The organism is Pseudomonas sp. R43(2017), assembly GCF_002112345.1.
In the GTDB taxonomy this organism is placed as follows: Bacteria; Pseudomonadota; Gammaproteobacteria; order Pseudomonadales; family Pseudomonadaceae; genus Aquipseudomonas; species Aquipseudomonas kribbensis.
The window spans coordinates 280,298-336,817 of record NZ_NEHJ01000003.1 but is presented as its reverse complement, the minus strand read 5'-3'; the positions used below and the strand labels follow the sequence as shown (position 1 = coordinate 336,817).

The following is a 56,520-nucleotide window of genomic DNA, read 5'->3' as shown; positions in this document are numbered from 1 at the left end:
ATGGAACGAGCTGACCGCCCCGGCAGTCAGCTTGTTTATCCATCACTCATTGCCTGGAGAAAGATCATGACCGAGCTCAAACGCGTCGAGCGTATCGAATCCACCCCGTTCCAGACCCGTTCCGAACAGAACGTCGAAGGCTGGGAGCGCATCGGCTCACTGGCCGGCGGCGTGATCATGGTCGGCAAGGGCCTGCGCCGTGGCGGCGTGTTCGGTCTGATTCAGGTGGCGATTGGCGGCGTGGCCATGGCCCGTGGCATCACCGGCCAAAGTTCGATGAAAAGCCTGCTGGAGAAAAGCCGTCAGGACATGAACAACGTGCGCACGAAGATCGAGCGCGCCGGTGAAGAGCTGAGCAAGCTCAAAGCCAATGCCGAAGCGGCGACCAAAACCGCTACCGTGACCGGTAATGATTCGGTGAAGTCGCCCAAAGCCGGGGTCTGATCGCTACTGAAGCAATCCGCTATCAAGCACCTTGGACGACTCGCCGATGACACTCTCGGCGAGTTGTACAAAGGCCTTGGTATCCACCGCCCCCAGATGCATCGCTCCGCGCAGCACATCATCCAGCGACCGTTTGTTGCGGGTCTTCAGACGGATCTCGCGATCCAGCTCCTGTAACAGCAAAACCGCTTTGGAGACCTGCGCCGGGCTGATCTGTTCGCCGCGCAACGTCGTCACCTTCTGGCTGTCCTTCGCCAGTTTCACCTGATATGCCTGATAACGTTCGTCGCTCATGCCTCCAGCACGGCGCACCAGTTCGACGGCGTAATACTCGGCGAACCCTTCCTTGATCCAGTCACTGCGCTGCTCGTCGTTGATCCGTCCGAACACCTGCGCCAGCTCACGGACCAAAGGGCTGCTGCCGCTTTCGCTGACCAGCGGCAACCGCGTGTTGAGGTAGATCGACTCCCGCGCCGCCAGGCTGCCGCGCCACATCGGGTCGTTGGCGCCGACGATCAGCAACTTGGTCGGATGACGCGGATACACCGCTTGCACCTGCGGCCAGACGAAGGTCAGCAGCGTCAGCACGTCCATCCGGCGCATGCCCTGCCCTTGGGGCGAGGCCACGGTGACTTCGGTTTCACCCAATCGCGTGCGACGGCTGCCGAGGTGCCCGGCGAGCATCCAGCCCGTGGGCCGATCGAACAGACGGGACGGATTGTCGATGCGGAATTTGTTCTTGCCAATGCGCGGCCACGCGGTTTCGACGCTTTTCCAGCCGTCGGGCAGTTCGAATTGCAGGCGTGAGACCAGTTCGATGCCGTCCTGCTGATCGAGCTTCGCCGGCGGCACCAGTTCATCGCCGCGCATCAGCGCCCAGGTCGGGGTCATGCGCGTGTCGAAGCTGCCGTTCTTGCGGCCGTGGCTGATGCGTACGCGGTAGGTCAGGCTGGCCTTGTCCGCCGTCGGGCGCCACACGCCGCGTGCCTGCTGGCCTGGCGTCAATTGCCATTGGCCATCGGCCTTGAAATCGCTGTAGTGGCTGCCGTCGCCGAGGTCGAAATCCAGACTGCGCACGGCCTCGCCCTTGGCCAGGGTCAGGCGCACTTCCGCCTGATCGCTTTGCGGCAACAGGCGCACGCGGTAATCCAGATCGACCTTCTTTGCCGCCCACACCGGCGCGCTCAGCATCAGCAGTCCGACGATCAGCGTCCGGCGCAATCCCACAGCCATACACACTCCTTGTTGAAACTCGATCCTCGAGGCCTGGATCCTCGAGGGGCTTAGCCGGCGCGGAAAATCAGGTGATCTTCCCAATCCTCTTCCGGCACGCTGCCTTCGGCGAGCATGCGCCCGGACTGGGAAATCCGTTCGTGGTGAACCGCGTCGCGATCACCACAGACCAGGTGATGCCACAGCGGCAGGTCCTTGCCTTCGCTGACCAGCCGATAACCGCAGGTCGGCGGCAGCCATTTGAATTCTTCGGCCTGGCCCGGGGTGAGCTGGATGCAGTCCGGGACAAACTTGATGCGGTTCGGGTAGTCGCTGCACTGACAGGTTTTCAGGTCCAGCAGTTTGCAGGCGATGCGCGTGTAATAGACGCTGTTGTCTTCTTCATCCTCGAGCTTCTGCAGGCAGCACAGGCCACATCCGTCGCACAGCGATTCCCATTCCTCGTGATCCAGTTGATCGAGGGTTTTGCGTTTCCAGAACGGTTCGACTTTGGCGGCCATGGCTCAAGCATCAACATCAGGTGGTGAAAAGGCCGCCAGTCTAGTGCCCAGGGCCCCGTGGGCCAAGCGCTGGCGACTGCCGGTTGTGCAGGGCTTGTCAGTTTTTGCGCGGCCAAGTAGCTTTGCCGTTCTCAAGAAGCCCTGGCCGGGTGCCATTAACGCTCGACCGCGTTGCATTCCGGTGAACTGCACGGCTTCGGATTCAACCCCCATCGTTCAGCCCAACTGATCCCGCCGGGTTTTGCTTCAAACCTGTCCTCAAACGTAGCAAGGAATCTCTCGATGAGTGCCAACCCTCGCGTTGCCGAATATGCCATTCACCCGCAGTTCACCGATCGCTGGTCGCCCCGCGCCTTTACCGGTGAAGCGATTTCCGAGGAAACCCTGCTGAGCTTCTTCGAAGCCGCGCGCTGGGCGCCATCGGCGTACAACTCGCAGCCGTGGCGTTTTCTCTACGCCCGTCGCGACACGCCGAACTGGGAGCGTTACCTGGGCCTGCTCAATGAATTCAACCGCAGCTGGGCGCAGCACGCCTCGGCACTGGTGATCGTGATTTCGAAAACCACCTTCACCGCACCGGGCGCGACCGAAGAAACACCGGCGCTGTGGCACACCTTCGACACCGGTTCCGCGTGGGGCCATCTGGCGCTGCAAGCGAGCCTGAGCGGCTGGCACACCCACGGCATGGCCGGCTTCGATCAGGAGCTGACCCGCAAGGAGCTGAACATTCCGCAAGGTTATGCGCTGCACGCCGCCGTCGCGGTGGGCAAGCTGGGTGACAAGGCAACCCTGGCGGATTACCTGCAAGCGCGGGAAACGCCGAGCCCGCGTCGTCCGCTGAGCGAGTTGGCGGCTGAAGGCGACTTCACCCTCTAAGCCACACTGCAAAACGAACTGTGGGAGCGAGCTTGGTCCGGGCGGCGATCCGACGAAGGCGTCGGTTGATTCAACATCTTCGTTGAATGTACTGACCTCTTCGCGAGCAAGCTCGCTCCCACCGTTTTTATCGCGACGAATCAGTAACCGCGTGCGAAATCCACTTCCCCACGCAACGCTTCGCCCGCCTGATACGCCCGCAAATTATCCAGAAACAACTGCACCATCATCGGCGGCGAGGTCGGCGCCGAGCTGTGTCCGGTCAACAGCAAACCCCATGCGGTCCAGAACGGATGACGCTGCGGCAGCGGCTCCTGACGGCAGACGTCGATCACCGCGCCCGCCAGATGGCCCTCCTTCAACGCTTCCACCAGATCCGCATCGACCACTGCCACACCGCGCCCGGCGTTGATGAACAGCCCGGTCGGCTTGAATTGCTTGAACAGCGCCGCGTCGTAAATGTCGTGAGTGTGCTCGGTGTTGGGCAGCAGATTGACCACGTAATCCACTTCACCCACCAACCGAGGCAGGTCCGCCATCGAACCGACTTCGACAAACGGCGCCTGCTCCCGGGCGCTGCTGGCGATGCCGTACAACTCGACGCCGAATGGCCGCAGAAACTGCGCCACGCTCTGGCCGATGTCACCGGTGCCGACGATCAGCACCTTGCGTCCGACCAGGCTCTGGCCGGTGCGATTGTCCCACTTGCGCTCGACCTGACTGACCAGACGCGCCAGCACTTCGCGCTCGTGACCGAGCATGTAGGTCAGCACGTACTCGGCCATCACCTGACCGAAAATGCCGACCGCCCGGGTCAGGCGGTAATCCCGGCGCAGGCCGTCGGCCAGCAGCGGCGTGATCCCGGCCCAGGTCGATTGCAGCCATTGTGGCTGGTGGCCCTGACGCAGCAGGGTCGCCAGCAGATCCGGCTGCCCCAGCCACACCGGGCAATCGACGGCCTGGCGAGCCAGTTCGGCTGAGTCACCGCTGGTCAGCACTTCAAGCTCCGGGGCCGCCTGACGCAGCAGCCGGGCGTATATCGCGTGGTCGTGTTCAGCAATCAGAACGCGCATCTTCAAACCTTTCGCAAACCGTGCAGACGGCCGTCCACTTCGTGGCAGTCGTCGCCGTAAAAACAGTTCCAGGGATTACAAGAGGCCCGGGACCGGGCCTCGCAGGTCAGACCGGGTCGTTGCGTCGCAGCAACTCTTCCGGCAAGTGCTCGATGTACTCTTCCTCGGCTGGCGGCATCTGCAGGTGGTAGCCCTGCTTGTCGAGGTTCTCCAGGACGACGGCGATGTCTTCGCTGGCCAGCTTGCGCTCGGGGGTCAGCACCAGGTCGAAGGAATGCTTCGCCTTGCCGAACGCCGCCATCAGGCCTTCCGGCACACGCTCCAGCGCATCGCTTTTGAGCACGTAAAGGTACATGCCGCTTTTCTTCGAACTTTGGTAAATGGAGCAAATACGTTTCAAGGCTGTTCTCCGGCAGTGGCCAGGCTGTCGAGCAGCTTCTGGCCCATCAACTCGCGGCGCCAGCCACGCAGCGAATCAGGCAATTGGTAAGGCCCCTCGGGGAAGCCGCTTTTGACCAGGGCTTCGAGGGTTTTCTTGCGCAGCATCAGTTCCGGCGCGATGCCCAGGCGTTCAGCCTCGGCCTGGCCCAGGGCGCGCAGTTGCTTGATCAGCGCGGCGGCTTCGATCGGCAGCGGCTCCGGCACGGCTGGCGGCCACTGATCAGGCCCCACACTGCCAGAGCGCTTGATCAGATCAAGCAGAAACTCGCCGTCCTGACGCACGGTACGCGGGTGCATGTCTTCGATCTTGCCCAGCGCGCTGAGGTTGTCCGGTTGCGTACGGGCCAGCGGCCACAACGAATGCTCACGGACGATACGGTTGCGCGGCAGATCGCGGGCACGGGCTTCGCGCTCACGCCAGGCGCACAGCTCGCGCAGAACGGCGAGTTGCGCGCGGGACAGTTTCCACGCCAGTTTCGCCTCGCGATACACCTCATACGGATCGGTCTCGCGACGCAGGTTGGCGACCAGTTCGGCGCCGTCCTCCAGTACCCAGGCGTATTTGTCGTCGGACAGTTTCGGACGCAGTTGTACGAAAACTTCCGCCAGATGCACGGCATCTTCGGCGGCATAGCTGATTTGCGTGTCGGACAACGGACGCTGCAACCAGTCAGAACGGGTTTCGCCCTTCGGCAGTTCGATGCCGAGCACTTCCTGCACCAGACGCGAATACCCCATCGAGAACCCGAGGTTCAGGTAGGCCGCAGCCAGTTGCGTGTCGAACAGCGGCGCCGGCAGGCTGCCGGTCAGGCGCAGCAGGACTTCGAGGTCTTCGCTGCAGGCGTGCAGGACTTTGAGCACCGCCGGGTTTTCGAGCAACGCCGCCAGCGGTTGCCAGGCGTCAATGGTCAGCGGGTCGATCAGATAGGCGCGTTTGCCGTCGCCGACCTGCAACAGACCGGCAATCGGGTAGAAGGTGTCGACCCGCATGAATTCGGTGTCGAGGGCAACGAAAGGCAGCTGCTGCCACTCGGCGCAAAACTGCGCGAGACTATCGTTGTCGCGAATCCAGTGAATATCGATGGCCACACGGCTCTCCCTTCAAGAATGGCGCGCAGTATATATCGCCACCGGCGCTTTCCGCGCCTGTGCAGGGCAAGAGCGTTGATGAAATCTCCTGCCTGCCAGCAAGAATAGTCTTACAGAACAATTCCGACGGATCAGTCCTTGGCCAATACGCCGTCGATGACCGCACCCCGGCAACCGGCAAACAGGTCCAGATCGTGCTGATAGACCTTGCTCTGCACTTCCAGCAGACCGAGCATCGAATGGAAGAGATTGTCCTGGCTCAACGGTTTGTCGCGGCTCAACTGCAGGCAATGGGTGTCGACCGAGTAGGACTTCTGATAGCTGTCAGAGAACCACGCCAGCATCGCCACATGTTTCTGTTGTTCCGGCGCCAGCATGTACGGCGTGCCGTGCAGGAACAGGTTGTACTCGCCCAGGGACTCGCCGTGATCGGAGAGGTACAGCATGGCGGTATCGACTTTTTCCTGATTGCTGCGCAAGACATCGATCAGGCTCGACAGCACATGGTCGGTGTACACCAGCGTGTTGTCGTAACCGTTGACGATGCTTTCGCGGCTGCAATTGTTCAGCGCGTTGCTTTCACACACCGGCGTGAAGTGTTCGTATTCCTTCGGATAACGCTTGAAGTATTCCGGGCCGTGGCTGCCCATCTGGTGCAGCACCAGCACGGTGTCCTTGTCCAGGTGATCGATGAAACTCTGCAGGCCTTGCAGGAGGATTTCGTCGCGGCATTCGCTGTTGGCGCACAGGGCCGGGTCTTTCAGATTGCTCACGTCCTGCAGGGTGACGCGATCGCAGGTGCCTTTGCAGCCCGACTGGTTGTCGCGCCAGATCACATCGATGCCGGCGCGCTTGAGCACGTCCAGCAGCCCTTCCTGATTCTTCGCCTTGCTGGCGTCGTAATCCTGGCGACTCATGTTGGAGAACATGCACGGCACCGAGACCGCTGTTTCCGTACCGCAGGAATGCACGTCGGTGAAGGCGATGAGGCCGGCTTCCTTGTCCAGTTTCGGCGTGGTGTCGCGGTTGTAGCCGAGGATGCCGAAGTTCTCCGCCCGGGCACTTTCACCCACCACCAGCACGGTCAGCGACTTGCGCGGACGGTTTTGCAGTGCAGGGTTGCGCTGGGCGTCTTCGCCGATCTTGATGAACGGTTGCTGGGCGGATACCACCTGCTCACGCAGATAGCCGGCCGATGCACCGATGTAGTTGCTCGGCACCAGCATCAGGCGCAATTCGTGGTGGTTGCGAAACAGCGAAGACAAGCCCTGATAGTTGGCCAGTGCCACGCCGCCAATAACGGCGACCGATGCTGCACATACCACAACTTTGCTTAATAACTCTCGGTGCCAGCGACGATATTCAACGGGCAACTTCCACAACAACCACGACGGCAATACGCCCAGAAACAATAGATAGGCGAACAACTTCAACGACAGCAGATCACGAACTTCCGTGGCATTGGTTTCAGCGAAGTTGCGAAACATGCCGGCGTCAATCATCACGCCATACTGACTCATGAAATAAGCGACACCGGCACTGATCAGAAACAGCGCCGTCAACACCGGTTTCAATACAGGGCGAAACGCCAGAAAGGTCAGCACGATGTTGTAGGCCGCGAAGATCATCACCCCGAAGGCAATGCCCATGGCGATGCCGTTGGCAGCGGTGATCTCGAGGAGATGTTGCCAAAGTACGAAATTGAATCCGATCAAAAGAAAGGCGCTGGCAAACAACGTCACCCATTCCGGGCGCACGGCTTTTAACTTCAACATATGAGGGGGGCTATTTCCTGAATAGAAGCGCCGTGGCCAATTGTGAAAACTTCATTGACCCGGGCAATGAAAACTCTACGTAGCCCCCCATCAATTTTTTGTGAAAAAGAAGCCAACGATTAGTTGGCTCATGAAATAACCATGAAACCTGAACATTCGTCAGGTGTGATTCAGTAAAAAATTACAGCTCGCTCCGGAAGAGCGCACGGTAGGCGTATCGACTTTTTAAATACCCCTGGGGATTTTCTGATTTGCCGGCGCCGGTAGCGCGCCCGCCTAATCAACGGCCTCTGATTCAAAGGTCTGAAGATGGAAAACGTTCGCGCCACTGCCCGCCCCGCCGCCTGGCTGATGCTCGGTATCGTCCTTGTCGCCCTTAACCTGCGCCCGTCGATGGCCGCCGTCGGGCCTTTGCTGTCGGCGATTCGTGGCGATATTCCGCTGAGCTTCAGCCTGGCATCGCTGCTGACCATGCTGCCGGTGATGGCCATGGGGCTGGCGATGTTTTTCGGGATCGGCATCAGCCAGCGTCTGGGCGAACGGCGCACGGTGCTGCTGTCGTTGCTGATCATCGGTGTGGCGACCCTGTCGCGGCTGTTTCTCGACTCCGCGGCGCAACTGATCGTCAGCGCCGTGCTCGCCGGGATCGGCATCGCGCTGATTCAGGCGTTGATGCCGGCACTGATCAAATCGCGGTTTCCCGACAACGTGGCGCTGTGCATGGGCTTGTATGTCACGTCGATCATGGGCGGTGCCGCGCTGGCCGCTTCGTTCGCACCTCAGGTGATGCTCGGTACCGGCAGCTGGCGGGCAGGGCTGGCGATCTGGGCGGTACTGGCGCTGCTCGCGTTGTTGTTCTGGTTGTCACAACGCGATGACTCACCGCCCATCGCGACCAGTACAGTGAGAAAAGAGGCCTTCTTCACCCATTCCCGCGCCTGGTTGCTTGCCATCTTCTTCGGTCTGGGGACGGCGTCCTACACCTGTGTACTCGCGTGGCTGGCACCGTACTACGTGGAAAACGGCTGGAGCGAACAGAACGCCGGTCTGCTGTTGGGTTTTCTGACGGCCATGGAGGTGATTTCCGGTCTGGTGGTTCCCGCTATCGCCAACCGCAGCCGTGACCGGCGCCTGGTGCTGGGCGCCCTGTTGGTGTTGATTATTGGCGGATTCTGCGGCTTGATCCTCAGCCCGCAACGTCTGAGCCTGTTGTGGCCGTGCCTGCTGGGCCTGGGAATTGGCGGGCTGTTCCCGATGAGCCTGATCGTCTCCCTCGATCACCTCGACAACCCGCAGCGTGCCGGCGGGTTGACCGCGTTCGTGCAAGGTGTCGGTTACCTGATTGCCGGCCTGTCGCCGCTGTTGGCCGGGGTGATCCGCGATCGACTGGGCAGCTTCGAATGGGCCTGGTGGTCGCTGACTGCGGTGATGGTGATCATGCTGCTGATCGTGCTGCGTTTCGACCCTCGACAATACGCCCGGCACTTTCGCTGATCGGGCGTTGTGCACGGTGCTTCACCCCTCTGGCTAAAGGCTTCTGGCCATCTTTTACAGGATCGTTTTGACACGTCGTATTACTAAAACTTTCTGTCCCACAACTGTCCGTGAAAAATCCTACAGGGCTTTCTCCTGGCACCATCGTTCCGTTACGATCATGCGCACACGTTTGCGCGGATTCGGCGCAAGGAGCACAGCGAGACAGAACGGATGCTGAACAGTAACTTGCTTAGAAAGCTCGACATGCAGGATCTCATGGTGTTTGTCGCCGTGTATGAGCAAAGCAGCGTCACCGATGTGTCGGAGGCGCTGTTCGTCAGTCAGTCCACCGTCAGTTACTGCCTGAAGAAACTGCGTACCAGTTTTGAAGACGAATTGTTCGTCAACACCCGCACGGGCATGCGCCCGACCTACAAGGCCAGCAGCATGTATGGCCATGTGCAGAAAATCCTCGAAAGCATCAACCTGTGCCACGCCGGCGCCCCGACCTTCGACCCGATGGCGCAACCGGTGACCTTCAACATCTGCGCCCCGGAATACTTCGAGCAACTGATCCTGCCGCGCATGCTCAAGCGTTTCGACTTCGACGATCTGCCGGTGATGGTCAACATGCACAAGTTCGAAACCGACGTGCCGGCGCAAGAGTTGCGCGATGGCAGCCTCGACCTGGTGATCTGTTTCGGCCCGCACTTCCACCGCAGCCATACCGACCTGAAATCGCGAATGCTGCTGGAGGATGACCTGGTCTGCGTCTTCGACAAACGTGCGACGCCGCTGGAGCCGCGCCTGAGCCTGCAGGCCTTCACCGAACGCCGGCACGTGTTCCCGACGCCCTGGACCTCGACCACCAACATGGTCGATGGCTGGCTCGCGCGGCAGGCACAGAAGCGCCAGATCGTCGCCCGCTCCAACAGCTACAGCGCGGCGTTGAAGATGATCACCGGCACCGATTTCATCCTCACCCTGCCCCGGCGGATCCAGCGCTTGCTGACCAACGACGCGGTGTTCAATCACTGCGAGGCCCCCAATGGCCTGCCGGGGTTCACCCTCGACATGCAGTGGAGCCACAACGTCGATCAGGACAGCGCCAACCTCTGGCTGCGCGAGCAGGTCATCAAGACCTGCGCGGAGCTGGAGGCGGCCTGAGTCTTACACGCCGATGGCGACTTTGCTGTAGGACTCGCGGTCGATATCGAGCAGTTCCACGCTCAACTGCACTTCGACACCGGCCGGCCATTCGCACAGGTCCTGCAGCACCGCCAACAGGTTTTGCGAGAGTTGCTTCTTGACCTCCGGGGAACGACCGCTGAGCAGCGCCAGCCTCACCGCCACAAAGGCCCGCTCGCTCATGGCGGTGCCGACCTTGAAGGTTTCGACCTTGACCGCACGGCTCTTGATATCGAACTCCGCCGCGAACTGACCGGAACCCACCAGGGTGTTGTTGAGCCGGATCAACGCCACGTCGGCGTTCAGTTGCGGCAGGTTGGCGGTGTATTCCATGTGCAGGTGTGGCATTTGGGTTCTCCTGAGTTGGGTGACATGACTGGCGCGTGGGTAACCATTCGTCCCATGGCCGCTATACGTATTCGTTGCCGTACTAGTCTTCGAATGTGACGTCTGAGATTAGAAGTGAGCCGTTGGTTGATTGACGCCTTCCTGGCGCCCTCTTGAGCAGTGACGAGGCGACGGACAACACTCACTGATTCAAGGATCGATCACCATGAATTTTATCCGCAACACCTCGATAACCCTCGCCGCTTTTTTCTTATCATTCAATGCTTATGCTCTGGACCCTGGCGAAGAAGACAGCCAAGGAGCACCTAGCGGGGTATTCGACTATCTGGTTTACGCCGTTACCTGGCAATCGACCTTTTGCCTTATCAAATCCCCTGCAACCGGATGTAGCCCACCGCCGAACATGTTCCTCACTCATGGCATCTGGGCTTACTTTAATAGCACCCCTCAATCTGCCAACCGTCACCCCTCATCCTGCATCAAGTCTGCAGGTTGCGATTCATCGGGCTCTGCCTGCGAGCTCTCCTCATCAATCAAGGATCAGATGTTGAGCAATCCGGATTTCACGAAACTAGTCACACAATCACCCGAAGGCTTGATCAAGCATGAGTGGCAAAAACACGGTACGTGCTATGGCGCTGACCAGAAACAGTACTTTGAGGATTTCAAAAAATTGCGCAACGCCGTTCAGTACGATGCGCGATTCAATGACTTGATTGGCAACTCCACTGGCTTCGATGACCTCAAGGCGCTGTTCCCGGCAAACACATCATTTCGCTGCGTCAATTTTCAGGGCAAACAACTTCTGTTTGAGGTTTTTTATCTGATTGATCGCCAAGGACTCCCATACACCGGAGACCAAGGTCTGCAAATCGGTGACAAATGCCTTTCGCAAGAAACTTTTATTCCCGGCAGTTGAGCAGTCCTGTGTAGTTCAGAGCGGCGAGTGAGGCCGCTCGCTCATGAATTGCTCCAGCCGCGAGCGCAGCCAGCGCTCGGCCGGGTCGCTGTCGACATGGCTGAGCCAGACCATCGACAGGTCGAGCGTCGGGGTCTTGAACGGAAACGGTTCCTTGAACAACAGGCCCGAAGCGGCCATGGCTTCGGCGGTGTAGTCCGGCAGACTGGCGATCAGATCGGTGCCGGCCAGCAGCGCCGGCAATGCGCTGTATTGCGGCACCGACAACACCACCTGACGGGTTCGACCGAGGTCCGCCAGCCACTCATCGGCGTAACCACTGACATTGGCCGTGTGGGAAACCAGCACATGGGGCCGTGCGCAATATTCGTCGAGGGTCAGCGGGGTGGCGGACTTGTCGGCGCGCAGGATGCTCGGCTGGATATGCCGCAGCAGTTTGCGCTTGGCATTGGCCGGCAGGCCACGGGTCTGGCTGATGCCGACGGTGATGTCGCCAGCGGCCAGCAGATCGGGAATCCGCCAGTAGTCGACATGCTGCACCACGAACGCCACGTTCGGTGCTTCCTGGCGCAAGGCGCGCAACAGCGGCGGCAGCAGACCGAACTCGACGTCGTCCGACAGGCCGATGCGAAAGGTCATGGTGCTCACAGCCGGGTCGAAATCACGGGTCAGGCTCAGCGCCACCGACAACGAGTCCAGCGCGGGTTTCAAATGGCGATAGATGTCTTCGGCGCGGGCCGTCGGCTCCATGCGATGACCGACGCGAATGAACAGCGGATCGTTGAGCATCGTGCGCAGGCGATTGAGCGCCGAGCTGATGGTCGGCTGGCCGAGAAACAGCTTCTCGGCGGCCCGGGTCACGTTTCGTTCGAGCATCAAGGTCTCGAACACCACCATCAGGTTGATGTCGGCCTTGCGAAGTTCATTGCGGTTCATCCATTGCCCCCTGTCCCCGGATTGCGGGCAGTGTAGAAAGGCTGCAGGGGCAGCGTCCATCAAAACGCTGCGTCATTGCACTGTCAGGGTCTTCAGCCCCAGGCCCATGACCCGCTTATCATCGTTGATCCCCAATTGCCGGGGGCTGATGGCATCCGGCAATTGCAATTCGATATTGAGCCGGTCATCCCTCTCAAGGCTCTGACTGAGCGCGGAACTGATCGGGATCTCCAGGCGATTGCCAAGGAACTGCGTCAGACTCGTGCTCAGTACCTGTTCGCCATTGAGGCTCACGATCACACGCTGGGCGTGATGCTGTGGCTGGACGAAGGCCAATGCGTCGAGCACGATTGAACGCGCCTGCGGCACCAGGCGCATTTCTATTTTCGCCTGTTGCCCGTCCGTCCACGTGCCCCAGTTTTCCGGTGTCGACCAGCCGTGGGACAGCTGTCGATTCCCGTAGTTGAACGTCAGTGTTTGCCCAGGCCCTGAAAGGGGAATCACAGATATCCGCCGCCCTTCATCCCGCATCGACAGGCACTGTGCGCAGCGTTTCCACCCCGGAGCGAGCACCACCAGGCCGTCCACCCGGGTCAGCAGATCGGTTTCACTGTTGATGCTTTTGGCGGCGTCTGCCAGGACGTCGTCGCTGAGGATGTACAACGAGTCTGCGTCGTATTGGCCCGAGTCGAGCATGTGTCGCGCTTTCTGCTGTGCCTGCGCCAGTGCCGAAGAACTCACGCGCGCCAGATAGACAGCATCGGTCTTCATACCGTGAGCCGCTGCAAACCCGGCAATCATCTGCCAGCGATCATTCTGGTTCTGCGGCATCAGACTGCGGACATTCGCGTAGCGCGCCGCGGCGCTTGCCCAGAACGGATCGTGCATCGGGCTGTTCCAGATTGCCGATGGCGCGACCATTTTCCCTTGCCTCAGACCTAGCCAGCCGCTGCGGCTATCGACGACCTGAGCCACCAGCGCCGTAGCGAGCAACAAAATGACAACCCGCGGTCGGTACCCGCGCACCACCAGAAAAATCAGGCCAAGCATCAGGGCATACAGCACCGGCCAGAACATCCGCCCCGAAGCCCGGAAGATGTTGGCCAGCCCGAGGATCACCTTCGGCAGTGGATAACCGACGGTCGATGCGCCGATCCCGATCTGATTCGACAGTGCAAAAAGCCATAGCCCGAACAAGGCCATCAACAGCCATGGACGCGCGCGCAACTCGTCCTTCAAGGGTTGCCAGTTGCCAATCCAGGCAATCAGCGCCAGCGGCACCAGCAAGAGTACGCCCAGCCCCATGTAGTTGAAGCCTTCATAGTCGCCCTCACCCTTGGGCAGATCGGGCAAGATCCTGGACCAGCCGGCCGGATCGACTGGCGACAGCAAATTCATCCGGTACAAACCAAAACCGCCGGAGGCCGCACCGTCGGCAATGCTGAAATAACCCGCCTGCCAGCAACACACACTCACCAGCGCAAACAGCAACCCGCCTTCGATCAGCCCCTGACGCCGGGTCAATTGCCGGCTGAATGTCTTGCCCAGCAAGTCTGCCAGCCAGATCAGGGCCACCATGGCCAGCAAATAGGCGTGCACCCATGACGTCACCGCCAGCAACGAACCCCAGGCCCAGCGGCGTCGACGCAGGTCCGGTACCAGCGCCAGATACAACGCGGCCAGAATCAGAAAATGTCCCGCCAGGGAAAGGTGCGCCCCCATGCGCAGAAACATCGGTGGAGAGAACACCAACAGGCCCGTTCCCAACAGACGGATCAAGAGATTGCCGGTCATCAGCCCGAGCAGTTTCCAGCCGAACCAGGCTTGCAGGACACAACACGCAAGTAACCACAGGCCAAAGTACTGGAAGGTGTCCGGCAGCCACGCACTGAAGGGTTTGAACAACAGCGCCAACAGGGGATTGGAGTCGGAAAAGATGATCGAACTGCTCAGTTCCAGGCCATAGAAAGGATTGAGCCCGAGCGGAAATGTCCAGGGCGAGTGTCGGAAGAATTCCCAGCCCAGATAATGTGTCGCCGGGTCACCCTGTTCCAGCCAGGCAATGTTTTGCGGATCCAGCGCTTGCGGTCCGATCGCCAGGAAAAACACCAACGCCCCCAACAGCAGCGGCAGCAGGGAGAGTGCCGGGTGCTCGCGCGAATCCGTCATCGATAGGTCCAGAAATTGTGCAGTACGAAAGTGAATGCCGGAATGGTCAGCGCGACCGCCACGATGCCCAACAGGTAATGCAGCCCTGCCATCTGTGCCGCCCAGGCGACGAACATCGCCAATAGAAAACCTCCCGCCGAAACCAGCAGGAATCGCAGCAGCGTCTTGCCGTGCAAGCGAGCGGAAAAACTCCAGGTGGTGTTGATCACGTAGGACACCACCGTCGCCACGGCAAATGCAACGCCGTTAGCCAGCGGCGGCTGAGGACTCACGAAATTGATAAACAACACCGCCACCAGCGCATGCAACGCAGTGACGAACAGCCCTGTCACGGCAAAACGCATGCCACGCCTGATCAGGGCCTCTCTCTCCGCGGACGTCACGGTTTGCGCGCCAGCACAAAGACACTCAGGCCGGCCAGGCGATTCATGCCCATCAAGGGCAGCTCGAGGCGGCACAGGGTCTTCAGCAGCGTATTGACCAGCGGGTGATGCATTTTCAGCTGCGAACGTGGCGCCGAACCGCCGGGAATAAGGCGCGAAGCAACGGCAATCGGGAACACTGCTCCGAAGTAGTAGGCGCCCTTCTCGACCGTTAATCCGGCGTTCTTTGTCAGAGACTCGAACTGTCCCAGGGTATAGCGACGTTTGTGTTCGAGAAAATCATCGTGCCCGCTCCACATGAACTGGAATGCCGGCACGGTCATCAGGAAGCGGCTGCCGGACGGCACCTTGTCGACGTAGGACTTGAGCAGGCCGAGATCGTCGTCGACGTGCTCCAGCACATCCATCAACAACACCAGATCGGCGTCCACGCTGTCGATCGAGCGGCGGTAATGCACCGGTTTGCCGGCGGTGGTGGCACTGGAGTCGGCCGGATAGCTGATATCCACACACCACGCTTCTCGCGCGGCGGTATGAGTCAACAGATGATGGGAGAAGAACCCTGAACCGGCGCCGACGTCGAGAATGCGCTTGATCGGCGCCTCCCCCAGCAATCGACGGGTCGCTGCCGCTTTGGAGCGGTAATACCAATGCTCGCCGATGCTGTCGCCGAGGATGTCGGTTTCCTTGAGATCCATGCTTCAGTCCTTCGGGTCGTAAATGCGGCGCACCAGGAAAACCGGCCGCCGCTTCGCTTCGATATAGGTGCGGCCGAGATACTCGCCAAGCACACCGATGCCGATCAACTGCAAGCCGCCAAGGAAGGTCACGGCGACCATCAGCGACGCATAACCGGGCAGGTCGATGCCATACATCAGCGTGCGGACCACAATGAACATGGCAAAGGCGAACGATACCAGGGACACCAGCGCTCCCAGGTACGTCCAGATCCGCAATGGCTCGGTGCTGAAACTGGTGATGCCTTCGAGCGCGAAATTCCACAGCCGCCAGCCATTGAACTTGCTCTGCCCGGCCGCCCGTTCCGGGCGCTCGTATTCAACCTGGGTAGTGCGAAAACCGACCCAGGCAAACAGACCTTTCATGAATCGCCGGGACTCCGGCAGTGTCAGCAGCGCGTCGACCACACAACGGTCCATCAGCCGAAAATCACCGACGTTTTCCGGCAATGTCTGTTCGGCAATCTTGTTGTGCAGACGATAGAACCAACTGGCGGACGTCTGCTTGGCCCAGGAGTCATTGCGGCGGCTGATGCGGTGACCAAGCACCACTTCATAACCTTCGCGCCAACGTTCGATCATCTGCAGAATGACCTCGGGCGGGTCCTGCAGATCGACATCGATCGGCACCACGATCTGCCCGGTTGCAATCTGCAAACCGGCGGAAAGCGCAGCCTCCTTGCCGAAATTGCGGCTCAGATCGACGATGCGGATCGTCGAGTTGCTCTGCTGAAACTGCAGCAGGCGCTCCAGCGTCGAATCAGTACTGCCGTCGTTGACGAACACCAACTCAAGGCTGATCTGCGCCTCACGCTCGAACACCTGACGAATGCGCAGGAGAAAGCCGTCGAGGCTGTCCTCTTCATTGAATACGGGAACCACCAGCGACAACGTCACCGGGCCCGCATGTTGCGTTCCATGCGAATGGGTCAATGGACTGCTCTTTTCTTATAGTGTTTGTCGGTCGCCGAACAAATTTCGACGCCATGAGCCGCCCCGTATTAAGCAGCACCACTGGTGCTCATGCAAGGGTGAAAAAAGGACGTACTCGCCAATCCGAAGGCCGATCCCGACGCTCTGCCTCGCGCCTTGCAGAAACATTCTCGAACGATTGGAAACAAATCCACGATAGCCAAATGAGAAGGCTCCGCTAGGCTTGCGAGCATGCGTCAAACAGCTTGTCGCAATATCCCATCGCATGGAGCGAACTGAATGTATTTCGAGATTTACAGGCAATCCAAGGGCACCCCGAGTACCGGCAAAGGCCAATGGCGCTGGCGTCTGCGGGCGGGAAACCATGAGACGGTTGCCAGTGGCGAGTCGTATGTGAACAAGGCGGATTGTCTGCATGTGATCGAGCTGATCAAGGGCGTGCAGGGGGATACGCCGGTCAAGGAGATTTGAGGGCCGGCTGACACCCCTGCAGAAACGAAAAAGCCCCGCTGATTTTCATCAACGGGGCTTTTCCGAGACTGACACGAACACCTGTCTTCAGAATTTCTCGGGGATGTGCCGGAAGGGATAATCCGATTCCTTGTAGCCCCCAGGCTTCTGCCGCTTGGGTAACTCAACCTTCTCGCGCGAAACACTCTTGTACGGAATGCGGCTGAGAAGATCGGAGATGATGTTCAGGCGCGCTCGCCGCTTGTCGTTCGAATCGGCCACCAGCCATGGCGCATATTCGGTATCGGTTGCCTTGATCATGTCATCACGCGCCCGCGAGTAGTCATACCAGCGGCTGTACGACTTGAGATCCATGGGCGAGAGCTTCCAGATTTTTCGACCGTCCTTGATACGCTCTTCCAGCCGGCGCGTCTGTTCTTCCTGACTGACGTTCAACCAGTATTTGAGCAGAATCACACCGGAATCGACGATGGCATGCTCCACCAGAGGAACCGTCCTGAGAAATTTTTCGGCCTGATCCTCGGTACAGAACCCCATCACTCGCTCGACGCCGGCGCGGTTGTACCAACTGCGATCAAAGATCACGACCTCACCCGCCGCCGGCAGATAAGGCAGGTAACGCTGCATGTACATCTGACTTTTCTCACGCTCGCTCGGGGCCGGCAACGCCACCACCCGGAACACCCGCGGGCTGACCCGATCAGTAAGCGCCTTGATCGTCCCGCCCTTGCCCGCACCATCACGCCCTTCGAAAATTACACAGACCTTGATGCCCTCGGCCCTCACCCACTCCTGCAGCTTGACGAGCTCAACGTGCAGTCGACGCAACTCCGCCAGATAGTCCTTGCTCGATAGCTTTGGGCGATCTGCGGGGGTGTCTCTGGGCGAGTCTTTCTTCTTTCCCTTTGCCATGACCGAACCTCATGCATTGAAGGGGCTGACCGCCGGATGGCTGGCGGCCTATGAGCTGGAATGCAGGAGTTTAGTCAGTATTTTCAAAGCGTGAGCCCGGGTTCAAATCGTCTGACTGCGACGTCCTTCCGCGCTTGGCACAGGCTTCCAGATAATCGGTGACGGCCTCTTCAAATGCCTTTCGGAGATCGTTGATCGACTCGCCATGAAATCCCACGACATCCTTTATTCCCGCGATGCGGCCAACAAACAGACCGTCCTCGGCACTGTACTCACCATGGCCGACGAAACCGTTGTAGTTCATCTCATTCATCGAGTTGCACCTTTTCGCTTGAAGGTTTGAGCATCATGCCGACAAGAATAATCAGGTGACTCAAAACGGGCTTGTAGGCAGAATCCGCAAGTTGCGTGTGAATGGGCAGTAGCTGGGGGTATAAGCCGGCGACTGCCTTATTGGCCTCCTCCGACGGGATATTCTCAAGACGTCGCTGCTTATCAGCGGCCGGGCTTGGTAACCCGACGGAATTAAGCGCAGCAGCATCTCCATGCAATTACGGTCGATATCCGTCCGTGGTTCTGTTTTATGGCGGCTGTGCGTGGGACGGCTTCGGCCGTGCCGGTTTCCTTGATTCCCCGGTTTACCAACCTGCGCATAGCTGCCACCCATTCGCTTGGTATCGGATGCGGCAGCTCTACAAATCAAGGAGTTACTTATGCACGGCGCATCAGAAGAAAAAACCATCGGCCACACCCCCTTCATCTACTGCTCGGACAATCCACTGTTCCACGTAATCGCCGGCGTTCCAGTGCGCGAAGCACTGGCGCAGGCATCGGATCTGCTGGCCCTCGCCAAAGCCCTTGCAGAAGATGCGGCGTTTATCCGGGAAACCGACCGCTACGCCTGAGCCGCGCATTTCCTGACGGAGATGGGCAAGGCAGTAATCGATGATGTGATGAAGGCTGTTTCACCAGGTCCTGACAGGGAAATGAGCAAAGCAAAATAAACAGGTCGATCGTTGAGGGCGCCTTTTTCAGCGCATACGAAAAAGCCCCGTAGATTTTCATCTACGGGGCTTTTTCTGTGTATGGCGGAGAGATAGGGATTCGAACCCTAGGTACCGGTGAAGGTACAACGGATTTCGAATCCGTCCCATTCGGCCACTCTGGCATCTCTCCAACGGCGCGCATCATAACAACACTTTCGCTGAATGGGAAACCCCTAAACGAAATTTTTTCCGTGCTATCAGATGCTTGCGTCGATTAAAGCGGTACGCCCAGACGGTTGGCGACTTCTTCGTAGGCTTCGATGACGTCACCGAGGCCCTGACGGAAGCGGTCCTTGTCCATCTTCTTCTTGGTGTCCTTGTCCCACAGACGGCAGCCGTCCGGGCTGAACTCGTCGCCCAGGACGATGGAGCCGTCGCTGAACACACCGAATTCAAGCTTGAAGTCCACCAGCAGCAGGCCGGCGTCGTCGAACAGTTTGCTCAGGACTTCGTTGACCTTGAGCGACAGTTCTTTCATGCGCACCAGTTGTTCGGCGGTGCCCCAGCCGAATGCCACGACGTGGGATTCGTTGATGAACGGGTCGCCCTTGGCGTCGTCCTTCAGGAACAGTTCGAAGGTGTACGGGTTGAGCTTCATGCCCTCCTCGACGCCCAGACGCTTGACCAGGCTGCCGGCGGCGTAGTTACGCACGACGCACTCGACCGGGATCATGTCGAGTTTTTTCACCAGCACTTCGTTGTCGGCCAGCAGCTTGTCGAACTGGGTCGGAATGCCGGCCGCTTCGAGTTTCTGCATGATGAAGGCGTTGAACTTGTTGTTCACCATGCCTTTGCGGTCGAGCTGCTCGATGCGCTTGCCGTCGAACGCCGAGGTGTCGTTGCGAAACAGCAGGATCAAGCGGTCAGCGTCGTCGGTCTTGTAAACCGATTTGGCTTTGCCGCGGTAGAGTTCTTCACGTTTTTCCATGATGGGCTCCGCTTGCTAAGTAGATGGGCTAGGCGATGTGGCGCCAGTCGAGCCCTGAATCTTGATCGGCCAGTTGCAGCCAGTCCGGGTCGCACCCGAGGGTGTCGACAAAACATTGCCGGGCCAGCTGCGGCAGGTTGTTCTTGCTGCTCAGATGGGCCAGGACCAGGTGTTGCAGGCCTTGCCAGCCCAACTCGGCCACCAGGAATGCCGCCTGATGGTTGTTCAAATGTCCCAGCTCGCCGCCCACCCGCTGCTTGAGAAAGTACGGGTAATGACCACGGGCCAGCATGTCTCGGCAATGATTGGACTCGATCATCAACGCATCGAGGTCCCGATAACCGTCCAGCACCTGCTCACAGTATGAACCCAGATCGGTCAGCAGGCCGAAGCGCCGCTGTTCCTGATCACTGAAGACATACTGGGTCGGTTCCTGTGCATCGTGGGCCACGGCAATGACCCGGATGTCCAGAGCACCGATCTGCAGTTGCTCGCCGCCGGCCACGAAGCCTGCGGGTTCAATCGGTTTGCGCATCCCGCGCAGTGTGCCGCGACTGAGGTAGACCGGCAGATTGTAGCGCCGAGACAGCAAACCCACGCCATGCACGTGGTCGGCATGTTCGTGGGTCACGAGTATCGCGCTCAGTTGCGCCGGGTTCACACCCAGGCGCAACAGGCGTTTTTCGGTTTCCCGCAGGGAAAAACCACAATCCACCAGCACATACGTATCAGCACTGGCGATCAGCGTGCCGTTCCCTTGGCTACCGCTGCCGAGAACGGCAAAACGCATTGGATCAGCCCAGATTGTCCTGAATCACGCTCAACACTTTGCGGGCCACATCGGCCGGCGCGACGGTGTTGATGTTTTTCTCGACGGTGACCTGAACGTTGTCGCCAACCTTGCTCAGGCGAACCTGATAACGCTCGGCACGGGCTTCAACTTCTTCCTTGGTCGGCGCGCTGCCGAACAGGCTGCTGAAGAAACCAGGCTTCTCGTCTTTCTTCTCGGCCTTTTCGGCCAGGTTGATGTAGTAGAGGCCCAGGCTGCGGTTGATGTCTTCAACGCGCCACTGACCTTGCTCCAGCGCACGACCGACGCTCGACCAGGCACGATCCAGATCGGAACCGACGTTCAATACCGGGTTGCCGCTGCCGTCTTCGCTGAGGGCGACACGGCTCGGGGTATCGAAATCACGGGATGCCAGCATCGACACCGAACCACCCTTCTCGGAAGTACGGCTCATGCTCGCGAGCATGTCGTCGACCAGGGCAGCGTCCAGGCCGGTGTTGACCGAACGGTTGGTGAAATCGACGTTGGCGGTGCTGCCGGCAGGACGCTCGGCGCTGACCACGTAGATTTCACTGGTATTGCGCTGTACGCCCGGCTCGATACGCACCCGCACGCGGGTTTCGCTGTCGGCACCGACGCCGGCGGCGCTCAGGCGCTTGGCCATGGCGGCGGACAGTTCGTCGGAATGCTGCCAGGTGGTGGTGAATTCGCCGGTTTGCGGACGCTGTTCATCCAGACGGAAACCGTTGTCCTGGAAGAACTGCACAGCCACTGGCCAGACTTCGGCCGGTGGATGCTGACCCATGACCCAACGCGAATCACCGCTCTTCTGCAGCGAGTAGTCGCTGGCGTCGGCAATCGCCGACAGCGGCTGAGGACGCGGAACCACGTATTCGCCGGTAGCGGTATCGTCGGCGACGTTGCGCGGGATCGGCAGCAGCGGATCCAGACGCTTGGAGGTGCTGACACCTTCTGGCAGTTGCATCGGTGCAGTCTGTTTCGCTTCCAGGTAGTCGCTACCACGGTCACGGAAATAACCTTCCGGGCCCCAGATCCATCCGCAGCCACTGGTGCTGGAGATAATCAAGGCAAGTGCGGAAAGTCCGGCCATTCGCTTCATGCGTTGTACTTCCTCAATTAAACCAGGACGCTGCACTGGCGCAGGGCCGAGCGCAACGTTTCATGACAAGGAGCGCTCAGCCAGGTCAGCGGCAGGCGAATGCCTTCGTGCATCAGGCCCATTTCGACCAAAGCCCACTTCACCGGAATCGGGTTGGCTTCGATGAACAGGTCCTTGTGCAGCGGCATCAGTTTTTCGTTGATGGCCCGTGCGGTCTCGGCGTCGCCCTTGAGCGCGGCCTCGCACAGGTCGGCCATTTCGCGCGGGGCGACGTTGGCGGTGACGGAGATGTTGCCTTTGCCACCCAGCAGGATCAGTTCGACGGCAGTCGGATCATCGCCGGACAGCACGATGAAATCCTTGCTCACGCCGTCGAGGATTGCCTTGGCGCGTTTCAGGTCGCCAGTGGCTTCCTTGATACCGATGATGTTCGGCACGGTGGACAGGCGGATCACGGTCTCGGCCTGCATGTCGCAGGAGGTGCGGCCAGGAACGTTGTAGAGGATCTGCGGGATGTCGACCGCTTCGGCGATGTGCTTGAAGTGCTGGTACAAGCCTTCCTGGGTCGGCTTGTTGTAGTACGGGACGACCAGCAGGCAGGCATCGGCGCCGGCTTCCTTGGCGTTGCGGGTCAGCTCGACGGCTTCGCGGGTCGAGTTGGCGCCGGTACCGGCGATCACCGGAATGCGGCCTGCCACCTGTTTGACCACGGCTTTGATGACGGCAATGTGTTCTTCTACATCAAGGGTTGCCGACTCGCCGGTTGTACCGACCGCGACAATGGCATGGGTGCCGTTCTTGAGATGGAAGTCCACGAGTTTGCTGAGGCTGTCCCAGTCAAGACGCCCTTGTGCATCCATGGGTGTGACCAGTGCCACCATACTGCCCGCAATCATGAAACCGCTCCTGCCGGAAAAAGAGAGCGGTAATGGTACTGGCGCCAAGATGCTTGCACAAGCGAAGTACTGCGCCGCCATTCCCCTTGGCGCCGCTTTTCGCTACCCTTCAGACTTTGATCGGTACTGATCAGCTAGTGCGCCGGGTTCCTGCCCCCCGTTTCGGCCTTCCAGACCCCGTTCCAGCGTCGCCGCCTTACGCTTCCTTATTATTGGAACCGTGGCGACAGGCGAATCGGGTCTTGCGGACAGGTATGTCCCGGCACTCAACGCCCTCACCCTACCGACCGCTCATCGCTTTAGGAATGCTGCATGTCCACCCCCACAGTTCGCGAACAATTCCTTGTCATCAGTGCCCTCGGCGCCAATCCCATGGAGCTGACCAACGTCCTGTGCCGCGCCAGCCATGAAAACCGCTGCGCGGTCGTCACCTCGCGCCTGACCCGCCACGGCGAGTGCAGCGCACTGGTGCTCGAAGTCTCCGGCAGCTGGGACGCCCTGGCCCGCCTGGAAGGCAGCCTGCCAACATTGGCCAAACGTCACTCGTTCACGGTCAACGTGGTGCGCAGCGCCGCCCTGGAAAACCGTCCGCAAGCCCTGCCGTATGTGGCTTACGTGTCGTCGGCCTACCGCCCGGACATCATCAACGAGCTGTGCCAGTTCTTCATGGATCACAACGTCGAGCTGGAAAACCTGACCTGCGACACCTATCAGGCGCCACAGACCGGCGGCACCATGCTCAACGCCACGTTCACCGTGACCCTGCCGGCCGGCACCCAGATCAGTTGGCTGCGCGATCAGTTCCTGGACTTCGCCGATGCCATGAACCTCGACGCACTGATCGAACCGTGGCGCCCACAGAACCCAATGTAAGGAAACTTTCATGGCCGTAGCTATCGATCAACCGGTTGCCGACTTCGAAGCCCCCGCCACCAGCGGGCAGACCGTCAGCCTCTCGACCCTCAAGGGCAAGCAAGTGGTGATCTACTTCTACCCGAAGGACAGCACCCCGGGCTGCACCACTGAAGGTCAGGGTTTTCGTGATCAGTACGCCGCGTTCAAGGCTGCCAACACGGAAATCTTCGGTATCTCCCGCGACAGCCTGAAGTCCCACGAGAACTTCAAGTGCAAGCAGGAATTTCCGTTCGAACTGATCAGCGACAAGGACGAAGCCGTCTGCCAGCTGTTCGACGTGATCAAGCTGAAAAAGCTCTATGGCAAGGAATACCTGGGCGTGGATCGCAGCACGTTCCTGATCGACAAGAATGGCGTTCTGCGTCAGGAATGGCGCGGCGTGAAAGTGCCGGGTCATGTGGATGCGGTGCTGGCGGCTGCTCAGGCGCTGAACAAGGCCTGATCCTTTCGGCGCCCTGGCGGGCGCCGAATTGCTTTCAAAGCAATGGCGCCACCACCGGCTCCTTGCGCGGCCACGCATCAAGCACAGCCTTGAACAGCGTCGCCAGCGGAATCGCAAAGAACACACCCCAGAAGCCCCACAATCCGCCGAACAACAGCACCGCACAGATGATCGCCACCGGGTGCAGGTTGACCGCTTCGGAGAACAGCAACGGCACCAGCACGTTGCCATCCAGCGTCTGGATGATCCCGTAGACCGCCATCAGATAGATGAACTGATCGCTCCAGCCCCACTGGAACAGCGCAATCAGCATCACCGGCACCGTCACCACCACCGCCCCGACATACGGCACCACCACCGACACGCCCACCAGCAACGCCAGCAGCGCCGCGTAGTTCAGCCCGAGGGCGACGAAGGCGATGTAGGTTACTCCGCCACAGATCACGATCTCGATGACCTTGCCGCGAATGTAGTTGGCTATCTGCCGGTTCATTTCCTCGGCAACCCGGGTGATAAGCGCTCGCTCACGCGGCAGATAACCGCGCACCCATTCACCGATCATCACCCGGTCTTTCAAGAAGAAGAACACCAGGATCGGCACCAGGACCAGGTAGATCATGATGTTCACCAGCAGTGGCAGACTCGACAACGAGAACGTCAGCGCCCACTGCCCGAATTTACCGATCTCGCCGCGCGCCGCTTCGATGGCTTGCAGCACTTGCTCGTCGGACACCAGATGCGGATAACGCTCCGGCAGCAGCAACAGCAGCGATTGCCACTTGGCGAGCATGCCCGGTAACTCGTTGAACAGCGTGATCAATTGATGCCAGAGCAGCGGCAGCACCACGACGATGAACAACAGCAGCACGCCCATGAACAGCGCAAACACCAGTCCCACCGCCGCACCACCGGGCATGCGCAGGCGCTCAAGCGTGACCACCAGCCCCTGCATCAGATACGCCAGCACCATCCCGGCCAGCACGGGCGCGAGCATTCCGCCAAGGGTAAGCACGGCGGTGAAGGCGAGAAACAACAACACCGCCAGCACCACCGCCTCTTCATCGGAAAAGTAGCGCTGAATCCAGTCGCGTAACACTTTGAACATCAATAATCCTTAGGTCTTTTACGCTGTCGATTTCAGGCTTTTTTCAACCAGTACCGGTAGACGCCCGCCTCGTCTTCTTCACGCAGCAGCGTATGACCGGCCAACCGGGCAAAGGTGCGAAAGTCGCGCTGCGAGCCGGCATCCGTGGCGATTACCTTGAGCACCGCGCCACTGGGCAGCTTGTTCAGTTCCATCTTGGCCTTGAGCAACGGCAACGGGCAATTCAGGCCACTGGCGTCCAGTTCACAGTCATGGGCTACAGCGTCGGTCATGCGTTACTCCGGTTCAGAGGGTCAGGCTGCCTAGAATATCTGGTCGCAAGCCCGGTGTCCGGCTACAGTAAGGTCTTTGTCGACTAAGGCTTTGTGCATGACATTTTTGCGCCCTACCCTGCTGACGCTCGCTTGCCTGCTCGCCTCACCGGGCTTCGCCGACGACCTGCCGTCACTCGGTGACGCCAGCTCTGCCATCGTCTCGCCACAACAGGAATACCAACTGGGCCGCGCCTGGCTGGCGCTGCTGCGCAGCCAGGTTTCACAGCTCAACGATCCGCAACTCAAGGACTACGTCGAGTCCAGTGTCTACAAGCTGGTGGAAACCAGTCAGGTCAACGACCGACGCCTGGAATTCATTCTGATCAACAGCCCGCAGCTCAACGCTTTCGCGGCACCGGGCGGAATTGTCGGGGTCAACGGCGGCCTGTTCCTCAATGCCCAGACCGAAGGTGAATATGCCTCGGTACTGGCTCACGAACTGGCTCACTTGTCCCAGCGCCACTTCGCCCGAGGCGTCGAGGCCTCACAGCGGATGCAAGTGCCGATGATGGCCGCGCTGCTGGCCGGGATCGTCATTGCGGCCGCCGGTGGCGGTGAGGCCGGGATCGCGACCATTGCAGGCACCCAGGCAGCGGCGATCCAGTCGCAACGGACCTTCTCCCGCCAGAACGAACAGGAAGCCGACCGCATCGGCATCCTCAACCTCGAAAAAGCCGGTTACGACCCGCGCTCGATGCCGACCATGTTCGAACGCCTGATGCGCCAGTATCGCTACGACGCCAAGCCTCCCGAATTCCTGCTGACTCACCCGGTAACCGAATCGCGGATCGCCGACACCCGCAACCGTGCCGAGCAGGCCAAGCCCGGCGGCATTGAAGACAGCACGCGCTATCAACTGATCCGCGCACGGGTACAGTTGATCTACGAAGAAACCCCGGGAATGGGTGCCAAGCGCTTCCGGGCACAGCTGGATGAGAACCCGAAAAACGATGTGGCCCGTTACGGCCTGGCGATTGCCCAGATCAAGGGTGGTCAGTTGAATGAAGCGCGGGAGAATCTCAAGCAACTGCTGGAGAAATCCCCGAACGAGATCATCTACAACCTCGCCCAGGTCGATCTGGACATCACCAACAATCGTCTGACGGATGCGCAGTCGCGCGTCGACCGCATGCTGACTCAATACCCCGGCAACTATCCGCTGAATCAGGTACGCGTCGATCTGTTGCTGAAACAGAATCGCACCGCTGATGCGGAAAAAGCCTTGGAAGGTTTGTTGAAATCACGCCCGAACGATCCGGACGTCTGGTATCAGGTGGCGGAAACGCGCGGCTTGTCGGGCAACATCATTGGCCTGCATCAGGCCCGTGCCGAGTACTTCGCGCTGGTCGGCGATTACCGCCAGGCCATCCAGCAACTGGACTTCGCCAAACGCAAGGCTGGCAGCAACTTCCCGCTGTCGTCACGGATCGATGCGCGTCAGCGCGAACTGATGGAGCAGGAGCGCATGATCAAGGACATGATGGGATAAGCCCGACCCAGGAAAAACTCCGGACACAAAAAAACCGCCTCTTTCGAGGCGGTTTTTTTTTACTCCACCGCTACTGGATCATTCAGCCAGCTTGAACGTAATGAAGCTGGCACGACCCTGACGCAGAACCCGCATCGATACCGAGCGATTCTTCGGCAGCGCTTTGGCGATCTCCCCGAATTCCTTGGCCGAACCGATGGCCTGGTTGTTCAAGTGAGTGATGATGTCGCCTGGCTGCAGGCCGATCAGGGCGGCAGGGCCGTCCTGCACATCCTTGATGACCACACCACCTTTCAGGTCGTAGGTTTTCTTCTGTTCGGCGGTCAGCTCGATCACCGAAACACCCAGGCGATTGCTACTGCTTTCGGCCCCGGATTTCGGCAAGGCATCCAGCTCTTTGTCTTCGTCAGGAATCGCGCCGACGGTCAGCTCGATATTCTTGCGCTTGCCTTCACGAATCACTTCCAGATTGGCCTTGGCGCCAGCCTTCAGTGCACCGACCAGATGAGGAAGATCAGCAGACATGACGATCGGTTGACCATTCATGCTCAGGATCACGTCGCCCACTTGCAGACCACCCTTGGCTGCCGGACCGTCATCCTGGATCTGCGCCACCAGCGCACCGGCCGGTTTTTCCAGACCGAACGACTCGGCGAGATCCTTGTTCACTTCCTGGATGACCACGCCCAGCCAGCCGCGGCTGACCTTGCCGCCACTTTTCAGCTGGTTGGATACGTCCATGGCAACGTCGATCGGGATGGCGAAGGAGACGCCCATGAAGCCACCGGAGCGGGTGTAGATCTGCGAGTTGATCCCCACCACTTCACCGTTCAGGTTGAACAGCGGCCCACCGGAGTTACCCGGGTTGATCGGCACGTCGGTCTGAATGAACGGCACGTAGTTTTCGTTTGGCAGGCTGCGGCCAACGGCGCTGACGATGCCCTGGGTCACCGTGTGATCGAAGCCGAACGGCGAGCCGATCGCGACCACCCACTGCCCGGCTTTCAGATCCTGGGATTTGCCGAGTTTGAGTACCGGCAGATCCTTGCCTTCGATTTTCAGCAGGGCCACGTCGGAGCGCGGGTCAGTGCCGATCAGCTTGGCTTTCATTTCACTGCGATCGGCCAGGCGAACGAGAATTTCATCCGCATCGGCAATCACGTGGTTGTTGGTCAGGATGTAGCCATCGGGCGAGATAATGAAGCCCGACCCCAGCGACTGCGCTTCACGCTGGCGATCACCACGCGGCGAACGCTGTTGCGGCGGCATGCCCCGTTCGAAGAACTCGCGCAGCATCGGTGGCAAGCCTTCCAGATCAGGCATCTGCTGGTTCACTTTGCGATCCGGCAGCTTTTGCGTGGTACTGATGTTCACCACCGCAGGCGAGGCCTGTTCGACCAGCTGGGTGAAATCCGGCAGGTTGACCGGACTGGCCGCATCAGCCGCCTGGACTGCAGGAACAGCCTGACCGAGCACCAGCACGGTGGCGACAATGGAGAGATAAGACTTCAAGCTTGGTATCGACATACAGCTCCCGTTACGACGAGCAGGGTTAAGCGATATGGAGCAAGGAACACCGGGAACTACAGGCCGGCATTTTTGTTCCGGGAACAACAAAACAAGGCCAGAGCCGTGAGGCTCTGACCTATAAAAAATTTTTGGATTATTTGCAAATGAAAATGCTCAGCAAACATTTCATGTCTCGAACACGAAGTGGAAACTGCTGAAATCAGCTCACTGCTTGCTGGTTGCAGCGCCATCGTTGCGTATCGACAAGGCAATCCGCTCGGCAGTACCGATTGGAATTTCGCCGACCACCGTCACCATCATCTCGCCCTGCGGCGTCGTCAGACGGCGGGATACGGCAACCGTGGGGCCCAGCTGAGTCCGTGTATCCGTGACGACGGCACCGTTCAGTGGCTCCAGGAATACAGAGAATCGCGCCAGACCATCGTCATACAGCAGACTGTTGACCTGGGTCTTGGTGTCAGGGTCCTTGTGCGAGGAACTGCTGGTGAGTTCAAAACCCGGCGGTAACCAGTCGGATCGCCAGACCTGTGCGGTCTTGACGGCTGAAGCCTTGTCACTGTCGAGGTTGACAGGCTTGCAGTCGGAGGCTGCCTGAAGATCCTTGTCGGATGGAACCTCGGCAGTATCCAGTCGAGTGAACTGGAACCGCTCGAGCAACTGGCCCTTGTCGTTGAGCAGCAACGACTTGAGTGGCAATCCCGTTTCCTTGTCCAGGTGCAGTTCGAATCCGTAGCGATACTGATCCCGTGGCGTCAGCGATACGATTACCGCATCACGCCCGGCCACACGCGACTTGCCGATCACGGCAAGCTCATACCAATTCTTCAGCTTCTGTGGATCGAGTGGACGAGCGGCAGAATTTGGAGAATCTCCCAGCCCCGCAATCAGGGTGCCGCTGACGCATTGAGTATGCCCATCAATGCGTACGACTTCCTGTGCCGAACCGTCGAGCTGGAGCAAGCGCTCGCGAACCTGCCCGTTCTGGACGCGATGCCAGATGCTGTGGGTAGAAAAACTACCGTTGCGCTCGTATACGAATGTGCCGTGGAAGCTTTGCTGCTGCTCGGCCTGGCCCAGACGGGTCAGCCAATCCTGGGCCTCATCGGCGTGGGCTGGAACAATGAACCAGCCACTGAGCAGAAGCGAAAGTAGAGGTATGGCGCGCATGATCCTCCTTAACGGTTTTCCAGACTGGCTGCTCGTGCATAAGGCAGTGCGCTTTCAGTACCTTTCAGCGCAGCTTGCTGAGCATGTTGACGCAGGTAACCCGGCAAACGCTGATCGTGCCAGCCTGGCTGGCCTTGCAGCACACCATTGGCCATAGGACCAGTGGCTTCAGAACTCTCTTTGTAGCCTGCCAGTACCGCCGGCCCCTTGACCTGAGGAGTCGCCAGAGCTGGCTGATTGGACTGCTGCGCCAGTTCGACACCGGCGATTTCGTCATGGTTATACAGACGAACGCCTGCCAGAACGGCAACGGTCACCGAGGCTGCAACAGCCAGACGACCCAGACTACGCCATGGACCGCGCGACACTTTGGCTGGAGTGGCTTCATCTTCCAGCGCAGCAGATACTGCCGCAGCGAGATCCAGGCGTGGGAGCAGCAGATCCTTGTGCATGGCTGCCCGGGCGATCTGGTAACGAGCCCAGGTTTCGCGGGTTTCAACATCATCCAGTGCGTTGAGCACTCGACGCAATTCCAGTTCGTCCGCTTCGTTATCCATCACTGCGGACAGCGATTCCTGCAGGGCTTCCCGACTCATGGCGTTCCTCTCTTGGCTGTCGCCGCTGTCTTTAGTTTTCCTGCAACAACGGCTGCAGGGCTTTATCGATGGCCTCCCGGGCGCGGAAAATCCGGGAGCGCACGGTACCAACCGGACATTGCATGACGCTCGCGATGTCCTCGTAACTCAGACCGTCGAATTCGCGCAAAGTTAATGCCGTGCGCAAATCTTCTGGCAGTTGCTGAATGGTTCGATGGACAGTGCCTTCGATCTCATCCCGCAGCAATGCGCGTTCAGGAGATTCGAGATCCTTCAGGCCATGATCGCCGTCATAGAACTCTGCATCTTCGGAACTGACATCGCTATCCGGCGGCCGGCGGCCGCGTGAAACCAGATAGTTTTTCGCCGTGTTGATGGCGATGCGGTAAAGCCACGTATAAAACGCACTGTCTCCGCGAAAATTTCCTAATGCCCGATAAGCCTTGATAAAGGCTTCTTGAGCAACATCCTGGGCTTCATGGGTGTCGTGCACGAAACGCACGATCAACCCGAGAATTTTGTGTTGATACTTCAACACGAGCAGATCGAAAGCTCGCTTGTCACCGCGCTGAACGCGCTCGACCAGCTGCTGATCCTCTTCCTGGGTTAGCATGAACACTCCTCGATAAACTCGGAGGAAGCTTGCATGGCTAAACGACCGGACTTGCAAACATAGACTCGGGCTTTTCGCAAAAGTTCTCCCCCTCCAAGCAAGTTTCCTGCGGGCTCTGATTTGGCACGCACGAAAAACGCAGCGCGGGATAAACCGGCTGCGCGAATAATCTTTTCATCGGCTCGCCGGCTAGAACCCAACCGCAGGTTCCGCATTGAAGCCGACACTGTCCCTTGTTTCGGGCAACTGTCTATTGATCTTGGGCCTCTGGCAAAAGTTCCAAATATTTATAGACGGGCCACGCCGACATTGGGCAACCGTGAGCGGAAAAAGCATGTTTCATCTGCGATACAGTCGCTTTTTCCCAAAACCGGCGGAAAAATCTTCCGACAAAGCGTCGGCATTTCACCGTCACAGTAGTTTCACAATGCCATATCCACCCGGCTATTGTGCCGCCCCACCCCTCTATATACTAGTGGGCTGTGTGGCTGTCTCGACTCGCCCATCCGCCTGTCTTGCGCCAACCCCGACCCGGGTCGCATTGAGCGGAATCCTGAAATGAGCCAACAGTTTCAACACGATGTTCTGGTGATTGGCAGCGGCGCTGCCGGTTTGAGTCTCGCGCTGACCCTGCCTGGTCACTTGCGCATCGCCGTACTGAGCAAGGGCGATCTCGCCAACGGTTCGACTTACTGGGCCCAGGGTGGCGTCGCAGCCGTGCTGGACGACACAGACACCGTCGAATCCCACGTCGATGACACCCTCAATGCCGGCGGCGGACTGTGTCATGAAGATGCGGTACGTTTTACCGTCGAGCACAGCAAAGAGGCGATCCAGTGGCTGATCGACCAAGGCGTGCCATTCACCCGTGATGAACAGTCCGGGACTGAAGACGGCGGATTCGAATTCCATCTCACCCGCGAAGGCGGCCACAGCCACCGCCGCATCATCCACGCTGCAGACGCCACCGGCGCCGCGATCTTCACAACCTTGCTCGCCCAGGCAAAAGAACGCCCGAACATCGAGTTGCTGGAACAGCGCGTCGCCGTCGATCTGATCACCGAACGCCGCCTGGGGCTGGACGGCGACCGCTGCCTCGGCGCCTACGTGCTCAATCGCAAGACCGGCGAAGTCGACACCTATGGCGCCCGGTTCGTGATTCTGGCTTCCGGTGGCGCCGCCAAGGTCTACCTCTATACCAGCAACCCCGATGGCGCCTGCGGTGACGGCATCGCCATGGCCTGGCGTTCGGGTTGCCGCGTGGCGAACCTGGAATTCAATCAGTTCCACCCCACCTGCCTCTATCACCCGCAGGCCAAGAGCTTCCTGGTGACCGAAGCCCTGCGCGGTGAAGGCGCACATTTGAAGCTGCCCAACGGCGAACGCTTCATGCAGCGTTTCGACCCGCGCGCCGAACTGGCACCACGGGACATCGTCGCCCGGGCCATCGACCATGAGATGAAGCGCCTGGGTGTCGACTGCGTCTATCTCGACATCAGCCACAAGCCCGAAGCCTTCATCAAGTCGCACTTTCCGACCGTCTACGAGCGCTGCCTTGGATTCGGCATCGACATCACCAAACAGCCGATCCCGGTCGTCCCGGCAGCCCACTACACCTGCGGCGGCGTCATGGTTGACCAACAGGGCCGCACCGACGTGCCAGGACTGTACGCCATCGGCGAAACCAGCTTCACCGGCCTGCACGGCGCCAACCGCATGGCCAGCAACTCGCTGCTGGAGTGTTTCGTGTATGCCCGTTCGGCGGCGGCGGACATTCTCGAACAACTGTCCGACATCGCCATTCCTCGCGCCCTCCCCGCCTGGGATGCGAGCCAGGTGACCGACTCCGACGAAGACGTGATCATCGCGCACAACTGGGACGAGCTGCGGCGCTTCATGTGGGACTACGTTGGCATCGTGCGCACCAACAAGCGCCTGCAGCGGGCACAACACCGCGTGCGCCTGCTGCTGGACGAAATCGACGAGTTCTACAGCAACTATAAGGTCAGTCGCGACCTGATCGAGTTGCGCAACCTGGCACAAGTAGCGGAACTGATGATCCGCTCGGCCATGGAGCGCAAGGAGAGCCGAGGCCTGCATTACACCCTCGATTACCCGGACCTGCTGCCCGAGGCCCTCGACACTATTCTGGTGCCGCCCACCTACGCCGGCTGAACTTGAGCCGCACCCGCAGGCGTCGGTGCAGATCCGCCGCCTGCGCATCCCGGGGCACGCAGATCGACCTGACCCGACGCTCGCCGCGCAACCGAAAGCGCAGCACCACGATCAATGGCAGCGCCAGGCTGTCAGGGCGCAACTGCACCGGTTGCCAGCCATCGACCTGACTCCACAATTGCCAGCCATCGGCGTCACGACGCAATCCGCAGAAAGCCTTGGGATGACTCAGCAGAATCTGGCGGGGCAACACCCACACAGCATGGATCAGGCAAGCGAAGCCACCTAGCAGACTGACCCAGAAAGGGATGACAAGCAGAAACAGGGCGCACAGGGCGAACGCCTGAGCCAGGAGATACGCCGCCAGCAATTGCCGTGAGGCCTGCCAGCGGCATTCGAACGTGTTACTTGGGCTGGACACGATCCAGAATCATGCGAACCATGCGTTGCAGCTCGGGATCTTCCGATTCGCTGCGTTCCATGAACCAGCCGAACATGTCCTGATCCTCGCATTCCAGCAGGCGGACATACAGCGCACGGTCCACCTCGTTCAGATTCGAGTAGACCTCTTTCACGAACGGCACCAGCAACACGTCAAGCTCAAGCATGCCGCGACGGCTGTGCCAAAAGAGGCGATTCAGTTCAACTTGTTCGACCATGGAGCGCTCCTCAAATAGGCCGCAAGTATACAGGCCCGAGGCGGGTCGAACAGTCGGCTTTGGTCGGGCACCACCGATCCTTTATGAACTACCCATTTCAACACCACCCCCTTATGATGTGCCCCAGTCTATTTACCCTGCGATGACCCATGGCCGATTCTGCTTTTTTCTGCACCCTGTCTCATGAAGGCGTTCTCGCGGTTCGCGGCGCGGATGCCGGCAAATTCCTGCAAGGCCAGTTGACCTGCAATATCAATTACCTGAGTGACGACCGTGCCAGTCTCGGCGCCCGTTGCACGCAGAAAGGCCGGATGCAGTCGAGTTTCCGCATTGTGCTCGAGGGCGACGGCGTGCTGCTGGCGATGGCTGGCGAGTTGCTGGAGCCACAACTGGCGGACCTGAAAAAGTACGCGGTGTTTTCCAAATCGAAACTGACCGACGAAAGTGCCTCATGGGTGCGCTTCGGTCTGGAGCATGGGGACGCAGCCCTGAGCAGCCTGGGTCTGGAACTGCCGGCGGACACCGACAGCGTGGTTCGCCACGAAGGGCTGATCGCGATTCGCGTCTCCCCCGACCGTGCCGAACTCTGGACGCCAGCCGATCTGGCCGACGCCATCAAAGGCAAGCTGTCTGCGCAATTGACCGAAGCCGAACTCAATCAATGGCTGCTGGGCCAGATCCGTGCCGGTATCGGCCAGGTCATGCCGAGCACCCGCGAGCTGTTCATCCCGCAGATGCTCAATCTGCAAGCGGTCGGCGGCGTGAGCTTCAAGAAAGGCTGCTACACCGGCCAGGAAATCGTTGCGCGCATGCAGTACCTGGGCAAGCTCAAGCGTCGCCTGTACCGCGTGCAACTGGACGCCAGTGAATTGCCGGAGCCGGGCACCCCGCTGTTCGCCCCGAGCCACGGCAGTTCCATCGGCGAAGTGGTGCTGGCCGCCCGCGCCGAGAAAAATATTGAACTGCTGGCGGTGTTGCAGGCCGAAGCTGCCGACGCAGGCGATTTGCATCTGGGCACGGCCGAAGGTCCGGCGCTGCACTTGCTCGACCTGCCTTACGAACTGGATCGCGACCGCGAAATCCAGCGTTGATCGCAGCATTTGTTGCAACACCCTAGAGAAATGACATGAGTGATCTGGCGGATAAGGTCCAACAGGATTTGGTTGAGGCCATCGATAACGATGACCTGGTTCTGCCAACGTTACCGGAAGTGGCCCTGCAGATTCGCAAGGCCGCCGAAGACCCGGATATCAGCGTCAGCGACTTGAGCAAAGTGATCGGCCGTGACACGGCGCTGTCGGCGCGCCTGATCAAAGTGGTCAACAGCCCGCTGCTGCGCGCCACCCAGGAAGTCACCGACCTGCACACCGCGATCACCCGGCTGGGCGTCAACTACAGCAGCAACCTGGCGATCGGTCTGGTGATGGAGCAGATCTTCCACGCCCGCTCCGAGGTGGTGGAACAGAAAATGCGCGAAGTCTGGCGCAAGAGTCTGGAAATCGCCGGGGTCAGCTACGCCCTTTGCCGCCGCTATACCCAGCTCAAGCCCGATCAGGCTGCGCTGGGCGGACTGGTGCATCAGATTGGCGTGCTGCCGATCCTGACCTATGCCGAAGACCACTACGAGCTGCTGTCCGATCCCGTCAGCCTCAATCACGTGATCGATCACATTCATCCGCTGATCGGCGACAAGTTGCTGCGGGTCTGGGAATTCCCGGAGCGCCTTGTGGAGTTGCCGGGACTGTATCAGGACCTGAAACGCGAATCGCCCCATGTCGATTACGTGGATCTGGTGCAAGTGGCCAGCCTGTATTGCCACAAGGACAGCGATCATCCCCTCGCCCGGATCGACCCGCTCAGCGTTCCGGCCTTTCGCAAGCTCGGGATCGATATCGACAACAAGGTGTTGTGCGCGGATCTGGAAGAATCGCGGTCGATGTTCTACTGAGTCTCAGCCCGCGATAAAACTTACCCGCACCTTCAACCCCGCCTGCTCGCCATCATGCAGCGTGATCTGCGCCAGATGCGCGCGGCAGATTTCCCCGACAATCGCCAGACCCAGCCCGGAACCGGCGACCTGCTGATTGCGTCGGTAAAAACGCTCGAACACCCGGTCACGCTCATCCTGGGGAATGCCCGGGCCGTCGTCTTCAACCTCCAGCACCGCCGGCGACTTCACTCGCAAGATCACGTTGCCCCCCGACGGCGTGTGCGCCAGCGCGTTGTCCACCAGATTGCTCAGCAGTTCGTTGAGCAAGGTCGGCTCGCCGCGCAGCCAGACCGGTTCGTCCGCTTCCAGTGCCAACGCCACGCCGCGCGCATGAGCCAGCGGCGCCATGGCCATGCCCAGCTCACGGGCCAACTGGCTCAGATCCAGCAACTGCGCGCCGCCCTCGGCAATCGCCCGGGCGCCGTTTTCCACCCGTGCCAGCGATAGCAATTGGTTGGCCAGATGGGTCAGCCGATCGGTGCTTTGCGCCGATGATTCCAGCGTGTCGCGCCAGGTCTGCGGCTCGTTCGAGCGCAGGCCCAACTCAAGGCGCGCCTTGAGCGCGGCCAGCGGCGTGCGCAGTTCGTGGGCCGCATCGGCGATAAATTGCGCCTGCCGCTCGAACTGCCCGCGCAGACGTTCGGTGAAGTGATTGAGTGCCCGCACCAGTGGCCACAATTCGTGCTGCACTTCCACCAGCGGCAAGGGCCGCAGATCGTCCGGCTGACGCTCCTCGACCGCAGTGCGCAAACGCTCGATCGGACGCAATGCCGCGCTGACCGCAAACCACACCAGCAACAATGCTCCGATTGCCAACATGCCCAGCCGCAACAAGGTGTCGGCCGCCAGACTACGGGCCATGCTGACACGTGCTTCGTCGGTTTCGGCGACGCGGATTTCCGCCATGCCGTTCATGTTCGGCTCGGTCACGGCTTTCAACAGACTGACGACCCGCACGTTCTGGCCCTGATAGGTGGCGTTGTAAAAACGCGCGAGCGCCGGATAGCTGTCGGTTCTCGGCGTTCCCGGCGGCGGGCCCGGCAGGTTTTCGTAGCCGGAAATCAGCTTCTGGTGAATGTCGTTGACCTGGTAATAGATGCGGCCGGCGCTGTCGTAGGCGAAGGTGTCGAGGGCCACGTAAGGCACGTCGGCACTGAGGCTGCCATCCCGCTGCGAAAGGCCGGCGGCGATGGTTCGCGCCGACGCCAGCAGTGTGCGGTCATAAGCGGTGTCGGCGGCTTCGCGACCGTTCCAGTAAGCGCTCAGGCCGCTGGCCAGCATCAACACCACCAGCAGCAGTGCAAGGTTCCACAGCAACCGCCAGCGCAGACTGCTGGGCTTATGCATCGCGGCTTTCCAGCAGATAACCCAGACCCCGGAAGGTCACGATGGCCACCGCATGACCGTCGAGCTTCTTGCGCAGGCGATGCACGTAGATTTCGATGGCGTCGGGGCTGGCTTCCTCGTCGAGCCCGAAGACCTGCGACGCCAGTTGCTCCTTGCTCATCACCCGGCCCGGGCGGGCGATCAGCGCTTCAAGCACCGCTTGTTCGCGGGACGTCAAGGTGAGCAATTCTTCGCCGAGAGTGAAGCGCCGGGTCTCCAGGTCATAGGCCAATACGCCACAGCGCTGGATGCGTTCGCCGCCAAGCACACTGCGACGCAACAGGGCTTTGACCCGCGCCTCAAGCTCGGTCAGCTCGAACGGTTTTGCCAGATAGTCGTCGGCACCGAGGTTGAGCCCGTGGACCCGATCCTTGACGTCGCTGCGGGCCGTCAGCATCAGCACCGGCAGGTTCTTGCCCCGGGCCCGCAGACGCGCCAGCACTTCGAATCCGTCCATGCGCGGCAGGCCGACATCGAGGATCGCCATCGCGTATTCCTCGCTGCCGAGCGCCAGGTCGGCGGCCACGCCATCGTGCAGCACGTCCACGGTCAGACCGGTGCTCTTGAGCGCCTGGGCGACGCTTTCGGCCAGTTGCAGATGGTCTTCGACGAGCAGAACACGCATGGATCTCTACCTCATTCAGGGATGGCCGGCGCCATTCTTTGCCGCGGAGTTTACAGCCGCAACCGCCGCTGTGAAGCCCGAAAACGCGTTAAAGCCCGCTGAAAGGTTAGCGAAAGGTTTGGCCGATAGAGTCGGGTTACGGAATGTTTCGGCTTCCGTCGCTGCTGCCACACAGCGATACGAAAAACGCCTCGAAGCGTTTTCGACCAATAAGAACAATAAACGGAGTACACCCCGCATGCCGTCCTTGCAGACCAAGGCTCCTACGCCTGTCCGTCCTTCCCGTTTCAGCCACACCGCCCTTGCCAGTGCCGCCGCCCTCGCCGGTTTTGCACCGATGAGCTACGCCGATTTCATCGAAGACAGTTCCGCCACCTTCGAAACCCGCAACATGTATTTCAACCGCGACTTCCGCGACGGCACCAGCGCCCAGCAGTCCAAGCGCGACGAGTGGGCCCAGGGTTTCATGCTCAACCTGCAATCGGGCTATACCGACGGCACCGTGGGGTTCGGTGTCGATGCGCTGGGCATGTTAGGGGTCAAGCTCGATTCAAGCCCGGACCGCACCGGCACCGGCCTGCTGCCGACCCACGATGACGGGCGCGCGGCAAACGAATACTCCAAGGTCGGCCTGACCGGCAAAGTGAAGATCTCCGCCACCGAACTGAAAATCGGCAGCCTGATTCCCGAACTGCCGATCCTCAAGCCGAACGACGGACGCATCCTGCCGCAGACTTTCGAAGGTGGTTTGCTGACCTCCAAAGAGATCAAGAACCTGACCTTCACCGGCGGACGCCTGGACAAGGCCAAGGACCGCGACAGCACCGATTTCGAGGACATTGCCCTCAACAACAAGAACGGCCGTTTCGCCGGCACCGTCGCCGGCAAGCACTTCGATTTTGCCGGCGTGGACTACAAGTTCACCGACAAGATCACTGGCAGTTACCACTTCGCCCAACTCGACGATGTCTACAACCAGCACTTCTTCGGACTGGTCGCCTCGCGGCCGATGGGCCCGGGCACCTTCGCCACCGACCTGCGCTTCGCCGTCAGTGACGATCAGGGCGCAGCCCGTGGCGGCAAGATCGACAACCGCTCCCTCAACGGTCTGGTCAGTTATGCCCTGAGCGGCCACAAGTTCACCGCCGGTTATCAGCACATGTCCGGCGACAGCGCGTTCCCGTATGTCGATGGCAGCGACCCGTACCTGGTCAACTTCGTGCAGATCAACGACTTCGCCGGCGCCGAAGAACGCTCCTGGCAGGCCCGTTACGACTTCGACTTCGCCCGGCTCGGCATCCCCGGCCTGAGCTTCATGAGCCGCTACCTGAGCGGTGACAACATCAAGCTCAAGAACGGCGACGAAGGCAAAGAGTGGGAGCGCAACACCGAGATCAAATATGTAGTACAAAGCGGCGCCCTGAAGGACGTTGCCGTGCGTTTGCGTAATGCCACTTACCGTTCCAACTACTCCGCTCGCGATGCCGATGAAGTGCGTCTGCTGGTGAGCTATAGCGTTGCCCTTTGGTAATTCAGTACGTCCATAACAACAACTCCCAAGGAGACATAGATGAACTTATCACTGCGTAAAGTCGCTCTGGCCGCTGGCGTCATGCTGTTCGCCGGTCAACTGATGGCTGAACCGAAACGTCCGGAATGCATCGCTCCGGCCTCCCCCGGCGGCGGTTTCGACCTGACCTGCAAACTGGCGCAAAGCGCGCTGGTCAACGAAAAACTGCTGACCAAACCGATGCGCGTCACCTACATGCCCGGCGGTGTCGGCGCGGTGGCTTACAACGCCGTCGTGGCGCAGCGCCCGGCGGACGCCGGTACGTTGGTGGCGTGGTCCAGCGGTTCGCTGTTGAACCTGGCGCAGGGCAAGTTCGGCCGTTTCGATGAAACCAACGTGCGCTGGCTGGCGGCGGTCGGCACCAGTTACGGTGCCATCGCAGTGAAAAGCGATTCGCCCTACAAAACTCTTGATGATCTCGTTCAGGCACTGAAGAAAGATCCGAGCGCCGTGGTCATCGGTTCCGGCGGCACTGTCGGCAGCCAGGACTGGATGCAGACCGCACTGATCGCCAAAGCCGCCGGGATCAACCCGCGTGACCTGCGTTACGTCGCCCTCGAAGGTGGCGGCGAGATCGCCACCGCCCTGCTCGGCGGCCACATCCAGGTCGGCAGCACCGACATCTCCGACTCCATGCCGCACATCCAGAGCGGTGACATGCGCCTGCTGGCCGTGTTCGCCGAAAACCGTCTGGACGAGCCGGAAATGAAAGGCATCCCGACCGCTCGCGAGCAAGGCTACGACATCGTCTGGCCGGTGGTTCGCGGTTTCTACCTCGGGCCGAAAGTCAGCGATGAAGATTACGCCTGGTGGAAAGGTGCCTTCGACAAACTGCTGGCTTCCGAAGAATTCGCCAAGCTGCGCGATCAGCGTGAACTGTTCCCGTTCGCCATGACCGGCCCGGAGCTGGACACCTACGTGAAGAAGCAAGTCGCGGATTACAAAGTGCTGGCCAAAGAGTTCGGCCTGATCCAGTGATCGTCTCTGTCTAGCGGCCATGGCCTCGCGCATCGGGGCCGTGGCCCAGGAGTTCCTCATGCTGATTCAACGCATTTTTGCCTCGGTGTTGCTGCTGGCCTGTGCCGGCCTGGCACTGATGGCCTGGCCTTATCAGGCTGCGTTTTCCTACGAACCGGTCGGCCCGCGGGCGTTTCCTCTGCTGATGCTTGGCCTGATGAGCCTGGCGCTGCTGTACATGGTGTTTCGCCCGGCACCGATCAAACACAGTGAAGACGAGCCGCCGCTGGACCGCGAAACCCTGACCAAGATCAGCATCTGCGTGGTGTTGCTGCTGGTGTTCGCCGGTCTGTTCGAGCCGCTGGGTTTCATCCTCAGCAGTTGCCTGATCGGCATCCCGATGGCGCGCCTGTACGGCGGCCGCTGGTTGCCCAGCATTGTGGTGACCACGCTGATGGCCATCGGTCTGTACCTGCTGTTCGACCGTCTGATGGACGTACCGCTGCCCCTCGGCCTGCTCGACGTTCTGGAGAACTGATATGGATACGCTCGGATATTTGGGACAGGGCTTCGGCGTCGCGCTGAGCCCGTACAACCTGGTCACGGCGCTGACCGGTACGCTGATCGGCACCGTGGTCGGCCTGTTGCCGGGCCTGGGCCCGATCAATGGTGTGGCACTGCTGATTCCGATCGCCTTCGCCCTTGGCCTGCCGCCGGAGTCGGCGCTGATCCTGCTCGCGGCGGTGTACCTGGGCTGCGAATATGGCGGCCGGATCAGTTCGATCCTGCTGAACATTCCTGGCGAAGCCTCCACCGTGATGACCACCCTCGACGGCTACCCGATGGCCCGCCAGGGGCTGGCCGGGGTCGCGTTGTCGCTGTCGGCGTGGAGCTCGTTCATCGGTGCATTCATCGCCACCTGCGGCATGGTGCTGTTCGCCCCGCTGCTGGCGAAATGGGCGATTGCCTTCGGACCGGCGGAATATTTCGTACTGATGGTGTTCGCGATTGTCTGCCTCGGCGGCATGGCCGGTGACCGACCGCTGAAGACGTTCATTGCAGCGTTGATCGGTCTGTTCCTGTCCAGCGTCGGCATCGACGCCAACAGCGGCGTGTACCGTTTTACCGGCGACAACATTCACCTGACCGACGGCATTCAGTTTGTGGTGCTGGTGCTGGGCCTGTTCTCGATCAGCGAAATCCTTCTGCTGCTGGAGAAAACCCATCGCGGCCAGGAAGCGGTGAAAGCCACCGGCCGGATGATGTTCAACTTCAAGGAAGCGGCGTCGGTGTTCGTGGTGAACATCCGTTGCGGCCTGCTCGGTTTCATCATGGGCGTATTGCCGGGTGCCGGCGCGACTCTGGCCAGTGCCGTGGCCTACATGACCGAGAAACGCATTGCCGGTGCCGACGGCAAATTCGGTGAAGGTGACAAACGCGGTCTCGCCGCCCCGGAAACCGCCATCGGCGCATCCGCCTGCGGCGCGCTGGTACCGATGCTGACCCTCGGTGTTCCGGGTTCGGGCACCACGGCGGTGATGATCGGCGCGCTGTCGCTGTACAACATCACCCCGGGCCCGCTGCTGTTCCAGCAACAACCGGACATCGTCTGGGGCCTGATCGCGTCGCTGTTCATCGCCAACATCATGCTGGTGATCCTGAACATCCCGATGATCCGCATCTTCACCCGCATCCTCGCCGTGCCGAACTGGGCGCTGGTGCCGGTGATCGCAATCATTACCGGGATCGGCGTGTACGCCGTGCATGCCACCACGTTCGACCTGTTCCTGATGGTCGGCATCGGCATCTTCGGTTACATCCTGCGCAAGCTGGATTTCCCGCTGTCGCCGGTCCTGCTGGGGTTCATCCTCGGTGGCCTGATGGAGCAGAACCTGCGTCGTGCGCTGTCGATCTCCAACGGTGCGCTGGAAATCCTCTGGTCGAGCCCGATCACTTTCGGCGTCTGGGTGCTGACCGCGATCATGTTGCTGATGCCGCTGCTGCGGATCTGGCGCAAACGTTCGGTCGCCCGGCGCGCAATCGCCGATGTTTGATCGGTCCTTCAAAACCTGGTGGGGAACCCCGCTGGTCGGTCTGCTTGGCGGTTTCATCGCCAGCCAGATCGGCTGGCCGCTGCCGTGGATGGTCGGCTCGTTGCTGGCGATCATCCTGGTGCGCTGCCTGACCCCGTGGCAACTCACCGAAATCCCTGGCGGCCGCAAGTGCGGCCAGTGGATCGTCGGGATCGGCATCGGCCTGCACTTCACCCCGCTGGTGATGGAGCAGGTGCTGAGCCACTTCGGCCTGATCTTTTTCGGGGCACTGGTCACCAGCCTGTCGGCGGTGGTTGGCGTGTGGCTGATGCGCCGCACCGGCGAGGATCGCGCCACGGCGTTTTTCTCCAGCATGCCCGGTGGCTCCGGCGAGATGGTCAACCTCGGCGCACGCAACGGCGCGATGCTCAGCCATGTCGCGGCCGGGCAAAGTTTGCGGGTGCTGGTGGTGGTGCTGTGTGTGCCGGCGGCGTTCAAATATCTGCTGGGCGATGGCGCCCCGATTTCTCACGCCGGCAGCGTCGATTGGCGCTGGCTGGCGATTCTGTTTCCGGCGGGCGGTTTGCTCGCCTGGCTCTGGCAACGTCTGCGCCAGCCCAATCCGTGGCTGTTCGGGCCGTTGCTGGTCAGCGCGGCGGTGAGCATCGGTTGGGATCTGCATATCGGTCTGCCCAATGGCGGCAGTCAGATCGGTCAGTGGCTGATCGGCAGCGGACTGGGCTGTCACTTCAACCGGCAGTTCTTCCGCCGCGCGCCGTCGTTCATGGGGCGCACGTTGATCGGCACGGCGCTGACCATGTTGATCGCCACATTGGCGGCGTTGGGACTGAGTGCAATGACCCATCTGGATCTGCGCTCGCTGACCCTGGGCATGATGCCCGGCGGGATCGCCGAGATGAGCCTGACGGCGGAAACCCTGCAACTGTCGGTGCCGCTGGTGACGGCGATGCAGGTGATGCGGCTGTTGTTCGTGTTGTTTCTGGCGGAACCGTTGTTCAAGTACTGGAACCGTAATCCCGAAGCCTGATCCGGTTAGTGATCGTTCCCACGCGGAGCGTGGGAACGAGATTAGCCGCCAGCCCTGAGTTTCAGACCACCGACGGCAGGCGCCACTCAATCGGCGCTTCGCCATTCTGCTCCAGGAACTTGTTGGTGCGGCTGAAGTGCCCGCAGCCGAGGAAGCCGCGATAGGCCGACAGCGGCGACGGGTGCACCGAGGTCAGTACCAGATGCTTGGTGGCGTCGATCAGCTTCTGCTTGCTCTGGGCATGGGAGCCCCAGAGCATGAACACCAGATGCGGCTGCCGCTGGCTGACCACTTCGATGATCCGGTCAGTGAAAAACTGCCAGCCCTTGTCCTTGTGCGCGTTGGCATTGGCGCGCTCGACGGTCATGGTGGTGTTGAGCATCAACACGCCCTGATCGGCCCAGCTCTGCAAGTAGCCGTGGTTGGGGATGTCGATGTTCAGGTCGCGCTTCAACTCTTTGTAGATGTTGACCAGCGACGGCGGCGCCGGCACGCCCGGTTGCACCGAGAAGCACAAGCCGTGGGCCTGGCCCGGGCCGTGGTAGGGGTCCTGGCCGAGTATCACCACTTTCACCTTGTCCAGCGGGGTGGAATTCAACGCATTGAAAATCAGCGGTCCCGGCGGATAGATTTCCTTGCCGGCCGCCCGCTCCTGCTGCAGAAAATTGCGCAACTCTGCCATGTAAGGCTGGTCGAATTCGGCACGCAGTGCCTCCTTCCAGCTCGGTTCGAGTTTGATACGGTCGTCAGCAGTCATGGTCATACCCGGCAAAAACAATGGGGCGAACCCTAGGAAAGCCGACCACGCTTGTCAATTGATCTGACGCAGATCCGGCACTTTCCCACACAGCGATCATACTGATCGTTCAAATTCCCGATCGAGGTCACGATGAATCTGCACTTCGAAGAACTGACCGGCACCGACGGCGCGCGCATCGGCGTGGCCACTCTGGATGCCGAAAAGTCGCTCAACGCGCTGTCCCTGCCGATGATCCACGCCCTGAGCGACAGACTGAACGCCTGGGCCAAGGATCCACAAATCGTCTGCGTGCTGCTGCGCGGCAATGGCGCCAAGGCCTTCTGTGCCGGGGGCGAAGTGCGCAGTCTGGTGGAAGCCTGCCGCGCCCATCCCGGCGAAGTGCCGCCGCTGGCCGCGCAGTTTTTCAGCGCGGAATACCGTCTCGACTACAGCCTGCACACCTACCCGAAACCGTTGATCTGCTGGGGGCATGGTTATGTGCTCGGCGGCGGCATGGGTCTCTTGCAAGGTGCGCACATCCGGATCGTCACGCCGAGCAGTCGACTGGCGATGCCGGAAATCAGTATCGGCCTGTACCCGGATGTCGGCGCCAGTTGGTTCCTGTCGCGACTGCCGGGCAAGCTCGGTTTGTTCCTCGGCCTGACCGGCGCGCACATGAATGGCCGCGATGCGCTCGATCTGGATCTGGCCGACCGCTTCCTCCTCGACGAACAGCAGCAGGAACTGATCGACGGCCTGCTGCAACTGAACTGGCAGGAACAGACCGCGATGCAACTGAACAGTCTGCTCAAGGCCTTGCAGCAGGAAGCCGTGGCGCAAATGCCTGAGGCGCAGTGGCTGCCGCGTCGTCAGGCAATCGATGATCTGCTGGATGTCAGCGACGTGACCTGCGCCTGGAGAGCCATCAGCCTGCAACGGGACAGCAACGACCTGCTGATTGCCCGGGCGGCGAAAACCATGAGTGAAGGCTCGCCGCTGACCGCGCATCTGGTCTGGGAACAGATCGTCCGCGCTCGTCATTTGTCACTGGCCGAAGTCTTTCAGATGGAATACACCCTGAGCCTCAATTGCTGCCGGCATCCGGAGTTCAGCGAAGGGGTTCGCGCGCGATTGATCGACAAGGATCAAAAACCGCACTGGCATTGGCCGGACATCACACGGGTGCCGGAAGCGGTGGTCGAGGCGCACTTTCACAAGGTCTGGGAGGGGCGGCATCCGTTGGCGGATCTGTCGCAGTACTAAAACCGATCGTTACCCGCGATGGCAGTCTCTGAGCTCTGTCGCGGGAAGCTCGAGTCCAACGCGAATTGGCTGCGATCAGGCATTCAACTGGTAAAACTCGATTATTTCCTTCATGGCCTGTACCGACTCTTCATCATTTTTCGGCAAGATATCCTCTACATCCCGTAACGGAGGTAGAGGGTGTAAAAGCTCAGCGAATTGATTCGCCGTGTAGTTTTGAACGGCTCCATCTTCTCCTTGAACACTGATGAAGCTGATAGCGGCATCGCCCCCTGAAAAGTGTCCGGAGACTCGAATCTTTGGAGACACGCCATAACTGACTACGATGACGAGATCATCCTGCTCTCGGTGAAACTTGAGTTGATCAATCGACAGCCCGATTTCTGAAAAATCTATACCGTCAGTTCCGCCGCCTGCATTGATTACCAAGTCTCGCCCGAGCCCATCGTATTTATACACATCATTATCCGCGCCACCGGACAAGGTGTCATTGCCAGCCCCGCCGTAGAGAACGTCATCGCCTGAACTGCCGCAGAGCAGATCATCTCCTTGCATTCCCCTTATTTCACCAGCCCCGCTGAGGGTGTCATTACCGCGACCACCTGCCAGCGGCAGAAAATGATTGTCTCGGAAAGACTTGACCTGAGCAGCGCCTTGAACGGTGATGCCGTGATGATAAGTATCGGGGGCAATGCCTGATCGGCTGACGAGGTCTTTGAAACTGATGCTTGATCCGTCGGAAAACCTCACTCTTTCAATTCCCGAACCACTGAGATCATTCGGACGGGGCAAAACGATTCGTACTTTTTGAGTTCCGCCCCATCCGATATCGAGTGTCGTATACAGCATCAGGGCCCGAGGCGGCTGGCGATAAGCACTGCGTGGTGGAGCGGGTAACAGTTCAATATTTACCGCTTCAATCAATACCGCCCCCCAGCTTAACTGCAACTTGGCCGGCTTCGCCTCATCCGGGAGAATGACGGTATCAATATCAAGCCCCCCGAACTCGTCACTCCATCCGGAAGATCCAACCTCAGGGCTCAAAAACACCGGGTCAAGCACGTCCGCAATCAGGGTGGTTGCGCCATCATGCGCTTCAACGATGTAAGTGTCCGGGCCGTTTTCGCCGTAAAGCCAATCCTCTCCCGGTCCACTGACCAAATAATCGCCCCCCGCAGACCCAAGTAATGTGTCGTTGCCTGCGCCAGCCGATAGAAACGCACCCGGGATTCTGTCGTTAACCTCGCCATACTCAAGCACAGAACCGGCATAGGTCGCGATCAAGTCATCTCCTGCACCGCCATGAAAGAGATTTCCCACTTCGAGATTCACCCTGCCGCCAGCGTCACCGCCATGAACAGTTTTATGTTTGATCGTTTGGGTAGTTGTACTCCAGCGAAACGCTCTAAGAACAGTTTCATGACTTTCAAAACTTCCAGCGGAATAGACGTACCACCCCTGAATGGCGCCCGAAGAGTCTCTGTCTTCAACGACAGCGTCACCTGAATTGAACGCAAACCCCGAATAACTCGAGCCCGATGGATAGTACTCTGGCTTTTGTTTCGGTAATTGAGCCGCTTCAGTTTTTACAGGTTTGAACGTGGTTTTCGTTGCAGAAATTGAGGTCTTTTCACTAACTACGGCTTCAGCGGCAATAGCTCCCATCCACTCAGGTGTCCTGGAGAGGAATCCGGCTTCGACGTCATCACGGATCAGTTCGGCGCTAATGACATAACCACTTTCATCGGTAGCAATATGACTTCTAACCCACACGGCCTGATCGTTCAGTGCAAATCCTGATACCTGCCTGTCCGCTGAGCGCTTCGCTTTAAGCTCCGAAAGAAAATGGCTACCCCACCCGGTATGACGACTCGTTTTACTACCCTCCCTTTCAGTAAAAGCGGATGTGTCATCGGGCAGTGTCTGGACGACTGCTACGCTCTCACTCTCAATGTCCTGCACTTTTCCGGCATCGGGCACCGTAGCATTTGTCGCGGACGGATCCGTAATATCTACCGGTTGCACTGTTAATTTGATTACATCCTGAAAATCCAGGATCACCCCATCCTTGAACCTGAACGTCGAATCCATCCATTTTTCATGGTGACGGATCAGAATCGCGTCACCATCTCCATTCGACAGGCGCAATGCCGTGCCCGAATCGAGATTTACAATCTCGGCCTGCAAATTCTCCGCGGAAAATCCAGCGCCAAAACTTACGATATTGTTGCCACCTGTATCGGTAACGACATCCAGTCCATCCCCCACTCCGAAATAGAAAACATCGTTACCTTGCATCCCTTCCAGATAATCGTTGCCGGCGCCACCATCGAACACATTATCGCCAGGGCCGCCGCGTAAATGATCGATTCCCTCCCCGCCAACCAAAGTGTCGTTTCCTCCACCGCCCAGCAAAGTGTCGTTGCCAGAACCGCCATCAAGATAATCAGCGCCATGTTCCGTTTCGGATGTTTGCTCGTAGTCACCCACCAAAAAGTCATCATCGGCACCACCCAAAAGCGTATCGGCGCCCAAACCTCCCCAGAGCGTATCGTTTCCTGCATCACCTTGAATGTGGTCATCGTTGGTTCCGCCCGCTTTCAAGCCAGGCTCATCACCATCCAGAGCATCTGCACCTGATCCACCTATCAAAGTGTCAGAGCCACCCAGTCCACGGAGTGTGTCGTCTCCCTTACCGCCATCAAGATAATCATCACCGTGATAACGAACCGGGTGTTCATGGTAATCACCGACCAACTCGTCGTTACCACCGCCACCGAAAAGCGAATCATCGGCACCGCCGCCCCAAAGGGTGTCATTTCCCTCCCCGCCATCCAGAAAATCACTTCCGAAAAAGTCCGCGGCATCACCCGCAACGCCTCGCATTACCTCGTCATCACCTTTCAGAACATCATTGCCGCTGCCGCCGTACAGCACGTCGCTACCACCGTTGCCGGCAAGGGAGTCATCGCCAATGCCACCCACCAACAAATCGTTGCCATGATGCCGGCTGTCGAGACCGCCACCCCAATCCAGATTGTCGCCCAGCAATGTGTCACTGCCACTCCCGCCAGCCAGCGTGTCGTTACCTTCTCCGCCGGACAGCATGTCGTCGTCACTGCCGCCATCGAGCAAGTCATCTCCCCAGCCGCCATTCATAAAGTCTTGGCCACCCTGGCCATAGAGAACATCGTTGCCGCCCTCCAAGGGGCGATTCAATGAGGACTTGTCAAAGACAGTACGCATACTGATAACGCCATCGACAAGTGGAACATCGATGCGCCTGACGCCCCAGCCTTGCTCATGTGATCCAGTCGTCTCATCACCGGACAAATTGTCATCACCAGCGCCCCCGATCAGCGTGTCCCGGCCATTCCCACCGAGCAGCACATCTCGCGAAGCAGTACCGACAAGCAAGTCATCACCCTGCCCGCCATCCAGCCAATCGCCACGGCTGGTCTTTCCCTTGGTTGCATCGGCAAAGGCCTTTTCCAGCGTCGACGGCTTGTCGCCGAATAAACGATCGTTACCTTCCTTGCCGAACAGTCGATCAGACCCACCAAGACCAACGATCAGGTCATCTTTCGGTGATCCGTAAAGCAAGTCGGCTTTGTTCCTCTGCTTGACGTTGGGCATAAGCAGGGCGTTGCCCAACTCATCATAAGAAGGTTGATCCCCACGAACATTCGGGTCGCTATCTTTAACTTTCCAGTCGCCTTGAAGGATCAGATCGAGAGCAGAGAACGTCTGGCCCTGGTAATCAGGAAGATCAATGCCGAGCATCCCCGGCGCGAAGTTCTTTACGATGATGAGGTCGTTCGGTCCGTATTTGATGTTCAGCGTGTTTTCGGCCAGATCTTCAATGAGCGTCAAAGTGATCGTTCGATCTTCCGTCAGCCAGATATTGCTGAGCGGAGCACTGCGCTCAAGGGCCGGGATTGGAAGTCCATTTATCAGTAACGCGTCATCAACGTCCGCCTCAAAGATCTCGTCTATCCCATCTCCGCTGGAAAACTCATACCGATCCTTCCCCGCCCCACCGGCCAGAAAGTCATTGCCCCTGCCACCCACCAAAACATCATTACCCGCCATCCCGTACAACGCGTCGTTCCCTTCGTCTCCTGTTATAGAGTCGTTACCGCTACCCGCCTGGATAACGTCATTACCGGACAGCCCACTGATTGAATCGTTGCCGCCACCGCCGTAAAGATGATCGGTATTTGCCCCGCCACCAAATGATCGTCCGCCGTCATCACCAAACATGACCAGGGGGTTTGAGACGCCCGTGGTCATCGGGGCCTGTTTGCCCGACGCCAAGTCCGAAAAGGAAAAGGTCTGGACAGTATTTCGACCGAACGATCCATTGGTTCGGGAAATCAGCCGGGCCAGCATCTCAGAGCGATCAGCAAGCCATTGCTCAGTGATGAAGCCCTCCCCCGTTTCGGGATCGTAAAGCTCCAGTCCGCGTCCGGAAAAACCATCGGATCGTTCGATCACGACTTCACTTAACTGCTGGAGAGAATTGCGTAACGCGACGCCGATGGGCGTTGCCTGGGCAGCCAACTTGGCCCAGTCGCTGGCGCTGCCGTACTCGCCAATGGTTCTGGTAACGATGCTTTGAGTTTGAGACGGAGAAAATGCGGAGAAAAATGTGTAAGCGTTGGAGGCGAAGGTTTTATCGGTGGTAGGCGTCGCGGCCGAATTTCCGTCGTAAGTCCGCCTGAGCATGTCAAAGAAGTCATTCAGGTTATATCGCAATATCAGGCTGACAATAGGTGAAATGGGCGTACCTTTCACCACGTGCTGAATAAGCGGATTGATGCTGCCGCTGGCAAGAGCGATATTTATCTGTTCGGGCAGGACTGAGAACAGGCTTTCGACCATATTCAACCCGAAGTTTTTGATCACTGCCTGCAAGGCTATACCGTATGAATCCACGGCAAACAGAATATTTTTTAGATCATCGAGCCTGTTGAACCTGGCAAGACCATGATTCCCTTTTATATGGGAATCCGGGTCACCGGCGGAGATCAATCGCCAGGTTTCATAGGGTCTTTCTCCACCCAGCAGGCTAAAGCCGATTGTTCCAGACCATCCCGCATTACGACTGGTAGCCGTATCAATGTCACCAACATCTTCACGAAATAATACTTTACCAATCGCGCTCGCATCGATTTCTGCAATTTGGCTTATAGAGGGCACAGTCCATGGAGCCAAATCATGTTCAACGGAGCCTTTTATCAGCGTATTCATGAGATTGACAGCCACCTGATTAGATGACTGTTGCATCTTAGAATCGCTGATTTTTTTATTTAACCGTAACTCCACCTGCCGCAGGGTATAGGCTCGGATCAACGCAGAGTAAGCGCCCACCCCGCCATTTGCATCAATTGCTACATCGAGCCAGAGTTTGGCATTTTTAAAAATTCTCATTACGCTCTCATCGAACGCAGAACCGCCTAAAAACTTCCCACCCAAAATATTCGACAATGTACGATAAAGTACAGCGCAGTTTCGCCGCTCCACTGCCATCGAAAAATACTCTTCCTCCTCGACATTGAATTCCATTCCCTCACAAACATTTGCAGCCTGCAAAATTTTCGACTTTTCCAGATCACTGAATATATAGCTCATATTTACTTCCCTGTAATAATTGAATGTGAAAGATAGTCACTGACAGCCTTAAGCGCTTCTGGAGCACCCCGCAAACCCTCGGTACCCAAATGTATACGAGCATCCCCACCTGCAAAGTCGAAATGGTGCAACCCGACCGTACAATACGCACGCAAACTCCCAAACTCCAAATTCTCCAACTGCTCCTTATTCATTTTCAAAAGAAACTCTTTACTCAAACCACTGGCCGAAGCTTTAGATTCTGGCGAATTCAAACCATCACAATTTATCTTCCGTGGTGTTCCATCACGTCGGCGCCAGTCTTGCATAACAAAAAGTCGAACAGAGAATTCATTTTTGATACTGGGCGGCGGCGCGGTAAGCCAAAGTTCCAGGCCTGGATAATTTTTCAGCTTAACAATCAGTTCATCCGGCCAATTCACATGCCACCCGCCCATGTTGTGCGGTGCCGTGGTATCCCTTCTTGTGAAAAGCCTGGCGGTAACGTGGTAATGCGTCCAGCTGCTGGGTGGTTCTACCCCAATAGTTTCATACACAGGTAACAGTTCTTTTCCCGTCCACCAGAATGACCCATCAAGAAGATCGGCAATACAGGAACCGTCGCTCCTTAATGTCGATCCAAAATGGAACCCGGGAATCCTTGTCCGGTCCAGCAGACTGCCGCCAAGAATAGGGACCTGCTCCATACCCGCCAGCTTCCTGCTGCACTCCTCCCGTTTTTTCTGATAAATCGCCCGCTTTTCAGCAGCCTCTTCCCACCGGATATAGAAATCAACCATCCAATAACAGATCGCTAGCAACAGTCCATATTTAACCGCCCGTCTGCACTGACGAAAAACTTCCTTGCGAGACATCTTCAGCATTTCAAATCTCCATTTTAAAATGATCAATCACGTCACTCGAGACAACTCACCTCATCAACTCATTGAACACTTCGAAGTAGCCGCTTACTCCTTTAACCACATCGAATTCGCTTGCCTTCAACCTCGCCGCGTCTTTCATAGACTCAAAGCCACCGATAGACGTTAAAACCCTGCACACTGCCGAAGCGATTCCTTCAGCGTCAAAAAAGTCCACAAGTATTCCGTTAACTCCACTCTCAATAACTTCCCGTACGGGAGCGGTATCCGAGCCGACGACAACACAGCCAGACGCCATTGCCTCCAATAGAGACCACGACAGTACAAACGGATATGTCAAATACACGTGAGCCTTTGAAAGACTCAGAACCGATCTATATGTTTGATAAGACAACTTCCCCACAAAGTGAACCCGGGAAATATCAACATCCACTTCCGCGAGCATCTTGCTCCGCCAGTTCGGGTATCCAACGGGCATCCGTCCATAACTGACACCCTCTCCGCCTATTACAATAATTTGCGCATTCGGGCATATTTCCTGAATACGAGGAATGGCTCGCATAAAACTATGAAACCCACGATACGGTTCAAGATTTCTGGCGACATAAGTCACAACAGGCTGACCTGCTGTTATCGTGCACCCGTCAGGCAAAGTTACGGACTTTAACTTTTCCGAATCAGCAACCTGAACAACACCTTCGTGAATGACGCGAATTTTAGACTGATATGCTTTCGGAAAAAGGCTTCGCTGCCATTGTGTGGGTGCAATGCCGACATCACATTGCTCAATATTCAAAAGATGCATCGAATTCAAGATCCCGAGCCTTGAAGACGCATCGATCGCACAAGGAAACTCGGGATCGAAATCAGAGTCCGATCCTTGCGCTCGATAATAGTATTCACATAAATGCACAAGAGGCACTTCCGGATACACGTCCTTGACGAATAGCGTTTCGCCCCACCCTGGATGTGCGAGTATTACATCAGGCTGAAAACCTGCCTGATTAAGCCCCAACAATATTCTTTTAACTTGCTGCCCATCGGAAACAGCCTCTTCATACTTATGTAAACAAGCATGAGCGCCGTAAATATTTTTTCTTGATGGCCTATATCGATACAACTTCACACCGGCAACACCTGGCGCCGTATCGCGCCCAACTGCTACGACTACCAGACGCCTGTGCAATGCTTCCAACGCCACATGACGAAATTGACCGGGAAAATTTTGATGAATGATAAGAAGATTCATATCTGAGCAATATCCCGCGCTTACACATCTCCCTGAAATTGAAGTTTTTCAACATCAACGTATGCATACAAACGCTAACAAAAGTTCAGAAATAAAACTGTAGGAGGGTTCCGAGAACCTGTTAGGAGATGGTTCGATACACGTTATTGCCGAAAAACAGGCAAAAAAAAGCGGCGCTCAATGCGCCGCTTTTTTGCGGTTGGTTACCAGCGGTTACCGCGCCAGTGATCGCCACGGTCATGGTTACCACGACCGCGGTGGTCGTCCCAGCCGCCACGACGGTGGCCATCCCAGCGTCCGCGATCATCGCCGTGCCAGCGGCGGCTCTCGTAGTAGCGCGGGGCCGGTTGGTAGTACCGGGGCGCCGAGTAATAACGTGGCGCCGGTTGGTAATAGCGTGGTGCTGGCTGGTAGTAGCGCGGGGCTGAATAGTAGGTGCTGCCACCGCTGTAATAAGTGCCGCCACCTGTGTAATAAGCCGGTGCGGGGGATGTGTAGACCTCTGACCTGTAATAGCTGTCTCCGTAGGAATAAGGGACGCAACCGGCAACGGAAAAAAGCAACGCGGCAAGCAGAAGAATTCGGCGATACATGGCGGCCTCCTGGACCGCGGGTAGCCACACCAGCGACGCTGGCAGGCGTCAGTCTTTCATTCGGCGACTGACGAAACATCTGACAGCGTTTTCGGAATCTGGTGCGTTTCTGTAACAAGTTGAAACATGTGCTTGATGAAACCTTGTTCACGAAAACGACGCCGCATTCAGCCGCCGATCAGTGATGCCAGCCGTGATAGCCGCCGCGATAACCTCGCCCATAACCTCGATACCCGTAACCGCCATAGTAGTAACGCGCGCCACCGTAATAGCGCGGGCCGTAGTAGCCACCGTAGTAATAGGGCGAGTAATAGCCGGGATAGTAATAAGGCGCGGAGTAAACGTCGTAGCCGCCACCGTAGTAATAACAGCCGGACAGCCCCAGACCGAGCACTGCTCCCAGCAGCACCCGACGCAGCAATTTTGCAGTACTCATGACGGCCTCCTGGAAGACCTGTGACAGCAGTCGGCACAGACCGGCTGACAACAGATTTGACTGGCTAACCGCTGCCGAGTGCCAACGTCCATCACCCGTCGGATCAGCGGCGCAACAGGCTGCTCATTTCAGGCAAATATGCCGCAACCTTTTCCCCGTCACTGCCACTAGAATGCTGCCATCGGGCCACCGTCAACGGAATTGCCAATGCCGCTCAGATCTGCGTTTTACTCCCAACGTTCGCTGGTATTGACGCTGGTCGCCCTCCTCGGCGCAGGCTTCCTCGCCACCTCGCTGCTCAGCTACTACGCCTCGCGGGCCTCGATCCGCGACAACATCGTCAACACGGAACTGCCGCTGACTTCCGATACCGTTTATTCGGAAATCCAGAAGGATCTCGTCAGACCGATCCTTATTTCCTCGATGATGTCCCGCGACACCTTCATGCGCGACTGGGTGGTGAACGGCGAGAAAGACAGCGATCAGATGACCCGCTACCTAGACGAGGTCATGACCCACTACGGCGCCTACACCGCGTTCTTCGTCTCCAACAGCAGTCACACCTACTACCACGCCAAGGGTGTGCTCAAGCAGGTGAAGATCGACGAGCCGCGCGACGCCTGGTACTTCCGTGTGCGCGACATGAAAGATCCCTACGAGATCAACGTCGACCCGGATCTGGCCAACAAAGACAACATGACCTTCTTCATCAACTACAAGGTCTTCGATTACAACGATCGCTTCATCGGCGCCGCTGGCGTGGGACTGACGGTGGACGCGGTGATCAAGCTGATCGACAAGTACCAGCAGCGTTATCAACGCAGCGTTTACTTCGTCGACACTTTTGGCCGACTGGTGCTGACCGGCGCCGAGGGCGGGCCGGAAGGTGCGCGGGTCGGGAAAAGCCTGACGGACCTCGACAGCATGAAAAGCCTGGTCAGCCAGTTACCCAAACCCCACAGCGGCAGCTACGAATATTCCGCCCACGGCCAGGGACATTTCCTCAATGTGCGGTTTATTCCGGAGCTGAACTGGTACCTGTTCGTCGATAAACGCGAAGACGGTGCACTGAGCGAGATTCGCCAGTCGCTGTACCTCAATCTGCTGATCTGCCTGCTGGTGACGTTGATCGTGCTGGCGCTGGTCAATCGCTTGATCAAACGCTATCAGGACAAGATCCACGCCCAGGCAACCCTCGACAGCCTCACCGAGCTGCCCAACCGCCGGGGCTTCGACTTGCTCGCCGGGCAGGCCTTGCAGGAAGCCCATCGTGAGCCGAAACCGCTGACGGCGCTGCTGCTGGATCTGGATCACTTCAAGGTGTTGAACGATACCTACGGACACATGGCCGGCGATCAGGTTTTGATCGGTTTCGCCCGGGACCTGCAAAGCTGCCTGCGCCATTCCGATATCGTCTGCCGTTGGGGCGGTGAGGAATTCATCGTTCTGCTGAAGGACACTGACGGCGAGACCGGTCAGAAGATTGCCGAAAAGATCCGCCAGCACGTCGAACAGCATGAATATGCCTATAACGGTCACACCTTGAATCTGACGGTCAGCATCGGCGCCACTACCCTGCAACGAGATGACACCTTGCACAGCCTGCTGTCCCGGGCCGATCATGCGATGTACCGGGCGAAACAGACCGGCCGCAACCGCATCTGCGTGGAAATGCATCAATCGACCTATGCCTGAGCCCCATGAACAAACCTGACCTCTGCCCGGCCTGCGGCGCCCGCAACGACTGCACCCTGGCCGACCCGCGCACCGCCGACCACGCCTGCTGGTGCTACGGCGTGTCCATTGACCCGGCGGTGCTCGAAGCACTGCCCGCGGAACTGCGCGACAAATCCTGTCTGTGCCCGCGTTGCGCCCAGGTTGAGGAGCAACTGCAAGCGGCAAAGCCATCGATCCCGTAAGATGCGCGCCCCGCTCCCTGCCGATTCCTGATCATGCGTGTCGACCGTTTCCTCAGTAACCTGCCCCGCTTCAACCGCCAGCAGGTTCGCCTGTTGCTGGTGGAAAAGCGCGTGCGCATTGACGGAAAAGTCGTCAGCGATCCCCACAGCGAAGTCCTGGAATTCAGCCGCGTCGAAGTCGACGATGAAGTGCTGCAAACGGGGAAACCGGCACGCTACTTCATGCTGCACAAACCCCAGGGCTGCGTCAGCGCGACGCGCGATCCCGAGCATCCGACCGTGCTCGACCTGATTCACGAGCCGGACAAGGACGATCTGCACATCGCCGGGCGCCTCGATTTCAACACCACCGGTCTGATGCTGATCACCAACGACGGCACCTGGTCCCGGCGCCTGACTCAGCCGCAGACCAAACTGCCGAAGGTCTATTACGTCGAGACCGAGCAGGAGATCGGCCCGGAATATGCGATCAAGTTCGCCGAGGGGATCTACTTCGCCTTCGAAGACCTGACCACCCAACCGGCGCAGCT

Annotated in this window: 54 protein-coding genes, 1 tRNA gene and 2 pseudogenes (1 of these 57 running past the window's edge); 22 read left to right on the top strand and 35 right to left on the bottom strand. The window is 58.9% G+C overall.

Annotation, left to right across the window (positions count from 1 at the left end):
- Nucleotides 1–66 precede the first annotated feature (66 nt).
- Entirely contained in the window at nt 67–444 is a 378-nt protein-coding gene (locus CAG02_RS10095; RefSeq protein WP_085710273.1) for a DUF2892 domain-containing protein, read from the top strand.
- A gap of 3 nt (nt 445–447) precedes the next feature.
- On the opposite strand, the gene CAG02_RS10090 is transcribed toward CAG02_RS10095, so the two are convergent.
- The gene (locus CAG02_RS10090) at nt 448–1,677 is read right to left on the bottom strand and encodes a hypothetical protein (RefSeq protein WP_085710271.1); all 1,230 of its coding nucleotides are present in this window, start codon (nt 1,675–1,677) and stop codon (nt 448–450) included.
- A gap of 50 nt (nt 1,678–1,727) precedes the next feature.
- The gene (locus CAG02_RS10085) at nt 1,728–2,177 is read right to left on the bottom strand and encodes a YcgN family cysteine cluster protein (RefSeq protein WP_085710269.1); all 450 of its coding nucleotides are present in this window, start codon (nt 2,175–2,177) and stop codon (nt 1,728–1,730) included.
- A 282-nt stretch (nt 2,178–2,459) separates the two neighbouring features.
- Between CAG02_RS10085 and CAG02_RS10080 the strand changes: the two genes are divergently transcribed.
- Nucleotides 2,460–3,053 (top strand): nitroreductase family protein, encoded by a 594-nt coding sequence (locus CAG02_RS10080; RefSeq protein WP_007958056.1) that lies wholly within the window; start codon nt 2,460–2,462, stop codon nt 3,051–3,053.
- Nucleotides 3,054–3,193: 140 nt separating this feature from the next.
- On the opposite strand, the gene CAG02_RS10075 is transcribed toward CAG02_RS10080, so the two are convergent.
- The 4 genes from CAG02_RS10075 to CAG02_RS10060 form a co-directional block, all read right to left on the bottom strand.
- Nucleotides 3,194–4,126 (bottom strand): D-2-hydroxyacid dehydrogenase, encoded by a 933-nt coding sequence (locus CAG02_RS10075; RefSeq protein WP_085710268.1) that lies wholly within the window; start codon nt 4,124–4,126, stop codon nt 3,194–3,196.
- Nucleotides 4,127–4,232: 106 nt separating this feature from the next.
- The gene (locus CAG02_RS10070) at nt 4,233–4,526 is read right to left on the bottom strand and encodes a YcgL domain-containing protein (protein WP_085703814.1); all 294 of its coding nucleotides are present in this window, start codon (nt 4,524–4,526) and stop codon (nt 4,233–4,235) included.
- Nucleotides 4,523–5,656, bottom strand: a complete 1,134-nt coding sequence (rnd, locus tag CAG02_RS10065) for a ribonuclease D (RefSeq protein ID WP_085710266.1) — start codon at nt 5,654–5,656, stop codon at nt 4,523–4,525. The genes CAG02_RS10070 and rnd overlap by 4 nt, the downstream gene beginning before the upstream one ends.
- 131 nt (nt 5,657–5,787) lie before the next feature.
- Nucleotides 5,788–7,431, bottom strand: a complete 1,644-nt coding sequence (locus tag CAG02_RS10060) for a phosphoethanolamine transferase (RefSeq protein WP_085710264.1) — start codon at nt 7,429–7,431, stop codon at nt 5,788–5,790.
- A 309-nt stretch (nt 7,432–7,740) separates the two neighbouring features.
- Between CAG02_RS10060 and CAG02_RS10055 the strand changes: the two genes are divergently transcribed.
- Together CAG02_RS10055 and CAG02_RS10050 are read left to right on the top strand one after the other, a co-directional pair.
- Complete coding sequence (locus CAG02_RS10055; protein WP_085710263.1) at nt 7,741–8,925, top strand: cyanate transporter; 1,185 nt, start codon at nt 7,741–7,743, stop codon at nt 8,923–8,925.
- A gap of 213 nt (nt 8,926–9,138) precedes the next feature.
- The gene (locus tag CAG02_RS10050; protein ID WP_085710261.1) at nt 9,139–10,074 is read left to right on the top strand and encodes a LysR family transcriptional regulator; all 936 of its coding nucleotides are present in this window, start codon (nt 9,139–9,141) and stop codon (nt 10,072–10,074) included.
- A gap of 3 nt (nt 10,075–10,077) precedes the next feature.
- Here the strand turns inward: CAG02_RS10050 and CAG02_RS10045 are convergent, their stop codons facing one another.
- Nucleotides 10,078–10,443 (bottom strand): 5-carboxymethyl-2-hydroxymuconate Delta-isomerase, encoded by a 366-nt coding sequence (locus tag CAG02_RS10045; protein ID WP_085710260.1) that lies wholly within the window; start codon nt 10,441–10,443, stop codon nt 10,078–10,080.
- A gap of 205 nt (nt 10,444–10,648) precedes the next feature.
- On the opposite strand from CAG02_RS10045, the gene CAG02_RS10040 reads away from it, so the two are divergent.
- Complete coding sequence (locus tag CAG02_RS10040) at nt 10,649–11,362, top strand: hypothetical protein (RefSeq protein WP_085710259.1); 714 nt, start codon at nt 10,649–10,651, stop codon at nt 11,360–11,362.
- A gap of 15 nt (nt 11,363–11,377) precedes the next feature.
- On the opposite strand, the gene CAG02_RS10035 is transcribed toward CAG02_RS10040, so the two are convergent.
- The 5 genes from CAG02_RS10035 to CAG02_RS10015 form a co-directional block, all read right to left on the bottom strand.
- Nucleotides 11,378–12,298: a LysR family transcriptional regulator gene (locus tag CAG02_RS10035; RefSeq protein WP_085710257.1), complete on the bottom strand. Its 921-nt coding sequence runs from the start codon at nt 12,296–12,298 to the stop codon at nt 11,378–11,380.
- Between the two features lie 72 nt (nt 12,299–12,370).
- Complete coding sequence (locus tag CAG02_RS10030) at nt 12,371–14,467, bottom strand: DUF6311 domain-containing protein (RefSeq protein ID WP_085710256.1); 2,097 nt, start codon at nt 14,465–14,467, stop codon at nt 12,371–12,373.
- Nucleotides 14,464–14,850 (bottom strand): GtrA family protein, encoded by a 387-nt coding sequence (locus CAG02_RS10025; protein ID WP_085710255.1) that lies wholly within the window; start codon nt 14,848–14,850, stop codon nt 14,464–14,466. The genes CAG02_RS10030 and CAG02_RS10025 overlap by 4 nt, the downstream gene beginning before the upstream one ends.
- A complete protein-coding gene (locus CAG02_RS10020; protein WP_085710253.1) occupies nt 14,847–15,548 on the bottom strand; it encodes a bifunctional 2-polyprenyl-6-hydroxyphenol methylase/3-demethylubiquinol 3-O-methyltransferase UbiG in 702 nt (233 codons plus the stop codon). Before CAG02_RS10020 ends, CAG02_RS10025 begins: the two co-directional genes overlap by 4 nt.
- 3 nt (nt 15,549–15,551) lie before the next feature.
- Entirely contained in the window at nt 15,552–16,520 is a 969-nt protein-coding gene (locus CAG02_RS10015) for a glycosyltransferase family 2 protein (RefSeq protein WP_085710252.1), read from the bottom strand.
- A gap of 279 nt (nt 16,521–16,799) precedes the next feature.
- Here CAG02_RS10015 and CAG02_RS10010 point away from each other — a divergent pair, with 279 nt between their 5' ends.
- A complete protein-coding gene (locus CAG02_RS10010; RefSeq protein WP_064383113.1) occupies nt 16,800–16,991 on the top strand; it encodes a DUF1508 domain-containing protein in 192 nt (63 codons plus the stop codon).
- An 87-nt stretch (nt 16,992–17,078) separates the two neighbouring features.
- On the opposite strand, the gene ppk2 is transcribed toward CAG02_RS10010, so the two are convergent.
- Nucleotides 17,079–17,903: a polyphosphate kinase 2 gene (ppk2, locus tag CAG02_RS10005; protein WP_085710251.1), complete on the bottom strand. Its 825-nt coding sequence runs from the start codon at nt 17,901–17,903 to the stop codon at nt 17,079–17,081.
- A 115-nt stretch (nt 17,904–18,018) separates the two neighbouring features.
- Nucleotides 18,019–18,216: pseudogene (locus CAG02_RS10000) on the bottom strand (type II toxin-antitoxin system HicB family antitoxin); the annotation flags it as partial.
- A gap of 400 nt (nt 18,217–18,616) precedes the next feature.
- On the opposite strand from CAG02_RS10000, the pseudogene CAG02_RS09990 reads away from it, so the two are divergent.
- A pseudogene (locus tag CAG02_RS09990) lies at nt 18,617–18,907 on the top strand (DUF3077 domain-containing protein).
- Between the two features lie 82 nt (nt 18,908–18,989).
- Here the strand turns inward: CAG02_RS09990 and CAG02_RS09985 are convergent.
- The 5 genes from CAG02_RS09985 to dapA all read right to left on the bottom strand — a co-directional run bounded on the left by CAG02_RS09985 (nt 18,990) and on the right by dapA (nt 22,683).
- Nucleotides 18,990–19,079 (bottom strand) — tRNA-Ser (locus tag CAG02_RS09985).
- Between the two features lie 84 nt (nt 19,080–19,163).
- Nucleotides 19,164–19,877, bottom strand: coding sequence for a phosphoribosylaminoimidazolesuccinocarboxamide synthase (purC, locus tag CAG02_RS09980; protein WP_085710248.1), 714 nt, complete (start codon nt 19,875–19,877; stop codon nt 19,164–19,166).
- Between the two features lie 28 nt (nt 19,878–19,905).
- Nucleotides 19,906–20,667, bottom strand: a complete 762-nt coding sequence (locus CAG02_RS09975; RefSeq protein WP_085710246.1) for an MBL fold metallo-hydrolase — start codon at nt 20,665–20,667, stop codon at nt 19,906–19,908.
- A gap of 4 nt (nt 20,668–20,671) precedes the next feature.
- On the bottom strand, nt 20,672–21,787 hold the full coding sequence (bamC, locus tag CAG02_RS09970; protein ID WP_085710245.1) for an outer membrane protein assembly factor BamC: 1,116 nt from the start codon (nt 21,785–21,787) through the stop codon (nt 20,672–20,674).
- A 17-nt stretch (nt 21,788–21,804) separates the two neighbouring features.
- A complete protein-coding gene (gene dapA, locus CAG02_RS09965; protein WP_085710243.1) occupies nt 21,805–22,683 on the bottom strand; it encodes a 4-hydroxy-tetrahydrodipicolinate synthase in 879 nt (292 codons plus the stop codon).
- A 312-nt stretch (nt 22,684–22,995) separates the two neighbouring features.
- Between dapA and CAG02_RS09955 the strand changes: the two genes are divergently transcribed.
- Nucleotides 22,996–23,556 carry a glycine cleavage system protein R gene (locus CAG02_RS09955; RefSeq protein WP_085710242.1) on the top strand — a complete coding sequence of 187 codons (561 nt, stop codon included), beginning with the start codon at nt 22,996–22,998 and terminating at the stop codon, nt 23,554–23,556.
- Between the two features lie 10 nt (nt 23,557–23,566).
- Nucleotides 23,567–24,040, top strand: a complete 474-nt coding sequence (locus CAG02_RS09950; RefSeq protein WP_085710241.1) for a peroxiredoxin — start codon at nt 23,567–23,569, stop codon at nt 24,038–24,040.
- A 34-nt stretch (nt 24,041–24,074) separates the two neighbouring features.
- Here CAG02_RS09950 and CAG02_RS09945 read toward each other — a convergent pair whose 3' ends face one another.
- Nucleotides 24,075–25,145, bottom strand: a complete 1,071-nt coding sequence (locus tag CAG02_RS09945) for an AI-2E family transporter (protein ID WP_085710240.1) — start codon at nt 25,143–25,145, stop codon at nt 24,075–24,077.
- Between the two features lie 32 nt (nt 25,146–25,177).
- Complete coding sequence (locus tag CAG02_RS09940; RefSeq protein ID WP_007963279.1) at nt 25,178–25,417, bottom strand: sulfurtransferase TusA family protein; 240 nt, start codon at nt 25,415–25,417, stop codon at nt 25,178–25,180.
- Between the two features lie 97 nt (nt 25,418–25,514).
- Here CAG02_RS09940 and CAG02_RS09935 point away from each other — a divergent pair, with 97 nt between their 5' ends.
- Entirely contained in the window at nt 25,515–26,948 is a 1,434-nt protein-coding gene (locus CAG02_RS09935) for a M48 family metalloprotease (protein WP_085710239.1), read from the top strand.
- 78 nt (nt 26,949–27,026) lie between these two features.
- On the opposite strand, the gene CAG02_RS09930 is transcribed toward CAG02_RS09935, so the two are convergent.
- From CAG02_RS09930 to rpoE, 4 genes are all read right to left on the bottom strand, one after another.
- Complete coding sequence (locus CAG02_RS09930) at nt 27,027–28,475, bottom strand: DegQ family serine endoprotease (protein WP_085710238.1); 1,449 nt, start codon at nt 28,473–28,475, stop codon at nt 27,027–27,029.
- 207 nt (nt 28,476–28,682) lie between these two features.
- On the bottom strand, nt 28,683–29,645 hold the full coding sequence (locus CAG02_RS09925) for a MucB/RseB C-terminal domain-containing protein (protein ID WP_085710237.1): 963 nt from the start codon (nt 29,643–29,645) through the stop codon (nt 28,683–28,685).
- Between the two features lie 8 nt (nt 29,646–29,653).
- Nucleotides 29,654–30,241: a sigma-E factor negative regulatory protein gene (locus CAG02_RS09920; protein ID WP_085710236.1), complete on the bottom strand. Its 588-nt coding sequence runs from the start codon at nt 30,239–30,241 to the stop codon at nt 29,654–29,656.
- Nucleotides 30,242–30,272: 31 nt separating this feature from the next.
- Nucleotides 30,273–30,854 (bottom strand): RNA polymerase sigma factor RpoE, encoded by a 582-nt coding sequence (gene rpoE, locus CAG02_RS09915; RefSeq protein ID WP_003172477.1) that lies wholly within the window; start codon nt 30,852–30,854, stop codon nt 30,273–30,275.
- A gap of 558 nt (nt 30,855–31,412) precedes the next feature.
- Here rpoE and nadB point away from each other — a divergent pair.
- On the top strand, nt 31,413–33,029 hold the full coding sequence (gene nadB, locus CAG02_RS09910; protein WP_085710235.1) for an L-aspartate oxidase: 1,617 nt from the start codon (nt 31,413–31,415) through the stop codon (nt 33,027–33,029).
- Here the strand turns inward: nadB and CAG02_RS09905 are convergent.
- Nucleotides 32,998–33,450, bottom strand: coding sequence for a protein YgfX (locus CAG02_RS09905; protein ID WP_085710234.1), 453 nt, complete (start codon nt 33,448–33,450; stop codon nt 32,998–33,000). The genes nadB and CAG02_RS09905 overlap by 32 nt on opposite strands.
- Complete coding sequence (locus CAG02_RS09900; RefSeq protein ID WP_065257636.1) at nt 33,434–33,688, bottom strand: succinate dehydrogenase assembly factor 2; 255 nt, start codon at nt 33,686–33,688, stop codon at nt 33,434–33,436. The genes CAG02_RS09905 and CAG02_RS09900 overlap by 17 nt, the downstream gene beginning before the upstream one ends.
- A 149-nt stretch (nt 33,689–33,837) precedes the next feature.
- Here CAG02_RS09900 and CAG02_RS09895 point away from each other — a divergent pair, with 149 nt between their 5' ends.
- On the top strand, nt 33,838–34,779 hold the full coding sequence (locus CAG02_RS09895) for a folate-binding protein YgfZ (RefSeq protein WP_085710233.1): 942 nt from the start codon (nt 33,838–33,840) through the stop codon (nt 34,777–34,779).
- A 35-nt stretch (nt 34,780–34,814) separates the two neighbouring features.
- On the top strand, nt 34,815–35,636 hold the full coding sequence (locus CAG02_RS09890; RefSeq protein ID WP_085710232.1) for an HDOD domain-containing protein: 822 nt from the start codon (nt 34,815–34,817) through the stop codon (nt 35,634–35,636).
- Nucleotides 35,637–35,639: 3 nt separating this feature from the next.
- Here the strand turns inward: CAG02_RS09890 and CAG02_RS09885 are convergent, their stop codons facing one another.
- Nucleotides 35,640–37,025 (bottom strand): sensor histidine kinase, encoded by a 1,386-nt coding sequence (locus tag CAG02_RS09885; protein ID WP_085710231.1) that lies wholly within the window; start codon nt 37,023–37,025, stop codon nt 35,640–35,642.
- Nucleotides 37,018–37,689, bottom strand: coding sequence for a response regulator (locus CAG02_RS09880; protein WP_085710230.1), 672 nt, complete (start codon nt 37,687–37,689; stop codon nt 37,018–37,020). The genes CAG02_RS09885 and CAG02_RS09880 overlap by 8 nt, the downstream gene beginning before the upstream one ends.
- 238 nt (nt 37,690–37,927) lie before the next feature.
- On the opposite strand from CAG02_RS09880, the gene CAG02_RS09875 reads away from it, so the two are divergent.
- From CAG02_RS09875 to CAG02_RS09855, 5 genes are read left to right on the top strand one after another with little or no spacing between them, the layout of a single operon-like run.
- The gene (locus tag CAG02_RS09875; protein WP_085710229.1) at nt 37,928–39,220 is read left to right on the top strand and encodes an OprD family porin; all 1,293 of its coding nucleotides are present in this window, start codon (nt 37,928–37,930) and stop codon (nt 39,218–39,220) included.
- A gap of 39 nt (nt 39,221–39,259) precedes the next feature.
- Nucleotides 39,260–40,237, top strand: coding sequence for a tripartite tricarboxylate transporter substrate binding protein (locus CAG02_RS09870; RefSeq protein ID WP_085710228.1), 978 nt, complete (start codon nt 39,260–39,262; stop codon nt 40,235–40,237).
- A gap of 58 nt (nt 40,238–40,295) precedes the next feature.
- Nucleotides 40,296–40,754, top strand: a complete 459-nt coding sequence (locus CAG02_RS09865; protein ID WP_085710227.1) for a tripartite tricarboxylate transporter TctB family protein — start codon at nt 40,296–40,298, stop codon at nt 40,752–40,754.
- Nucleotide 40,755: 1 nt separating this feature from the next.
- Nucleotides 40,756–42,270 carry a tripartite tricarboxylate transporter permease gene (locus CAG02_RS09860; RefSeq protein WP_085710226.1) on the top strand — a complete coding sequence of 505 codons (1,515 nt, stop codon included), beginning with the start codon at nt 40,756–40,758 and terminating at the stop codon, nt 42,268–42,270.
- Nucleotides 42,263–43,297 (top strand): AbrB family transcriptional regulator, encoded by a 1,035-nt coding sequence (locus tag CAG02_RS09855; protein WP_085710225.1) that lies wholly within the window; start codon nt 42,263–42,265, stop codon nt 43,295–43,297. Before CAG02_RS09860 ends, CAG02_RS09855 begins: the two co-directional genes overlap by 8 nt.
- A gap of 61 nt (nt 43,298–43,358) precedes the next feature.
- Here CAG02_RS09855 and ung read toward each other — a convergent pair whose 3' ends face one another.
- The gene (gene ung / locus CAG02_RS09850; protein WP_085710669.1) at nt 43,359–44,054 is read right to left on the bottom strand and encodes a uracil-DNA glycosylase; all 696 of its coding nucleotides are present in this window, start codon (nt 44,052–44,054) and stop codon (nt 43,359–43,361) included.
- A gap of 132 nt (nt 44,055–44,186) precedes the next feature.
- Between ung and CAG02_RS09845 the strand changes: the two genes are divergently transcribed.
- Nucleotides 44,187–45,299, top strand: a complete 1,113-nt coding sequence (locus CAG02_RS09845; RefSeq protein WP_085710224.1) for an enoyl-CoA hydratase/isomerase family protein — start codon at nt 44,187–44,189, stop codon at nt 45,297–45,299.
- Between the two features lie 75 nt (nt 45,300–45,374).
- On the opposite strand, the gene CAG02_RS09840 is transcribed toward CAG02_RS09845, so the two are convergent.
- The 5 genes from CAG02_RS09840 to CAG02_RS09820 all read right to left on the bottom strand — a co-directional run bounded on the left by CAG02_RS09840 (nt 45,375) and on the right by CAG02_RS09820 (nt 54,071).
- Entirely contained in the window at nt 45,375–50,933 is a 5,559-nt protein-coding gene (locus CAG02_RS09840; RefSeq protein WP_085710223.1) for a calcium-binding protein, read from the bottom strand.
- 2 nt (nt 50,934–50,935) lie between these two features.
- Complete coding sequence (locus CAG02_RS09835; RefSeq protein WP_085710222.1) at nt 50,936–51,796, bottom strand: hypothetical protein; 861 nt, start codon at nt 51,794–51,796, stop codon at nt 50,936–50,938.
- Nucleotides 51,797–51,842: 46 nt separating this feature from the next.
- Nucleotides 51,843–53,042 carry a glycosyltransferase family 4 protein gene (locus CAG02_RS09830; RefSeq protein WP_085710221.1) on the bottom strand — a complete coding sequence of 400 codons (1,200 nt, stop codon included), beginning with the start codon at nt 53,040–53,042 and terminating at the stop codon, nt 51,843–51,845.
- A gap of 203 nt (nt 53,043–53,245) precedes the next feature.
- Nucleotides 53,246–53,635 (bottom strand): hypothetical protein, encoded by a 390-nt coding sequence (locus tag CAG02_RS09825; RefSeq protein ID WP_085710220.1) that lies wholly within the window; start codon nt 53,633–53,635, stop codon nt 53,246–53,248.
- Nucleotides 53,636–53,813: 178 nt separating this feature from the next.
- Nucleotides 53,814–54,071 carry a hypothetical protein gene (locus CAG02_RS09820; RefSeq protein WP_085710219.1) on the bottom strand — a complete coding sequence of 86 codons (258 nt, stop codon included), beginning with the start codon at nt 54,069–54,071 and terminating at the stop codon, nt 53,814–53,816.
- A 207-nt stretch (nt 54,072–54,278) separates the two neighbouring features.
- On the opposite strand from CAG02_RS09820, the gene CAG02_RS09815 reads away from it, so the two are divergent.
- The 3 genes in view from CAG02_RS09815 to CAG02_RS09805 are tightly spaced (at most 33 nt apart) and all read left to right on the top strand, a layout consistent with a single transcriptional unit that may run on beyond the window.
- Complete coding sequence (locus CAG02_RS09815; RefSeq protein ID WP_085710218.1) at nt 54,279–55,766, top strand: sensor domain-containing diguanylate cyclase; 1,488 nt, start codon at nt 54,279–54,281, stop codon at nt 55,764–55,766.
- Nucleotides 55,767–55,771: 5 nt separating this feature from the next.
- Nucleotides 55,772–55,990: a cysteine-rich CWC family protein gene (locus tag CAG02_RS09810; protein ID WP_085710217.1), complete on the top strand. Its 219-nt coding sequence runs from the start codon at nt 55,772–55,774 to the stop codon at nt 55,988–55,990.
- Between the two features lie 33 nt (nt 55,991–56,023).
- A protein-coding gene (locus tag CAG02_RS09805; protein ID WP_085710216.1) for a pseudouridine synthase crosses the window boundary here: on the top strand, nt 56,024–56,520 show its 5' portion. It continues 196 nt past the right edge of the window; 497 of the gene's 693 nt are visible here — the first part of the coding sequence; its start codon is at nt 56,024–56,026; the stop codon falls past the right edge of the window.

Bases quoted from the DNA above. Each gene is read 5' to 3' on its own strand.
- CAG02_RS10095 (WP_085710273.1), top strand. From the start codon at position 67: ATGACCGAGCTCAAACGCGTCGAGCGTATCGAATCCACCCCGTTCCAG.
- CAG02_RS10090 (WP_085710271.1), bottom strand. From the start codon at position 1,677: ATGGCTGTGGGATTGCGCCGGACGCTGATCGTCGGACTGCTGATGCTG.
- CAG02_RS10085 (WP_085710269.1), bottom strand. From the start codon at position 2,177: ATGGCCGCCAAAGTCGAACCGTTCTGGAAACGCAAAACCCTCGATCAA.
- CAG02_RS10080 (WP_007958056.1), top strand. From the start codon at position 2,460: ATGAGTGCCAACCCTCGCGTTGCCGAATATGCCATTCACCCGCAGTTC.
- CAG02_RS10075 (WP_085710268.1), bottom strand. From the start codon at position 4,126: ATGCGCGTTCTGATTGCTGAACACGACCACGCGATATACGCCCGGCTG.
- CAG02_RS10060 (WP_085710264.1), bottom strand. From the start codon at position 7,431: ATGTTGAAGTTAAAAGCCGTGCGCCCGGAATGGGTGACGTTGTTTGCC.
- CAG02_RS10055 (WP_085710263.1), top strand. From the start codon at position 7,741: ATGGAAAACGTTCGCGCCACTGCCCGCCCCGCCGCCTGGCTGATGCTC.
- CAG02_RS10050 (WP_085710261.1), top strand. From the start codon at position 9,139: ATGCTGAACAGTAACTTGCTTAGAAAGCTCGACATGCAGGATCTCATG.
- CAG02_RS10045 (WP_085710260.1), bottom strand. From the start codon at position 10,443: ATGCCACACCTGCACATGGAATACACCGCCAACCTGCCGCAACTGAAC.
- CAG02_RS10040 (WP_085710259.1), top strand. From the start codon at position 10,649: ATGAATTTTATCCGCAACACCTCGATAACCCTCGCCGCTTTTTTCTTA.
- CAG02_RS10035 (WP_085710257.1), bottom strand. From the start codon at position 12,298: ATGAACCGCAATGAACTTCGCAAGGCCGACATCAACCTGATGGTGGTG.
- CAG02_RS10030 (WP_085710256.1), bottom strand. From the start codon at position 14,467: ATGACGGATTCGCGCGAGCACCCGGCACTCTCCCTGCTGCCGCTGCTG.
- CAG02_RS10020 (WP_085710253.1), bottom strand. From the start codon at position 15,548: ATGGATCTCAAGGAAACCGACATCCTCGGCGACAGCATCGGCGAGCAT.
- CAG02_RS10010 (WP_064383113.1), top strand. From the start codon at position 16,800: ATGTATTTCGAGATTTACAGGCAATCCAAGGGCACCCCGAGTACCGGC.
- ppk2 (WP_085710251.1), bottom strand. From the start codon at position 17,903: ATGGCAAAGGGAAAGAAGAAAGACTCGCCCAGAGACACCCCCGCAGAT.
- purC (WP_085710248.1), bottom strand. From the start codon at position 19,877: ATGGAAAAACGTGAAGAACTCTACCGCGGCAAAGCCAAATCGGTTTAC.
- CAG02_RS09975 (WP_085710246.1), bottom strand. From the start codon at position 20,667: ATGCGTTTTGCCGTTCTCGGCAGCGGTAGCCAAGGGAACGGCACGCTG.
- bamC (WP_085710245.1), bottom strand. From the start codon at position 21,787: ATGAAGCGAATGGCCGGACTTTCCGCACTTGCCTTGATTATCTCCAGC.
- dapA (WP_085710243.1), bottom strand. From the start codon at position 22,683: ATGATTGCGGGCAGTATGGTGGCACTGGTCACACCCATGGATGCACAA.
- CAG02_RS09955 (WP_085710242.1), top strand. From the start codon at position 22,996: ATGTCCACCCCCACAGTTCGCGAACAATTCCTTGTCATCAGTGCCCTC.
- CAG02_RS09950 (WP_085710241.1), top strand. From the start codon at position 23,567: ATGGCCGTAGCTATCGATCAACCGGTTGCCGACTTCGAAGCCCCCGCC.
- CAG02_RS09945 (WP_085710240.1), bottom strand. From the start codon at position 25,145: ATGTTCAAAGTGTTACGCGACTGGATTCAGCGCTACTTTTCCGATGAA.
- CAG02_RS09940 (WP_007963279.1), bottom strand. From the start codon at position 25,417: ATGACCGACGCTGTAGCCCATGACTGTGAACTGGACGCCAGTGGCCTG.
- CAG02_RS09935 (WP_085710239.1), top strand. From the start codon at position 25,515: ATGACATTTTTGCGCCCTACCCTGCTGACGCTCGCTTGCCTGCTCGCC.
- CAG02_RS09930 (WP_085710238.1), bottom strand. From the start codon at position 28,475: ATGTCGATACCAAGCTTGAAGTCTTATCTCTCCATTGTCGCCACCGTG.
- CAG02_RS09925 (WP_085710237.1), bottom strand. From the start codon at position 29,645: ATGCGCGCCATACCTCTACTTTCGCTTCTGCTCAGTGGCTGGTTCATT.
- CAG02_RS09920 (WP_085710236.1), bottom strand. From the start codon at position 30,241: ATGAGTCGGGAAGCCCTGCAGGAATCGCTGTCCGCAGTGATGGATAAC.
- rpoE (WP_003172477.1), bottom strand. From the start codon at position 30,854: ATGCTAACCCAGGAAGAGGATCAGCAGCTGGTCGAGCGCGTTCAGCGC.
- nadB (WP_085710235.1), top strand. From the start codon at position 31,413: ATGAGCCAACAGTTTCAACACGATGTTCTGGTGATTGGCAGCGGCGCT.
- CAG02_RS09900 (WP_065257636.1), bottom strand. From the start codon at position 33,688: ATGGTCGAACAAGTTGAACTGAATCGCCTCTTTTGGCACAGCCGTCGC.
- CAG02_RS09895 (WP_085710233.1), top strand. From the start codon at position 33,838: ATGGCCGATTCTGCTTTTTTCTGCACCCTGTCTCATGAAGGCGTTCTC.
- CAG02_RS09890 (WP_085710232.1), top strand. From the start codon at position 34,815: ATGAGTGATCTGGCGGATAAGGTCCAACAGGATTTGGTTGAGGCCATC.
- CAG02_RS09885 (WP_085710231.1), bottom strand. From the start codon at position 37,025: ATGCATAAGCCCAGCAGTCTGCGCTGGCGGTTGCTGTGGAACCTTGCA.
- CAG02_RS09880 (WP_085710230.1), bottom strand. From the start codon at position 37,689: ATGCGTGTTCTGCTCGTCGAAGACCATCTGCAACTGGCCGAAAGCGTC.
- CAG02_RS09875 (WP_085710229.1), top strand. From the start codon at position 37,928: ATGCCGTCCTTGCAGACCAAGGCTCCTACGCCTGTCCGTCCTTCCCGT.
- CAG02_RS09870 (WP_085710228.1), top strand. From the start codon at position 39,260: ATGAACTTATCACTGCGTAAAGTCGCTCTGGCCGCTGGCGTCATGCTG.
- CAG02_RS09865 (WP_085710227.1), top strand. From the start codon at position 40,296: ATGCTGATTCAACGCATTTTTGCCTCGGTGTTGCTGCTGGCCTGTGCC.
- CAG02_RS09860 (WP_085710226.1), top strand. From the start codon at position 40,756: ATGGATACGCTCGGATATTTGGGACAGGGCTTCGGCGTCGCGCTGAGC.
- CAG02_RS09855 (WP_085710225.1), top strand. From the start codon at position 42,263: ATGTTTGATCGGTCCTTCAAAACCTGGTGGGGAACCCCGCTGGTCGGT.
- ung (WP_085710669.1), bottom strand. From the start codon at position 44,054: ATGACTGCTGACGACCGTATCAAACTCGAACCGAGCTGGAAGGAGGCA.
- CAG02_RS09845 (WP_085710224.1), top strand. From the start codon at position 44,187: ATGAATCTGCACTTCGAAGAACTGACCGGCACCGACGGCGCGCGCATC.
- CAG02_RS09840 (WP_085710223.1), bottom strand. From the start codon at position 50,933: ATGAGCTATATATTCAGTGATCTGGAAAAGTCGAAAATTTTGCAGGCT.
- CAG02_RS09835 (WP_085710222.1), bottom strand. From the start codon at position 51,796: ATGCTGAAGATGTCTCGCAAGGAAGTTTTTCGTCAGTGCAGACGGGCG.
- CAG02_RS09830 (WP_085710221.1), bottom strand. From the start codon at position 53,042: ATGAATCTTCTTATCATTCATCAAAATTTTCCCGGTCAATTTCGTCAT.
- CAG02_RS09825 (WP_085710220.1), bottom strand. From the start codon at position 53,635: ATGTATCGCCGAATTCTTCTGCTTGCCGCGTTGCTTTTTTCCGTTGCC.
- CAG02_RS09820 (WP_085710219.1), bottom strand. From the start codon at position 54,071: ATGAGTACTGCAAAATTGCTGCGTCGGGTGCTGCTGGGAGCAGTGCTC.
- CAG02_RS09815 (WP_085710218.1), top strand. From the start codon at position 54,279: ATGCCGCTCAGATCTGCGTTTTACTCCCAACGTTCGCTGGTATTGACG.
- CAG02_RS09810 (WP_085710217.1), top strand. From the start codon at position 55,772: ATGAACAAACCTGACCTCTGCCCGGCCTGCGGCGCCCGCAACGACTGC.